We start from the raw sequence: 55,975 nt of genomic DNA, 5'->3' as shown, positions 1-55,975 counted from the left end.
CGGGGCGCGCGCGGTCAAACAATGCCTTCAACAGCTGCACCAGACCCGCACTCACCGCCGCGGCGACCACAGAGAAAGCCGCCGCCCACGGGCGACGCAGCGCCACCAACCACAGCACCATGGCTACCGGCACGATGACCACACCCACGAGATGGCCGCCGATCCAATCGAGGAACAGGGCGGGAACGTCAAACCACGGCGCTCGCTCCTCCAGCAACTCCGTCATGAACCGCTCGTCCACGCCCAGTGGCGACTCGCGCACCGCGATCAAGGAGCCGAGCACCAGCGCCACGGCGATACCGACGCTGGCGCTGATGACCGGCCAGCGGCGACGGATGCGGCGGGCCTTCGCAACGGAACTCATGCGCGCGACGCTAGCGCAGCATCCTCGCCGCGAGAGGAAACGTTCAGCGACTGAGCGGCGGAACCGTCCACGGGCGAACAACCGCCCATAGTCCGGCCGCCGCGAGGGCGCCGCAGACGGCCATCATCGCGCCCATCGGCACCGAGTCGGTGATGCCGAACAGGCCGACGATCGGCGACAGCAACCCCGCCAGCCCGAAGTTCAAGGCGCCGAGCAGGGACGCCGCGGTGCCCGCCTCCTTGCCGTGGTTCGCCAGGGCGAGCACCTGCACGCAGGGGAATCCGAAGCCGCACGCGGTGATGAAGAACCACAGGGGAACGATCGTGCCGTACAACCCGGCCCCCGCCAGGTCGAGCACGACGATCGCGACGGCGCTGATGACGAGGGCGGCCGTCGAGACGCCGAGGATCCACTGCGGGCCGACGTACTTCGCCAGCCGCGAGGCGATCTGCACGCCCGCGACGACGCCGATCGAGTTCACGGCGAACAGCAGGCCGTAGCCCTGCGCATCCAGGCCATAGACGTCCTGGAACAGGAACGACGAGGCCGAGAGGTAGACGAACAAGCCCGAAAAGGTGAACCCGCCCACCAGCGCAACGCCGATGAAGATGCGGTCGCTGAACAGCGAGCGGTAGCGCTGCCCGATCGTCGAGTGCCCGGGGTCGACGCGGCGCGCCGGCGGCAGCGTCTCGACGATGAACAGCCACGAGGCGATCACGATGATGACGCCGTAGATCGCGAGAAAGACGAACAGGCCGCGCCACTCGGTGACGAGCAGCAGCTGCGAGCCGATGATCGGCGCAGCGATCGGGGCGAGGCCGTTGACGAGCGCGAGGCGCGACAGCATGCGCACGAGCGGGTAGCCGCCGAACAGGTCGCGCACGGTCGCCATCGCCACCACGCCCCCCGCGGCGGCGCCCATGCCCTGCAAGACGCGGAACACCATCAGCACGGTGATGTCGGGAGCAAGCACAACGCCGATACTCGCCGCCACGTGCACGGCAGTGGCAACGATCAGCGGCAGGCGCCGACCGACCTTGTCGCTCCACGGGCCCACGAGCAGCTGGCCGAGCGCGAAGCCGATCATGGTGGCCGTGAGCGTCAACTGGATCGTCGCCGTACTGACCCCGAGCTCAGCCTCAATCGCGGGAAACGCCGGGAGGTACAGGTCGACGGTGAACGGTCCGAGCGCGGTGAGCGCGCCCAGCACGATCACGTACACGGCGCGCTGGCGCCCGGTCAGCGAGTCTCCGGGATGCACGACAGTCGTCACGCGGGTGGCCTTTCTGGACGCGTCGGCGCGCGGAGCGTCGACGCGTCAGTGCGAAGTGCGGTGGTGGATCGGGCGCACGGATGCGCGGCTCGCGCGGGCGGGACGGATCGCCGTTCACAACCCCCGGCCTCCGCACTCGAGCGGGGTCAGCCTACGCCTGCCGGGCCCCTCGTGTCGAATCGATTCGAGTCGGCGTGTTCGCTCGACCCGCGCCGCCGCGATCCCACCGTGGGGCCGCCTCGTTCGGCGCTACTTTCCCTTCGCCTTCGCCTTGGCGGCCTTCTTTGCCTCGCGCACTCGGGCGAGCGACTCGGCGTCGACGATGTCGGCGACCGACCGGTACGAACCCTCGACTCCGTAGTCGCCGGCGGCCTCGCGCCAGCCGTCTGCCTGCAGCCCGCACTGCTTGCCGAGCAGCGCGAGGAAGATCTTCGCCTTTTGCTCGCCGAAGCCGGGCAGCGCCCTCAACCGGCGCAGCACGTCGGCCCCGGTGGGGGCTCCGCTGTCGGTGGGCGCCGTCCAGATCGCGGCCGCGTCGCCGCCCCACTCATCACGCACCACCTCGGCGAGCGCCTGCACCCGGCTCGCCATCGAGCCGGGGAACCGGTGCACCGCCGGGGTCTGCCGAAACACCTCGACAAACTCCTCCGGGTCAGCGGCCGCCACCGCCTCGGGCGTGAAGGTGCCCATCCGGTCGGCGATCTTCGCGGGCCCCGCGAACGCGGTTTCCATCGTCACCTGCTGGTCGAGCAGCATGCCAACGAGTAGCGCGAACGGGTCGTCGGTGAGCAGGTGGTCGGCGCGGGCATCCCCCGTGATGTTCAGAGCCATGCGACTATTCTCGCGCCGGTCTCTGCGAACGGGATGCGCGCATCCCCTACGCCGGAATCGCGCGCTCGCGGATCAGCTGCGCGTACCAGCGGGCCGAGTCCTTCGGCGTGCGCTCGAGCGTTTCGTAGTTGACGCGCACGATGCCGAAGCGCTTGGTGTAGCCGTAGGCCCACTCGTAGTTGTCCATGAGGCTCCACACCTGGTAGCCGACGATGTCGGCGCCGCGCCCCATCGCCCGGTGCACGGCGGTGAGGTGCTGACGCAGGTAGTCGATGCGGTCGGTATCGCGCACGCGCCCGTCAGGGTCGGCAACGTCGGGGAACGCCGCCCCGTTTTCGGTGATCATCAGGGGCAGCCCGTACGACGCGTGCAGGTCGACCAGCAGGTCTTCGAAGGCGGCCGGGTCGATGTTCCAGCCCATGTCGGTGTGCGGGCCCGCGGTCGGCAAGAACTCGATCTCCTCCGCGGCCCCCGGCCAGGCGGTGCCGCGCGAGGCCCCGTGGCCATCGGCCGACGAGCGCTCGCCGACGCCGTTCCACAGCCGCACGCGCATGGTCGAGTAGTAGTTGACGCCGAGCACGTCGAGGGGCTGGTGAATCTGCTCGAGGTCGCCGGGCTCGACGAACGACCAGTCAGTGATCGCCGCCGTGTCGGCGAGCAGGTCGGCGGGGTACTCACCGCGCAGCATCGGGCCGGTGAACGCGCGGTTGCCGAGCGCATCGATGCGGCGGATTGCCTCGTCCGACGTGTCGTCGACCCCGCGGGCCACCTGTGGGTTGAGGGTCGCCGAGTACTGCACGTCGGGCTTCGTGACGCTGGCGCGTAGCGCCTGAATTCCGAGCCCGTGGGCGAGGTTCAGGTGATGCACGGCCCGCAGTGTGGCCAGTCGGTTGGTCACGCCCGGGGCGTGCACCCCGGCGCCGTAACCGAGGTACGCGCTGCACCACGGCTCGTTCAGCGTTGTCCACACGGCGACCCGGTCCCCCAGCGCCTCGCCCATGATGTGGGCGTAGTCGCCGAAGCGCAGGGCGGTGTCGCGCGCGGTCCAGCCGCCGCGGTCCTCCAGCGCCTGCGGCAGGTCCCAGTGGTAGAGCGTCGCGATGGGCGTGATGCCGCGCGCGAGCAGCCCGTCGACGAGGCGGCTGTAGAACGCGACGCCGCGGTCGTTCGCGGCACCCTTCCCGTCAGACTGGATGCGCGGCCACGCAATCGAGAACCGGTACGCCTGAAGACCGAGCGACTGCATGAGGTCGAGGTCGTCGTCGAGGCGGTGGTAGTGGTCGCAGGCGACGTCTCCGGTGTGGCCGTGCAGGACGGCGCCGGGCGTGCGGCTGAAGGTGTCCCAGATGGACGCGCCGCGGCCGTCTTCCGTCACGGCCCCTTCGATCTGGTAGCTAGCGGTGGCCGAGCCGAAAAGGAACGTCTCGGGAAACTCGAGGCCGTGCTGGCGGTAGTCGTCGCTCATGCTTCTGAGCCTAGGCGGAGAGAGTGTGGAACCGCTCCCACGCGCGGCATGTCAGACAGGTACGACCGCACCGCGCACACGACGAGGCCCCGCGGAGGTGGTTCCGCGGGGCCTCGTGGCGCGAGTTCCCTCATGGGCCGGATGCGCGCATCCGGGTTCTCGGAATTGTCTACCGGCGGGTGCGCACCCCGGCCCGGTTCTTGTTGTAGACGTCGAAGGCGACCGCCAGGAGGAGCACGAGTCCCTTCACCGCCTGCTGCCACTCGATGCCGATGCCCATGATCGACATGCCGTTGTTCAGCACACCGATGATGAAGCCGCCGATGATGGCACCCGTGACCGTGCCGATGCCGCCTTGCACTGCGGCACCGCCGATAAACGCCGCCGAAATGGCCTCGAGCTCGAAGCCCTCACCGGCCTTCGGGCCCGCGAGGTTCAGGCGGGCGGTGAAGATGAGGCCGGCGAGCGCGGCAAGCACGCCCATGTTGACGAACAGGTAGAAGTCGACCCAGCGGGTCTTGATGCCCGACAGTTCGGCCGCGCGACGGTTGCCACCGATCGCGTAGATGTGCCGGCCGAAGGTCGTGCGGTTGGCGACGACCGTGTAGGTGAGCACGAGCGCGGCGAGCACGACGAGGGTCACCGGGATGCCCTTGAACGAGCTCAGCGCGATCGTCACGGCACCGATACCGACCACGAACAGGGCGAGCTTGCCGACGAACCACGGCATGGGCTCGACCTCTTGGCCGTACTTCAGGCGCCCGGCGCGCGTGCGCAGCTGCTGCACGACGAGGGCGACGATGGCGATGGCTCCGATGGCCAGCGTCACGGGGTCGATGGTTTGCCCGCCGACCTGCACCGGGAAGTTCAGGAAGCCATTACCGAGGTTGCGGTACTCCTGCGGGAACGACCCGATGTTCGAGTTGCCGAGCGTGATGAGCGCGAGCCCGCGGAAGATGAGCATGCCCGCCAGTGTCACGATGAACGCGGGTATGCCGACGTAGGCGATCCAGAACCCCTGCCAGGCGCCGACGATCGCGCCGACGGCGAGCGAGAGGATGATCGCGAGCCACCAGGGCAAACCCCAGGTGACGGCGAAGACTCCGGACACGGCTCCGATGAACGCCGCGACCGATCCGACCGAGAGGTCGATGTGGCCGGCGACGATGACGAGGACCATGCCGATCGCGAGAACGAGGATGTACCCGTTCTGCACGATCAGGTTCGAGATGTTCTGCGGCCGCAGCAGGATGCCGTTGGTCGTGATCGAGAAGAACACGACGACGGCGAGCAGGGCCAGGAAGATGCCGTTCTTGCCGAGGTCGGCCGCGGCGTGCGAGAGCATCGCCGCGAACTTGTTGTGGTGGCCGGTGTCGGCCGGCCCCTCGACGGCGGGGCGCGTGGTCTGGTCGGTCATTATCGCTGCTTCTCCAGGGTCATGAGCTTGAGCAGAGCTTCAGGGGTGGCGTCTTCGGTCGGCAGCTCGCCAGTGATGCGACCTTCAGACAGGGTGTAGATGCGATCGCAGATGCCGAGCAACTCAGGCAGCTCGGAGGAAATGACGATGATCGCCTTCCCCTCGTCCGCGAGACGGTTGATGATCGTGTAGATCTCGTACTTGGCACCGACGTCGATACCGCGGGTGGGCTCGTCGAGGATGAGCACGTCGGGGTCGGACTGAATCCACTTCGACAGCACGACCTTCTGCTGGTTTCCACCGGACAGCAGCCCGGTCTTGTTCAGCACGCTCGGCGTCTTGATGTTCATCGACTTCTTGTACTCGTTCGCGATGCGGTACTCCTCGTTGTCATTCACGAGGCCCATCGAGACGAGCTTGTGCAGCGAGGCGACCGAGATGTTGCGCTTGACGTCCTCAATGAGGTTCAGACCGTAGGTCTTGCGGTCTTCCGTCGCGTACGCCAGACCGTTCTCGATCGCCTCGGCGACCGAGCGCACCTTAATCTCTTTGCCGCGCTTGTAGACGGTGCCCGAGATGCGCGAGCCGTAGGAGCGGCCGAACAGGCTCATCGCGAACTCGGTGCGACCGGCGCCCATGAGTCCCGCGATGCCGACGATCTCACCCGCGTTGACGGTGAGCGACACGTTGTCGACGATGACGCGCTGGTTGTCTTGCGGGTGGTGCGCCGTCCAGTTCTCGACGCGCAACACCTCCTCACCGATGTGCGAGGTGTGGTCGGGGTAGCGGTGCTCGAGGTCGCGGCCGACCATGCCCTTGATGATGCGGTCTTCGCTCACCTCGGTGCGCGTGATCGTCTCGATCGTCTTGCCGTCACGGATGACCGTGACGTTGTCGGCGATCTTGCGAATCTCGTTGAGCTTGTGGCTGATGATGATCGACGTGATGCCCTGCCCCTTGAGGTGCAGGATCAGGTCGAGCAGGTGGTCGGAGTCGGCGTCGTTGAGCGCGGCTGTCGGCTCGTCGAGGATGAGCAGCTTCACTTCCTTCGACAGCGCCTTCGCGATCTCGACGAGCTGCTGCTTGCCGACACCGATGTCCATGACCTTCGTGGTCGGCTTCTCGCTCAAGCCCACGCGGGCGAGCAGCTTGGCGGCCTCGAAGTTGGTCTTGTTCCAGTCGATGAGACCGAGCGGGCCCTTGACCTCGTTGCCGAGGAAGATGTTCTCGGCGATCGACAGGTACTGGCTGAGCGCCAGCTCCTGGTGAATGATGACGATGCCCTTCGACTCGCTGTCGCGAATGTCGGAGAACTCGACCGTCTCGCCTTCGAAGACGATCTCGCCGTCGTAGGTGCCGTGCGGGTACACACCCGAGAGCACCTTCATGAGGGTGGACTTGCCGGCGCCGTTCTCACCGCAGATGGCGTGGACTTCGCCGCGCTTCACCTGCAGGGTCACGTCGGACAGCGCCTTCACACCCGGGAAGGTCTTCGTGATGCCGCGCATCTCGAGGATGTTCTGGGTCACGTCAGTACCCGATCCCTTTCGTACGTCGTTGTTCGGGGGGTGGCCGGTGGTGGGGAGCATAACCCCACCACCGGCCGAAGTGGCGACCGAATCGGTCAGAGGTGTCGACCGCTTACAGGCCGACGTCCTCCGCCGTCCAGTAGCCGGTGTCAATCAGAGCCGACTGCACGTTGTCGGCGATGACCGGCACCGGGCCGAGCAGGAACGACGGCACAACCTTCACGCCGTTGTCGTACGTCTCGGTGTCGTTGATCTGCGGCTCGCCGCCCTCGAGCAGGGCCTGGGCCATGCTCGCAGCAACCTTCGCCAGCTCACGGGTGTCCTTGAAGATGGTGGCGTGCTGCTCACCGGCAAGGATGGCCTTGACCGAGTCGAGCTCAGCGTCCTGACCCGAGATGATCGGGAAGTCGCTGCCCACCGAGTAGCCGGCGTCGGTCAGAGCCGAGATGATGCCGCGGCTCAGGCCGTCGTAGGGCGAGAGCACGGCGTCAACCGTGGTGCCGTCCGAGTAGTGCGCGGTCAGCAGGTTCTCCATGCGGCTCTGGGCGACCTGGCCGTCCCAGCGCAGCGTCGCCGCCTGCTCGATGTTGGTCTGACCCGACTTCACAACGAGCGTTCCGTCGTCGATCAGCGGCTGGAGAACATCCATGGCGCCGTTGAAGAAGAAGAACGCGTTGTTGTCGTCCAGCGAGCCAGCGAACAGCTCGATGTTGAACGGACCCTCGGGCGCGCCGTCGACGGGGTTGCCCTCGAGGTCAGTCAGGCCGAGACCGTGCAGCAGGGTCCAGGCCTGCTGCTGGCCGACGAGGAAGTTGTCGAACGTCGCGTAGTAGTCGACGTTCTCGCTGTCGCGGATCAGACGGTCGTACGCGATGACGGGGATGCCCGCGTCAGCCGCGTCCTGCAGCACCTGCGTGAGCGTGGTGCCGTCGATCGAGGCGATGATCAGGGCCTCAGCGCCCTGGGTGATCATGTTCTCAATCTGGCTGACCTGGGTGGGGATGTCGTCCTCGGCGTACTGCAGGTCGACGCGGTAGCCCGCGGCCTCCAGCTCGGCCTGAACGGCGTTGCCGTCGGCGATCCAGCGCTCCGACGAGCGGGTCGGCATGGCGACGCCGATGAGGCCGCCTTCGCCGTCGCCGCCAGCGTCCGCGGCGCAGGCGCCGAGACCGAGGGTCATCGCGCCAGCGGCCACGATCGAGAGAAGAGTCCTCTTCTTCACTGTGTGTCCTTTCGAGTGGGATTGGGGGTGGTGCAGTCGACCGTGTCTCTCATCGCTGAGAGGCCCGGACGGATCCCGGGGAAACCCGGGAAGTTCATGGACGCGCGGGACGACATGTCTACAGCCCCTGCGCCAGTCGGTAGTACGCGGCGTTCGACCGCAGCTGCTGCTCGAAGGCGGGCAGCGTGGTGTCGTCGTCGATGACGAGCAGCTCGACGCCGCTCATCGCGGCGAAGTCGCGCAGCACGTCGACGCCGATCTGGGTCGACATGACGGTGTGGTGGGCGGCACCGGCGGTCAGCCACGCCGCGGCCGAGGTCGCGAAGTCGGGGGCCGGCTTCCACACCGCGTGGCCGACGGGCAGCTTCGGCATCGGCGCGGGCAGGGCGACGTTTTCGACGACGTTCGCCACCAGACGGAAGCGGTCGCGCATGTCGCTGAGCGCGCACACGACGGCGGGGCCGGCGTCGGCGGTGAAGACCAGGCGCACCGGGTCCTCCTTGCCGCCGATGCCGAGCGGGTGCACCTCAAGGCGCGGCGTCTGGCTCGTGAGCGACGGGCTGACCTCGAGCATGTGGGCACCGAGGATGAGCTCCTCACCGGGGACCAGGTGGTAGGTGTAGTCCTCCATGAGGCTCGCGCCGCCGGGAAGGCCGGCGCCCATAACGGCGGCGGCGCGCACCATGACGGCGGTCTTCCAGTCGCCCTCCGCCCCGAAGCCATAGCCGTCGGCCATGAGTCGCTGCACGGCGAGGCCAGGCAGCTGGCGCAGCGTGCCGAGGTCTTCGAAGCTCGTCGTGAAGGCGCCGAAGTCGCCTGCCTCCAGGAACGAGCGCAGGCCCAGCTCGATCGCGGCGCCGTAGCGCAGCGAGTCGGCGCGGTCGCCGCCGGGCAGAAGGGCAGCGTCGACGTCGTAGAGGTCCGCGTATTCGGCCACCAGAGCATCCACGTCGCTGTCGGCGACGGCGTGCACGGCGTCGGCCAGCTCGGTGACGCCCCACGTGTTGACCTGAACGCCGAAGCGCAGCTCGGCCTCGGTCTTGTCGCCCTCGGTGACGGCGACGAAGCGCATGTTGTCACCGAAGCGCGCGAGCTTCAGGTTCTGGGTGGCGTGGCGGCCGGCCGCGGCGCGGGCCCACACGCCGATGCGCTCGGTGACCGCCGGGTTCGAGACGTGGCCGACGACCGTGGTGCGCGCCACCGACAGGCGCGAGGCGATGTACCCGAACTCGCGATCGCCGTGGGCGGCCTGGTTCAGGTTCATGAAGTCGAAGTCGATGTCGGCCCAGGGCAGCTCGACGTTCGCCTGCGTGTGCAGGTGCAGCAGCGGCTTCGTGAGCTGGTCGAGTCCCGCGATCCACATCTTCGCGGGGCTGAAGGTGTGCATCCAGGTGATGACGCCGATGACGTTCTCGGCGGCGTTCGCCTCGCGCATGACGCGCGCGATACTCGCCGGGTCGACCAGCGTCGGCTTCCAGACCACGCGCACCGGGATGCTCGCCGCCGCCTCGAGGCCCGCCACGACCTCCTTCGACTGCTCGGCAACCTGCCGAAGCGTCTCGTCGCCGTACAGGTTCTGGCTGCCGGTGAGGAACCAGACTTCGTACGTGCTGAGGTCGGGGACGATGCTGCGGGACACGAAACTCCTTGACATGGGTCAGATCACCTCGGCAGCCGTGCGCTCGATGGCGAGGCCCGGCTCGTAGCGCTCGAGGTAAGCGGTGAAGCCCGCGACGTCGTCGGCGAGCGGGGTGGTCAGGTGGGCGTCGGCGCCGGCGAAGACAGCCGCATCGAGGTAGGCACCGAGGTCGGGCGCGCCCGCCTCGCTGGCTGCCGCGCCGTGCCGAGCCGTGAAGGCGGCGAGGACGGCGATGCCCCAGGCGCCACCCTCGGCGGCGCTGGCGGCGACCCCCACGGGGGCGTCGAGCGCGGCGGCCAGGAAGCGCTGTGCCACGCCGGGCGTGCGGAACATGCCTCCGTGGGCATAGAGCGCGTCGATCGCGACGTTTTCGCCGCGGAGGGCGCGCATCCCGATCGCGAGAGTGGCGAAGACGCCGTAGACCTGCGCGCGCATGACGTTCGCGAGCGTCAGGCGGCTATCGGGGGTGCGCACGATGGCGGGGCGACCGGCGTCGAGGTGAGCGACCGGCTCACCCGCCAGGTGGTTGTAGGCGAGCACACCGTCGGCGTCGGCCGCGCCCTCGAGCGCCTCGGCGAAGAGCAGCGCATAGGCGGCGTCGGCGTCGACCGGGGCGCCGGCGAGCTCGGCGAAACGGCGGTACGTTCCCACCCAGGCGTTGAGCTCGCTCGTGCCGTTGTTGCAGTGCACCATCGCGACGGGGTCGCCGGCCGGGGTGGTGACGAGGTCGAGCTCGGCGTGCTGCGAGGCGAGCGGACGGTCAAGCACCACCATCGCGAAGATGCTCGTGCCCACGCTCACGTTGCCCGTGCGCGGGGCGACGGCGTTCGTCGCGACCATGCCGGTGCCGGCGTCGCCCTCGGGCGGAGCCGCCGGAGCGCCCGCGGCGAGGGTGCCCGTCGGGTCGAGCAGGCGAGCGCCCGCCTCGGTCAGGTGACCGGCGGTCTCGCCTGCCACCCGGATGCTCGGCAGCAGCTCGGTCAGGCCGGTCGCCCATCCGCGCCCCGCGACGAGCGCGTCGTAGCGGGCGACCAGCTCCGGGTCGTACTGGGGTCGGCCGGCGGAGTCGCGGGAGACCGGGAACATGCCGGACGCGTCGCCGACTCCAAGGATCCGCTCGCCGGTGAGTCGTTCGTGCACGTAGCCGGCGAGCGTCGTGACGTGCGCCACCTGCGACACGTGCGCCTCAGAGTCGATGAGGGCCTGGTGAAGATGCGCGATCGACCAACGCAGCGGGATGTTCGTGCCGAACAGTTCCGAGAGTTCGGCCGCGGCCGGGCCCGTGTTGGTGTTGCGCCATGTGCGGAAGGGCACGAGCAGGTCTCCGGCGGCGTCGAAGGCCAGGTAGCCGTGCATCATCGCCGACACACCGATCGCCGCGAGCGTGGACGGGGCGGCGCCGTAGCGGGCCTCGGCGTCGGAGGCCAGGGCGGCGTACGCGGCGGCGAGGCCATCGTGCACGGCGTCGAGCGAGTAGCTCCAGAGTCCGTCGACGAGCTGGTTCTCCCACTCGTGGCTGCCGGTGGCGAGCACGTGGGCGGGGCTGTCGGCGTCGACCAGGCACGCCTTGATGCGGGTCGAGCCGAGCTCGATGCCGAGCGCGACGCGGCCGGCGGTAATCCGGTCTGCGCTCATCGGGATGCTCCCGCGGGCTGGCCGTAGACGTTCTGGTAGCGGTCGAACAGGGCGTCGATGGCCTCAGGCGCGATCGGCAGCGGCTCGCCGAGCTGGCGGGCGATGTGAATGGTGCGGGCGACATCTTCGAGCATGACGGCCGCCTTGACCGCGTCACGAGCATCCTTGCCGATCGTGAACGGGCCGTGGTTTTGCATGAGCACCGCGCGCGAGCGGTGACCGGTGAGGGTCTCGACGATGCCGCGGCCGATCGAGTCGTCGCCGATGATCGCGAACGGCCCCACGGGAATCTCGCCGCCAAACTCGTCGGCCATCGCGGTGATCACGCACGGGATCGCCTCACCGCGTGCCGCCCACGCGGTCGCGTAGGTCGAGTGGGTGTGCACGACGCCGCCGACCTCCGGCATGTTGCGGTACACGTAGGCGTGCGCGGCCGTGTCGCTCGAGGGGCTGCGGTCGCTACCGGGGGTGTTCGGCACAACCTCGCCGTCGAGCGTGCAGAGGATCATGTTCGCCGGGTCGAGGTCGTCGTAGTCGACGCCCGAAGGCTTGATGACGAAGAGGTCGGCGCCGGGGACCCGACCTGAGACGTTGCCGCCCGTCCACACCACGAGGCCGTACCGCACGAGCTGTGCGTGCAGGGCAGCGACGTCATCACGCACGCGGGCGATGGCGACCTGCACCTCAGGGCTCAGGGGGGCGGGGCTCATGTGACTCCGTTGTCGGGGTGGCGCGGGGTGGGTAGCGCTGTGACGGCTCGATGTGACCGTTCACATTGCGTGAGTGCACTCTACAGACGAAACGGTCACAACTGTCAAGTGGGACGCCCGTGCGAAACGGTCACAAGTCGATAACAGGGGATGCTCGCGGCGAGCGCGGGCTCGCGAGGGCGCGGCGGGTGCGCGACCCCCGGCGACTACGCGCGCCGCGCCGCGGTCGAGTGCCGCACGATCAGCTCGGGCCGCACGGGCTCGTGGCTGAGGTCGGTGTCGCCGCGCAGTTCCCCGAGCAAGAGCTCGATCGAGCGCCGCCCAATCTCGGCGAAGTTCTGCCGCACGGTGGTGAGGGGCGGGGCGAAGTGCGCGGCCTCCGGAATGTCGTCGAACCCGACAACGGAGATGTCGCCCGGCACGTCGAGCCCCGACTCGCGGCAGGCGTGCATGAAGCCGAGCGCCATCTGGTCGTTGCCGCAGAACACGGCCGTGAAGTCGCGGTAGCGCAGCAGTTCGAGCCCGGCGTAGTAGCCGAAGTGCGCAGTCCAGTCGCCGAGGATCGGCGCCCGCGTGCGCAGGTCGGCGGCGTCAAGCTCGCGCAGGAATCCCTGCATGCGCGCCTCGGCCTCGATCCAGTCTTGCGGCCCCGAGATGTGCATGATCTCCTCGTGCCCCAGCTCGATGAGGTGCCGCGTCGCCATGCGTGCACCCGTCACCTGGTCGACCCAGAGCGAGTGCTGGGTGTTGGTGCCGGTCGCTTCGAGCGTGACGTACGGCACGCTCACCTGCAGGTCGGTGATCGCCTCGAACACGCGCACCTGCGGCGCGATGACAATGAGCGCCTCGACCGACTGCGACATGAGGTAGTCGAGGCCCGACTTGATCGAGGCGTACTCGCTCGAGCTGATGTTCGTGATCGAGAGCCGGTAGCCCGCTTCGCGCGCCGCCGTCTCAATCGCCTGGATGCTCGTGGCCGGCCCGTAATGAACCGTCTGCGAGGCGAGCACCCCGATCGTGCGCGATCGACTCGTGACGAGTGCGCGAGCGGCCTGGTTGGGGCGGTAGCCCAACTCGCTGATCGCCGCGCGCACCTTCTCGAGGGTGGCCGGCCGAATGTTGGGGCTGTCGTTGAGCACCCGGGAGACGGTTTGGTAGGACACCCCGGCGACGCGCGCGACATCGCGGATGTTCGGCGCGCGGGTGCGTTCCGGTTCCGCCGCGGTGGTGTCGGTGGTCATCGTCGTCCGTTCGGGTGCGCGCAATGTGTACGTTCACATTCGCCTTGCGCCATTATGCACCCCGACGCTTTCGTACGGTGTGGCACTCCGAGAACGGGCCCCGCAGGTGCCGGCCAGCAACGCTCAGCAATCGGGCCGCGACGTCGCACGCGCTCCCCGCCTAGAGTCGCGCGAGCGCCTGCTCGACATCGGCGACGAGGTCGGCCGCATCCTCGATCCCGACCGACAGGCGCACGATCGAGGCCGGCACTTCGAGCGCCGTGCCCCGCACGGAGGCGTGCGTCATCTCGCTCGGGTAGTTGACGAGCGACTCGACGCCGCCGAGCGACTCGGCGAGCGTGAACACCTCGAGGCTCTCGCAGAATCGACGGGCGGCCGCCTCTCCCCCGGCGAGGTCGAGCGACACCATGCCCCCGAAGCCGCGCATCTGCCGGGCCGCGAGCTCGTGCCCGGGGTGATCGGCAAGGCCCGGGTAGAGCACCCGAGCGACCCCGGCGTGCCCCACCATCGCCTCAGCGACGGCCTGGGCGTTGTGGCAGTGGCGGTCCATGCGCACGGCGAGCGTCTTGATTCCTCGCGTGGTGAGCCACGCATCCATGGGGCCGGAGACGGCACCGGCCGCGAACTGCTGGAAGCCGACGCGCGAGGCGAGGTCGTCGTCGTTGAGCACGAGCGCCCCGCCGACGACGTCGGAGTGACCGCCGAGGTACTTGGTGGTCGAGTGCACGACCACGTCGGCGCCGAGAGCGAGCGGGGTCTGCAGGTAGGGGGTGGCGAACGTGTTGTCGACCACGACGAGGATGCCCGCCTCGTGCGCGATCTCGGCGAGCGCCATCACGTCGGTGACCTTCATGAGCGGGTTCGACGGGGTCTCGAGCCAGAGCACCTTCGGTGTGAGCTGGCCGATCATGGTGCGCACGCCGTCGAGGTCGCTGAAGTCCATCGTGGTGAGGCCGATGCCCCACTGCCCGAAGACGCGACGCACGAGGCGGTGGGTTCCGCCGTACACGTCGTCTCCCATGAGCACGTGGTCGCCGGGCTCGAGCACCGCCCGCAACAGCGCGTCTTCGGCCGCAAGACCCGAGGCGAAGCTAAAGGCGTGCGCGCCACCCTCGAGTGAGGCGAGCTGCTGCTGCAGGGCATCACGGGTCGGGTTGGTGCCGCGCCCGTACTCGTAGCCGTTGCGCAGGCCCCCGATGCCGTCTTGGGCATACGTCGTCGAGAAGTGCACGGGAGGGATGACCGCGCCCGTCGTCTCGTCGGGGGTTTGCCCCGCGTGAATTGCGCGGGTCGAGAATCCGTGGTGGTCGTTCGTGGAGCCCATGGTCATGTCTTTCGCGGGTCGATCAAACAGAAAACATCGGATGCTCAGCGCGCGTCACGCGCGCCCGCACCGCCCCCTAGGCGAGGGCGTGCAGCAGGTCGGCACGGGTCACGAGCCCGATCGGGTTGCCCCCGTCGAGCACGAGCAGAGTCTCGGGAGGAAGCCCGCCCGCGCCGCGCTCGCCGAAGCGTTCGCGCGCCGAATCGAGGCTCTCGCCCGCTCCGATGACCGGCATCACCGGGCCCATCGCCGCCGTCACGGGGTCACCCGGCGTGACGTCGCCCGATGCGAGCGCGCGCAGCAGCCCGGCGGTCGACACAGAGCCGACGACCTCGCCGAGCACGGGGGGCAGCTCACCGCTGAGAACGGGGAGCGCCGTCCCTCCTCCGCGGGCCTCGAGGGCGGCGACCGCGTCCGCGACGGTGTGCTCGCGCCGAACGTGGGCGAGCTCGCGCACCGGGTCACCGAGCAGATCGCGCACCGTCGGAGAGCCGGCGGACGCCGCGAAGCCGTGCGCGCGCATCCAGCGGTCGTTGAAGATCTTGCCGAGGTAGCCGCGGCCGCCGTCGGGCAGCAGCACGACGACCACGTCGTCGGGGCCGAGTTCGCGGGCGACCTCAAGGGCGCCCACGGCGGCCATGCCGCACGAGCCGCCGACAAGCAGACCCTCCTCGCGAGCGAGGCGCACGGTCATGTCGAACGACTGCTGGTCGCTGACGGCCACGATGCGGTCGGTGACCTCGGGGTCGTAGGCGCCCGGCCAGAAGTCTTCGCCCACGCCCTCGACGAGGTAGGGCCGGCCGGTGCCGCCCGAGTAGACGCTGCCGACGGGGTCGACGCCGACGATCTGCACGCGGCCGCCCTCACGCTCGGCGCTGACCTCGCGCAGGTAGCGCCCGGTTCCGGTGATGGTGCCACCCGTGCCGACGCCCGCAACGAAGTGCGTGATGAGGCCGTCGGTGTCGCGCCAGATCTCGGGACCGGTGGTCTCGTAGTGGCTGAGCGGACCGTTGGGGTTCGCGTACTGGTTCGGCTTAAACGCGCCGGGAATCTCGCGGGCCAGCCGGTCAGAGACCGAGTAGTACGACTCGGGGTCGTCGGGCGCGACGGCGGTCGGCGTGACGACGATCTCGGCGCCGTACGCGGTCAGCACGTTGCGCTTGTCTTCGCCGACCTTGTCGGGCAGCACGAACACGCACTTGTAGCCGCGCTGCTGGGCGACGAGCGCGAGGCCCACACCGGTGTTGCCGCTCGTCGGCTCGACGATCGTGCCGCCGGGCTTCAACAGCCCGTCGCGCTCGGCCGCGTCGATGATGCGGGTCGCGATGCGGTCTTTCGACGACCCTCCGGGGTTCAGATACTCGACCTTCGCGAGCACGGTGGCGCTGATTCCCTCGGTGACCCTGTTGAGGCGGACGAGGGGCGTGTCGCCGATCAGGTCGGTGATCGCGGCGGCGTATTTCATGCACACGAGCCTACCGGCGGCCCGGATGCACGCGGCCCGTCCCAGCGTCTGCCAACGTCTGGTGGGAGAATGGGAGAACGCGTGCGCCCGTGGGCGCGCGCGGAGGCACCACGAGCATCCTGAATCGGGCCACCCCGCCCCTCACCGCACCCGTTGGAGACGTCCGTGACGAACGACGAGAACCTCACCGTCAAGCAGCAGCGCGAGAAGCGCCGTGCCGAGAAGGTGGCCGCCCTGAAGGCGAAGCAGAAGAAGGAAAAGCGCGGGCGGCTCGTCGCCATCGTGCTGTCGGCGACCGCCGTCGTGGCCGTGCTCGGCATCGTCATCACCGTCGTCGTGTCGAACGCCACGCGCCCCGCGCCGCAGGTTCCGCTGACCGCCGCGGAGCGCGCGGCGATCGAGATCGAGGGCGAGGAGCTGTTTCCTGGCCTCGACCCCACGCACACCACCGACCCCGTGCAGTACGACGTGATGCCGCCGGCCGGTGGGCCGCACAACCCGTCGTGGCTGAACTGCGGCATCTACGAAGAAGAGCAGCCCGTCGAGTACGCCGTGCACTCGCTCGAGCACGGCGCGGTGTGGCTCGCCTACGACCCCGAGCAGCTCAGCGACGAACAGCTCACCGAGCTGCGTCGCGTCGCGCCCGACCGCCACGCGATCGTCTCGCCGATCGCGGGTCTCGAGTCGCCCATCATCGCGAGTGCGTGGGGCGCCCGCGTGCAGGTCGACGGCCCCGCCGATGAGCGCATCACGCAGTTCATCGACAAGTACTGGCTGTCGCCGTCGGCTCCTGAGCCGGGCGCGCTGTGCTCGAACGCCCTCGACGGGCCCGGGCGGGTCAGCTAGCCATGGGTGAGGCGGGCGGCACGGTCACCGCGACCACCGGACCACGCGTGCGCCTGCTGTTGGGCGGCGCACTGCTGGTGCTCGTCGCGCTCGTCGCCGGCGTGCTGCTCGGTCGCGTCACGGCCCCGACCGCCGGGGGCCCGGTGCCCTCGAACACGAGCGCCGAGGCGGGCTTCTCGCGCGACATGCAGACCCACCACACGCAGGCCGTCGAGATGTCGCTGCTCGTTCGGGACCGTTCCGACAGCGACGAGATTCGCCTCCTCGCGCTCGACATGGCGACCGCGCAGATGCAGCAGATCGGGCAGATGGCGGCCTGGTTGCAACTGTGGGGCCTGCCCGCCGCAGCCCCCGAGCCAAGCATGACCTGGATGACCCGGCCCGCCCTCGACGGCGGCTCGCACGAGTCGCACGACGGCACGGCGGAACACTCGCACGTGCCCGGCGAGCCGATGCCGGGGCTCGCGACTCCCGAGCAGATGCAGCAGTTGCGCGACGCCGACGGCGTTGAGGCCGAGCGCATCTTCCTCGAGCTGATGATCGCCCACCACCAGGGGGGCGTCGAGATGGCGGCCGCCGTGATCGAGCGCAGCGAGCATCCGGTCGTTCTCGACCTGGCCGGCGGAATGGTGCGCGTGCAGCAGAGCGAACTCGACTACATGACCGAACTGCTCGAGGCCCGCCGCTAGGCAGACGAGACCGCGTCGGTGCGCTGCTGCTCGACGAGCGTCGCGTAGAGCCCCCCGCGCGCCAGCAGTTCGGCGTGGGTTCCGGTCTCGACGATGCGGCCCGCCTCCAGCACGTGAATCACGTCGGCACCCACCACGGTCGATAGACGGTGCGCGATCGCGACGGTGGTTCTGCCTTGCGCCGCCTGATCGAGCGCGCGTTGCACGATGCGTTCCGACGTCGAGTCGAGCGCACTCGTCGCCTCGTCGAGCACCAGCACGGGCGGGTCTTTGAGCAGCACGCGCGCGATCGCGATGCGCTGCTTCTCGCCGCCCGACAGACGGTAGCCGCGCTCACCGACCACCGTGGCGTAGCCGTCGGGGAACGACGCAATCGTGTCGTGGATGTTCGCCGCTCGGCACGCCGCCTCCAGTTCCTCGTCGCTCGCGTCCGGCTTCGCGTAGCGGAGGTTCTCGGCGATGGTCGCGTGAAACAGGTAGGTCTCCTGGCTCACGATGCCGACCTCCGCGATCAGGGATGCACGGCGCAATTCGCGCACGTCGACACCGGCAAACAGCACCCTCCCCTCCGTCGCCTCGTACAGCCGGGGGATCAGGTACGAGATGGTCGTCTTGCCCGCCCCGGACGGCCCGACGAACGCCACGAACTGGCCAGGCTCCACGGTGAATGACACATCGGAGAGCGTGGGAGGCCCGTCACCGCCCTCGGCGTCGGGGTAACGGAAGGTGACGCCATCGAAGCGGATGCTGCCCACCGACTCGCGGGGCGCATCCACCGCATTGTCGTCCTCCGTGATCGAGGGAACGAGGTCGAGGTACTCGAAGATGCGGGCGAACAGGGCCGCCGAGGTTTGCAGGTCAAGGGCGACCCGCATGAGGCCGAGCAGCGGGAAGGTGAGCCGGGCCTGCACCGTCGTGAAGGCGACGAGCGTGCCGGCCGTGACCGCAACGTCGGCCTCGATGAGGAAGGCGGCGGCCAGGTACACGATCGCGGGAATCACGCTGAGGAAGACGTTCACCAGCGCGAAGAACCACTGGCCAGACATCTGCAGCTGCACCTGCAGACGCCGCTGCACGGCGTTCTCTGCGCGGTACCGGTTGACCTCGGCCTCTTGGCGGTCGAAACTCTTTGCCAGCAGGATGCCCGAGACGCTCAGCGCCTCCTGCGTGATCGCGGTCATGTCACTGAGCGACTCCTGCGTCTTGCCGGCGATCCGGGCGCGGACGATGCCGACGCGGCGCTGGGCCGCGACCAGGGCCGGCAGCAGAACGACGGCGACGAGCGTGAGCTGCCAGCTCAGCAGCAGCATCGCGACGAACGCGGCGATGACGGTGACCGTGTTGCCGATGACGCTCGAGACGGTGTTCGACAGCACGCTCGCCACGCCCCCGACGTCGTTCTGCAGACGCGACTGGATGACGCCGGTCTTCGTCCGTGTGAAGAAGGCGAGCTCCATCTGCTGCAGGTGCGCGAACAGCTTCACCCGCAGCTCGGCCATGACGCTGTTGCCGACCGTCGCCGTCAACCAGGTCTGGGCGATGCCGAGACCGGCGCTGAGCATCCAGAGCACCACCATGAGACCGACCAGCTGCGCGAGCAGCGGGATGTTCGGCGCGCCCTCCGGCGGGAACAGGCCCTCGTCGAACGCGCGCTGCGTCAGCAGCGGGGGCAGCACGCTGAGCCCCGCGCTCACGAGCACCAGCGTGATCGTCACGGCGAGGGTGATGCGGTGCGGTCGGAACAGCTCGGCGATGCGCCCCAGCAGGTTCGGGATGCGCGGGGCCGCGGCGTTCTCGGCACGTTGCGCCTCGACGTCGCCGCTGGAGACGCGGAAACCCCGGCGGCCACCACCCATGCTCATGTGCTGAGCCTAGGCGGGGGCGCCGGGGTTTCTGCTTACAGCGCGGTGCGACTTCTCGCCGCGGGCGATCAGCCCTTCGTCGAGCCCGCCAGCAGGCCGCGCACGAAGTAGCGCTGCAGGCTGAAGAACACGATGAGCGGGATGATCAGCGAGATGAACGCCGCCGCGGGCAGTCGCTCCTGGTTGCGGCCGAAGTTACCGACCAGCTCGGCCAGGCGCTGCGTCAGGGGCGCGACGTCGACCGTACCGCCCGAGAACACGAGGGCCACGAGCAGGTCGTTCCAGACCCAGAGGAACTGGAAGATGCCGATCGAGGCGAGCGCCGGCAGCGACAGCGGAATGATGATCCGGAAGAAGATCTGCGTGTGGTTCGCGCCGTCGACGCGAGCCGCCTCGATCACCTCACCGGGGATCTCCGAGATGAAGTTGTGCAGCAGGAAGATGCACAGCGGCAGACCGAAGATCGTGTGCGCGATCCACACCGCGGGGAACGTGCCCGAGATGCCGAGCACCTGCGAGAAGATCTGCAGTAGCGGCACGAGCGCCATCTGCAGCGGAACGATCTGCAGCGCGAACACCAGCACGAACATCGCGCCGGCGCCCTTGAACTTGATCCACGCGAACGCGTACGCCGCCATCGTCGCGATCGCGATCGGGAAGATCGCGGCCGGGATCGCGATGACGAGCGAGTTCACGAAGTACTGCCCGAGGTTCGCGCTGGATGCACCGGATGCGAACAGCACGTCGGCGTAGTTGTCGAACGTAAACGACGGGTTGACGAACCAGGTCCACCAGCCAGTCGTGCGGATCTCGGTCGGCGTGCGAATCGACGAGACCAACAGGCCGAACGTCGGGATCGTCCAGATCACCGCGATGATGATGGCCGCCGCCGTCGCCCAGGGCGACGTCAGCTTTTCCTTCGACTTGCGGAACTTGCGAGCGACCGCGCCTTCGGCGGTGTACTCGTTGCGCTGACCGAGCGGGCGGTCGAGCTTCGCCTCAGCCTTCTCCACTGCCTCGGTCATCGGATCTCCTTCTGCTTACGCATGACACGCACGTTGTAGATGACGATCGGGAGCACCATCACGAACAGGATCAGCGCGAGCGCCGAGCCCTGCCCGATCTCACCGCGGTTGAACGCCTGCGTGTACATCTCGTTGGCGACGACCGAGGTGCCGAACTGGCCGCCGGTCATCGCCCGAACGATGTCGAACACCTTCAGGGTGGCGATCGAGATCGTGGTGATGACGACGACGAGAGTTCCGCGAATACCGGGGAGCGTCACGTTGCGGAACTGCTGCCACGCGTTCGCCCCGTCGAGACGGGCGGCCTCGATGATCTCGACCGGAACGCCCTTGATCGCGGCCGAGAGAAGCACCATCGCGAAACCGGTCTGGATCCAGACCATGACGATGATGAGGAAGAACGTGTTCCACGGCGAGTTCTGCAGGAACTGCTGGGGCTCGCCGCCGAACCAGACGATGATCTGGTTCAGGATTCCGATCTGCTCACCAAAGCCGAGCTCGCGGTACTCGTACACGAAGCGCCAGATGATGCCCGCGCCGACGAACGAGATCGCCATCGGCATGAACACGAGCGACTTCAGCACCTTCTCGCCGTGCGACTTGTCGATGAAGACGGCATAGGCGAGGCCGAAGATGGTGGAGAGGGTCGGCACGAGGGCGACCCAGATGAGGGTGTTGACGAGCACCGTGATGATCTCGGGCTGCGTGAACATCCACTCGTAGTTCCGCAGCCCCACCCACTCGCGTCCGGAGCGGTTGGTGAACGAGAGGTAGATCGTGCGAATCGCGGGGTAGATCAAACCGATCGCGAGCAGGATCATCGCCGGGGAGACGAAGGCGAGAAGCTGCCAGAAGTCTCGACCCTTCTTCGGGGCCCGATCGGCGAGGAAGAGGACGATTCCGACGACCGCGGCGAAGGCCACAAGGCCCACGACCATGACGCCGAATTTCTCGAATAAGTCAGCCCAGAAAGCAGTCATGCCGGGTAAACCTCCATTGGTTTGAGGCCACGCTACCTGACGACTCGGCCCACCGAGAAGGGATTCCCGGTGGGCCGAGTTCAGATGGTGATCAGCGGGTCAGATCAGCGCGGGAAGGTCCCGTCGATGAAGGTGACGAGCTGGTCGGTGGTGAGCTCTCCGAGCACCCAGTCCGTCATGCCGGTCCAGAACGAGCTGGTGCCGACAGCGGCGGGCATGAGGTCGGAGGCGTCGAAGCGGAACACCGTGTTGGGGTCCTGCAGGATCTCGATCGACTGCACCGCCAGCGGCGAGCTGGCGAGCTGCGGGTCGAGGCCCTGGTTCGCCGAGATCACGCCACCGAGGGCGATGCGGTTGTTCGCCCAGGTGTCGCTCGACAGGTAGGCCTGCACGGCGGCCGTGGCGTCGTCGCTGTTGAAGGCGGCCACGAACTCGCCACCACCGGTGACAGCGAAGCCGTCCTCGGCGTTGATCGGCGGGGTCAGGAAGGCCCAGACGTCACCGTCGGGAGCAACCGTCACGCCCTCGCCCCACTGAGCCTCGTAGAACGACGCCTGGCGGTGCAGCGAGCAGTTTCCGTCGAGGATCTGGAGACCAGCGTCCTGGAAGGTCGTCGAGACAATCGAGCTCACGCCACCGAAGCCACCGTTGACGAACTCGGGGTTGAGCATGATGTCACCGACGAGGTTGATCGAGTCAACGATCTCGGGGTCGGCGAACAGGGTGTCACCGGCGACCCACGCGTCGTAGGTCTCGGGGCCGGCGAGACGCAGCACGGCGTCCTCGACCCAGTCGGTGCCGACCCAGCCGGTCGCGTCACCCGAGCCGAAGCCGACACACCAGGGGCGGTAGGCGCCCTCGTTGCGCTCGGTCATCTGCTCGGTCAGAGCGACCATCTCGTCCCACGTGGTGGGAACTTCGTAGCCGTTCTCCTCGAAGTCGGCCGGCGAGTACCAGACGTAGCCCTTAACGCTCGCCATGAGCGGAGCCGCGTAGAAGGTGCCGTCGACGGTGCCGTAGCCCTTCCACGACTCGCTCCAGAACTCGTCAACGTTCGCCTCAACGGCCTCGGGGGCCGGCACGACGTAGCCGTCTTCGATCAGGCGCTGCAGGAGGCCCGGCTGCGGGATGATCATCAGGTCAGGGGCGTCTCCAGCGGCCGCACGCACGTTGATCTGCGTCTCGGCTTCCTGCGTGCCGACGTAGTTGATCGTGATGCCGGTGCACTCTTCAAAGTCAGACCAGCTGGTGACGAGGTTGTCGGCCTCGACGTCGATGATGGTCGCGTAGATCTCGACCGTCTGGCCCGAGAACTCGCCGTACTGCTCGTACTCGGCGCAGTTCGCGTCGCCGCCGTTACCGCCGTTGCCGCCGGGGGCCGGGGTCTCGGACTCGGCGGCACAGCCGGCAAGAACCAGGCTGACGGCGCCGATCGCCGCTGCCGGCCCAAGAAGCCGGCGTCGGAGAGTGGAACTCATGTGTTTCCTCCTCATTGAGGGTCGGACGGCGGCGTCGGATGCGCCGCGCGTGGGTTGGTGCAGGTGTCGGGCTCAGCCCCCACCACGCCGTTTCACGTCGTTGTCGGGAACCGGTTCCAGGTGGAACGTTACGTCAGCGTTCGCGGCGGCGCAACCGCTGTTTCGCGCGCCGTTATCGATCCGTTGTGGAACGCTCATCGCGCTCGCAGGCGGATGCACGGGGTGCGCACCCCGACACGCGCCGGAATTTCTGGCACCGGTTCCAGACCGCCCAGATTTTGGCTACACTCCGGATGCATACGTGACGCGGCGAGGCGAGCCGCGCGCAACCGGCGTCCAATGGAGGACCGACGAGGCATGAGCATCCTGGCCGACGTGGCCCGTATTGCGGGCGTCTCAAAGTCGACGGCGTCGCGGGCGCTCAGCGGTCGCGGATACGTGTCGACGGAGACCCGGCGCCGCGTCGAGACCGCCGCCGCCGAACTCGGCTACGTCGTGTCGTCGACCGCCGCGAGCCTCGTGACTGGGCGCACCCGCAACGTCGGCGTCGTCATCCCGTACATCAACCGCTGGTACTTCGCCGAGGTGCTCGAAGGCATCGAGAAGGCGCTGATCCGATCCGGCTACGACCTGACGCTCTACCGGCTGAGCATGGACACCGAGCTGCGGCGCCGGGTGTTCGACTACTTCCTCGTGCGCAAGCGTGTCGACGCGGTGATCGCCGTCACCATCGCCCTGAGCCCGCACGAGGTTCAGATGTTGCAGGCGCTGGGCAAGCCGCTCGCGGGCATCGGCGGGCGCATCGCCGGAATCCCGTCGCTGTCGATCGACGATGTCGAGACCGCGCGGCTGGCGACCGAGCACCTCATCAGCCTCGGCCACCGGCGCATCATGCACGTCGGCGGCGACCAGAGCGAGCAGATGGATTTCCGAGTGCACAGCAGCCGGTACGACGGCTTCACCCGGGCGGTCAACGACGCCGGGCTCGTACTCGACGACGACTTCCGCGAGGCGGAATTCTCGGTGCCGGGCGGCTACCAGGTGGGGCTGTCGCTGCTCGGCGACCCGCGGACCCGGCCGACGGCGATTTTCGCCGGCTGCGACGAGATCGCGATCGGCATCATGATCGCGGCCCGTCAGCTCGGCATCTCGATCCCGCAGGAGCTGTCCATCATCGGCATCGACGATCACCCCATGGCCGAGATGTTCGGACTCACGACACTCGCCCAACGACCCGGCTCGCAGGGTGACCGTGCCGTCGAGTTCCTGATCCAGCAGATCGAGAATCTCGACGCGCCCGCGCCCGACGAACACGTCGTGCTGCCCACGCGCTTGATCGTGCGCCAGTCGACGGCGGCCCGCCGCGACCCCTAGCGCGACCGTTTCCCCAAGAAGCCGCCGCGCGCATCCCGCCGCTCACGGCACGACGCCCCGCGCCGACCGAAGTCGATGCGGGGCGTCGTGGCGAATCCCCCGATGCGGGGGAGGCGACTACTTGAGCGTGACGGTGGCGCCAGCCTCTTCGAGCTGAGCCTTGGCCTTCTCGGCGGTCTCCTTGTTGGCGCCCTCGAGGACGGTGCTGGGCGCACCGTCGACAACGGCCTTGGCCTCGCCGAGGCCGAGGCTCGTGAGCGCGCGGACCTCCTTGATGACCTGGATCTTCTTGTCGCCAGCGGCCTCGAGAACGACGTCGAACGAGTCCTTCTCCTCGACCTCGGCGTCGCCACCAGCGGCGCCACCAGCGGCCGGAGCAGCGGCAACGGCGACGGGGGCAGCAGCGGTGACCTCGAAGACCTCTTCGAACTTCTTCACGAACTCGCTGAGCTCGATGAGCGACAGCTCCTTGAACGCCTCGATGAGCTCGTCAGTGGTGAGCTTGGCCATGATTTCTCCTTGTGTACGGGGTGTGTGTGGATCGTGGGTCGATCGGCGTTACGCGCCGGCCGATTCCTGCTTCTGCCGCAGGGCGTCGACCGCACGAGCGGCCTGCGCGAGCGGCGCGTTGAACATGTATGCGGCACCGAACAGCGAGGCCTTGGCGGCACCGGCGAACTTCGCCAGCAGCACCTCCCGGGTCTCGAGCTCGGCCAGCTTGGTGACCTCGGCGGCGGTGAGCGGGTTACCGTCGAAGTAACCGCCCTTCACCACCAGGGCCGGGTTGGCCTTGGCGAAGTCGCGCAGAGCCTTGGCGACCGTCACGGGGTCCCCGTGGACGAACGCGATCGCGGTCGGTCCGGCGAGCATGTCATCGAGCGAGTCGATTCCAGCCTCGTTGGCCGCGATCTTGGTCAGCGTGTTCTTCACCACGGCGTAGGACGCGTTCTCACGGAGGGTGCTGCGCAGCGTCTTCAGCTGCGCCACCGTGAGGCCGCGGTACTCGGTGAGCAGTACGGCGGACGAGCTGGAGATGATCTCCTTCAGCTCGGCGACCGTTGCTTCCTTGTTCGCCATGGTGCTCCTTGTGTCGTGGGTGTGTGCCCGACAACCGCACCGCAGAAATGGCGAAGGCTCCGGCGCAAGCGCTCGGAGCCTTAGTGGTCACACGCACGCGAACGTGAGTGTGGAAGGTTTCGAATCACCTGCGCGGGCCGTCACACGCGCTCCGGGGAGCGTCTGCGAGCTTTCAATCGCTGTGTCCGCACGCGGACACGCCGATGACCAGCGGTCTTGGGCTCGATCAGCCTACGGGATGCACCCCCCGGCGACCAAATTCTCGTCACCACCCCCTATTGAGGATTTGCGATACATGCAATATGTTTCTGCTGTTGTCGTCGTTCATCCCCCGTAAAGGAGAATTCATGGCCTCGCAGGTCACCCTGATCCCCGGCGATGGTGTCGGACCCGAATGCGTCGCCGCGGCACGTCGAATCATCGACGCCAGCGGCGCCCCCATCGAGTGGGACGAGCAGGAAGCGGGAGAAACCGTCTTCCGGCGCGGCATCGCCAGCGGCGTGCCCCAGGAGACGATCGACTCGATCACCCGCACCCGCACCGTCCTGAAGGGCCCGCTGGGCACGCCCGTGGGCTTCGGCGAGAAGTCGGCGAACGTGACCCTGCGCAAGCTGTTCGAGACCTACGCCAACATTCGCCCCGTGCGCGAGTTGCCCGGGGTGACGACCCGGTACTCCGGCTCGGGCATCGATCTCGTCGTCGTGCGCGAGAACGTTGAAGACCTGTACGCGGGCATCGAACACATGCAGACGCCGGGCGTCGCCCAGTGTCTGAAGCTGATCTCGCGCAAAGGCTCCGAGAAGATCGTGCGTACGGCGTTCGAGTACGCGCGCAGCGAGGGTCGCCACTCGGTCGCCTGCGCGACCAAGTCGAACATCATGAAGCTCACCGAGGGTGAGCTCAAGCGCACCTTCGAGCGCATCGCCCCCGAGTATCCCGACATCGAGGCGCGTCACATCATCATCGACAACGCCGCTCACCAGCTGGTGAAGCGTCCCGAGCAGTTCGATGTCATCGTCACGACCAACATGAACGGCGACATCCTGAGCGACCTCACCTCCGCCCTCGTCGGCGGGCTCGGCTTCGCGCCGTCGGCCAACCTTGGCTCCGGCGTCGCGATCTTTGAGGCCGTGCACGGATCGGCGCCGAAGTACGCCGGTCAGAACGTGATCAACCCGACCGCGGTGATTCTGTCCTCCGTCATGATGCTGAAGCACCTGGGGCACGTGGACGAGGCCGAGACCATCGAGAACGCCCTGTTCGCAACGGTCGGCGCCGGCACTCTGACCGGCGACGTCGTCGGCTACGACTCGGGGGTCTCGACGACCGACTTCGCCTCGGCGATCATCGACAACTTCGGCCGATCGGCCGAGGGCTACCCCGTTCGCCGTGGTCGGCCGCTCGCGCTGCCGAGCCCGGTCGAGAACCCCGTCACGGTCACCCCGACGTCGCGCCGCGTCGTGGGCGTCGACGTCTTCATCGAGTCGGGCATGCTCCCCCACGAGCTCGGCCCCGAGCTGGAGGCCGCCACGAGCGACGCTGCCGTGTACCTGAAGATGATCTCCAACCGCGGCACCAAGGTGTACCCCGACGGCAACACCAACATCGACATGGTCGATCACTACCGCTGCCGGTTCATGCAGCGCGGTGACGGCGACCTCGATCGAGCGGCCATTCGCGACCTGCTCGCGCGGGTCGAATCACGCGTCACGTGGATGCACGTCGAACTGCTTCAAGAATTCGACGGCGAGCCGTCGTTCACAAAGGCGCAGGGCGAAGACTGAGCTGACTCGACGTCACGCGTGCCCGCTGGGGGCTACACATAGTCGCGCCAGGAATGTTGCGGCGCGTAGCCGAGCACGTCGCGGGCACGCGTGATGTCGAGCAACGTCTCGCGGCCGACGATGTCGCGTGAGCGCGGCACGGTCGGGAATTCGGCGTCGAGGAGTTCGACCGACGGGCGCTCCATCACGGTGTCGGCCGCCGCGATGATGAAGGTGTCATAGCCAGGGGCCGCGTTCTCCAGCGCGCGCAGCACGGCTTGCCCGCCATCTCGGCGGTCGATGTAGCCGAACAGGTTCCAGCGTCTGACGCTCGTGTCGTGCTGCCATGACGGGAACTCGGCGTAATCCTCTTCCGCCATGACGTTGCTGAAGCGCAGGCCGGTGATGCGCAGCGCAGGGTCCCACCGCACGAGCTTGCGGGCGAGTTCCTCCTCGAGGTGCTTGCCGACCGCGTACATGAACTCCGGGCGCGTCGGCGCGGCCTCATCGAGCGGCACGTACGGCGGGTCGATCGCCATCGGGATGCCCAGCAGGGTCTCGCTGGAGGCGTGAACGATGCGCGAGATGCCGGCGCGGCGCGCGGCCTGAAACACGTTGATCGTCATCGTGAGGTTCTGCGTGATGAGCGCGGTGTCGGGCACGATGCCGGGGGCCGGCACGGCAGCGAGGTGCACAACGGCGTCGACGCCGGAGTGACGCTCCTCGACACCCGCGATCGCGTCGGCAACCTGGCCGTAGTCGGTGAGGTCGATCTGCACGCTGTCGGGGCCGCGATCGCCGCGCGCGTCGAACTCGATGACGCGGTGGCCGGCCTCGCGGAGCGCCGCGACAACGCCGACTCCGAGCTTGCCGCGAGAACCGGTGACGATGATCTGCATGCGCTCGAGCCTAGGCGTCCGGCGCGAGAGGCAGCCGTACGCGGAACACGGTCTGGCCCGGCTCCGAGACGGCATCGACGACGCCGTCGTGAGCGCGCACGATAGCCGCCGTAATGGCGAGGCCCAGCCCCGTGGATCCCGTGGCACGAGAGCGCGAGGTATCGGCGCGCGCGAAGCGTTCGAACAGCACCGGCTGCACCTCGTCGGGAATACCAGGGCCCGTGTCGGTGACGGTGACGATCGCCCGGCCTTCGAGCGTGCCGAGTGCGGCCGTCACCTCTGTTCCCGGCGGAGTGTGGACGCGGGCATTGGCGAGCAAGTTCGCGACAGCCTGGTGCAGGCGCGGTTGGTCACCGAGCACCGTCACCGGCTCCTCGGGCACGCGCACGATCCAGGCGTGATCGGGCGAGGTGGCGCGCGCATCCGCGACGGCGTCGACGAGCAGCCGGCCCAGGTCGACGCGATCGCGCGCCAGCTGCCGCCCCTCGTCGAGCCGGGCAAGCAGCAGCAGGTCGTCGACGAGCCCCGACATGCGCACCGACTCGCTTTCGATGCGGCTGAGCGCGTGCCGGACGTCATCGGGCAGCTCGTGCCCGCCGCGTCGCGTCAATTCGCTGTAGCCGCGAATGGCCGCCAGCGGCGTGCGCAACTCGTGGCTCGCATCCGCGACGAACCGACGCACCTTCTGTTCGCTCGCCTCGCGGGCGTCCAGCGAGCGCTGAACGTGCACGAGCATCCGGGCGAACGCGCCGCCCAGTTGACCGACCTCTGTTTCGGGATCGGTATCGATCTGGGCGATGCGGTCGCGTAGATCGACGGCACCCCGGTCGAGGGGCTGGCGCGAGATCTGCGTCGCCGTCTCGCGGATTCGCGTGAGAGGCCCGAGCCCGAGGCGCACCACCTCGCGACCCAGCACCGCGGCAACGGTGAGGGTTCCGACCAGGATGATCGTGATCACGGCCCCGAGACGGCTGGTCGTCACGACCACCTCGCGCGTCGAGAGGCCCACGAGCAGGGTCGACCCGCTCGGCAGCTCGGTCGCCAACACGCGGAACTCGCCGCTGATGCCCGGAAAGCGCACCGTGCGGGGGCGGTCGAGCGTCGTGTCGGCGAGAACCCGCAGCTGCAGCGGCGACAGCTCTTGCACGCGCGCGGCCTCGTCGAGGTAGGCGGCGCTGACGCGCCCGCCCGGCGAGACGAACGCGATGAGGCTGCCGACCGGCAACCCGGGCGTAAAGCCGAGCCGGGGGTCGGCTGGGCGGGTGCCGACGACGAACTGCACGCGGCTGGAGACTTCGCGCAATTCGTCATCCAGCTGGGCGACGAGGGCCGAGCGCACCGCGACGGTGCTGATGAGGCCGATGCCGAGGGTGGCGAGCGCCAGCAGCGCGAGGATCCCCGCAATGAGGCGGCGCTGCAGCGACCACCGGCCCAGCATTACGAGACCGGCTTGATCAGGTAGCCGACCCCGCGCACCGTGTGGATCATGGGCGGGCCGAGGGTGTCGATCTTTTTGCGCAAGTACGAGATGTAGATCTCGACGATGCTCGATCGGCCGCCGAAGTCGTAGCTCCACACCCGATCGAGAATCTGCGGCTTCGACAGCACGCGACGGGGGTTGCGCATGAGGTAGCGCAGCAGCTCGAATTCGGTCGCGGTGAGTTCGATCTCGGTGTCACCGCGGCGCACCTCGTAGCTCTCCTCGTTCAAGACGAGGTCGCCCACGCGAATCTCGGGGTCGGCCTTCTCGCTGACGACGCTCGCGCTCCGCCGGATGAGGCCGCGCAACCGCGCCACCAACTCCTCCAGGCTGAACGGCTTCGTCACGTAGTCGTCGCCGCCCGCCGTGAGGCCGGCGACCCGATCGTCGACCGCGTCTTTCGCGGTGAGGAACAGCACCGGCACGTCGCGTCCATCGGTGCGCATCCGCTTCATGACCTCGAGCCCGTCGATGTCGGGCAGCATGATGTCGAGCACGACGATGTCGGGGGCGAAGGTGCGCCCCTCGGCGACCGCGTCCTCCCCCGTCAAGGCGGTGCGAACATCCCAGCCTTCGTAGCGCAGCGCCATCGACACCAGATCGGCCAGCGACGGTTCGTCGTCGACGACGAGGGCGCGCACGGGGGACCCGTCGGGACGGGTCAGCCGCGGGGTGTCTGGCAGGGTGTCGGTGTCGGTCATGACTTCCATTCTGCGAAGCCCGCTATGCGCGGTCTGTGCCCATTCTATGAACGAGCTAAACGCATCCTTTATGGGGTGCTCGCGGGCCGCGGCACCGGACCGCGCCGCCGCGTCGCTCCCCGTTCACCGCCGGGCCGCGCGACCGTGACACGCGCGAAACACGCACGCGCCACAATGGGACGGCAATGACGCGGCGACCAGAAACGGCAGGGACGCGAATGACCACGATGCGCGCGGTGGCGATGACCGAGATCGGCGGGCCGGAGGTGCTGCAGTCGATTGACGCGCCGATGCCGGTGCGGGCGAACGCCGAAGTGCTCGTCAAGGTGCTGGCGGCGGGCGTCAACCCCATCGACGCGAAAACGCGGTCGGGCCGCGGGGTTTCGGGCGCAATTCGCGCGTATCCGGCGATCCTCGGCTACGACCTGTGCGGCGAGATCGTCGAGTCGCCCTACCAGGCGCACCCGCTGCAACCGGGGCGGCGCGTGTACGGAATGACGATGGTGCCGCGCCTCGACGGCACGTACGCCGAGTACGCCGTCGTACCCGAGGCGTTTCTCACCCCGGCGCCGACGACCCTGAGCCCGGTCGAAGCGGCGGCCGTTCCGCTCGCGGCTCTCACCGCGTGGGGCATGGTCGTCGACGTGGCGCGCGCCCACGATGGGCAACGGATGCTCATCCACGCGGGCGCCGGAGGCGTCGGTCACTTCGCGGTGCAGCTCGCCGCCTACTTTGGCGCGCGCGTCACCGCCACCGCGTCGCAGCGCAACGTCGGCTGGTTGCACGAGCTGGGCGCCTCGCGGGTCATCGACTACAGCGCTGAGCGGTTCGATGAGGCGGTCGACGAGGTCGACGTCGTGATCGACCTCATCGGCAACGTGCACGACAACACCGGGTCACGGTCACTCTCGGTGCTGCGCCCTGGCGGGTTGCTGGTCAACGCGCCGACGGGCAGCTGGCCCACCATGGACGAGGAAGCCGCCGCGGCGGGCGTGCGCGCCACCGGGTATCGGGTCGCACCGTCCGGGTCGACGCTCGCCGTGATCGCCCGGTTGATCGATTCCGGCGACTTGCGCGTGCACGTCGACCGCACGTTCCCCCTCGCCGAGGCCGCCGAGGCCCACCGGCTGCTCGAGGGCGGTCACGTGCGCGGCAAGCTCGTGCTCACCGTCGCCGAGTAGTCGGGCCGATCACCGGGACGCGCGCCTCGCATCCCGCAGGCAGACAACGACGAAGGCCCCGCCATAGCGGGGCCTTCGCGAGTCGACGAGCGCGGTTGCCCGCGCCGCCACCTACAGAACGTTGACGTCGAGCGGGATGCCCGGGCCGAAGGTGGTCGACACGGACCCCTTCTGGATGTACCGGCCCTTCGAGCTCGACGGCTTCAGTCGAACGACCTCGTCGAGCGCAGCCTGGATGTTCTCGGCCAGCTGCTCGGCGGTGAAGCCGGTCTTGCCCACGACGAAGTGCACGTTGGCGTGCTTGTCGACGCGGAACTCGATCTTTCCGCCCTTGATGTCGGTGACAGCCTTCGCGACGTCGGGCGTCACGGTGCCGGTCTTCGGGTTCGGCATGAGGCCGCGGGGGCCGAGCACCTTACCGAGGCGTCCGACCTGGCCCATGAGCTCGGGGGTCGAGACGGCCGAGTCGAAAGCGGTGTAGCCGCCGGCGACCTTCTCGATGAGCTCGGCGCCGCCGACCTCATCGGCACCGGCCGCGAGTGCCGCCTCGGCCGCGGGGCCGGTGGCGAACACGATGACGCGGGCGGTCTTGCCCGTGCCGTGCGGCAGGTTGACGGTGCCGCGCACCATCTGGTCGGCCTTGCGGGGGTCGACGCCGAGCTTCAGCGCGACCTCGACGGTCGAATCCATCTTCTTCGAGCCGGTCTCGCGGGCCACCGCGACGGCCTCGGCCGGGGTGTAGTACTTGCCGGGCTCAATCTTCTCGGCCGCGGCCCGGTAAGCCTTGGACTTCTGTGCCATGTTGATCTCCTGTACGTGAGGAACGCGGTTGACGAGCCTGGCTGGCTCTCCCGCTGAGTGAAGGTGTGAGGGTCGTCGACTACTCGACGGTGATGCCCATGCTGCGGGCGGTGCCGGCGATGATCTTCTCGGCGGCGTCGAGGTCGTTCGCGTTGAGATCGGCCTGCTTCTGCTCGGCGATCGCGCGGACCTGGTCGCGGGTGATCTTCGCCACCTTCACGGTGTGGGGGGTCGACGAGCCCTTGTTGACGCCCGCCGCCTTCTTGATGAGCTCTGCGGCCGGCGGGGTCTTGAGGATGAACGTGAACGAACGGTCCTCGTAGACGGTGATCTCGACCGGAATGACGTTGCCGCGCTGCGACTCGGTCGCCGCGTTGTACGCCTTGCAGAACTCCATGATGTTGACGCCGTGCTGACCCAGCGCCGGACCAATCGGCGGGGCGGGGTTGGCGGCGCCGGCCTGGATCTGCAGCTTGATGAGACCCGCGACCTTCTTCTTCGGTGCCATGTTTCTTTCCTTACTGTCGTGCCGCATCCCCCGAACGAATCGATGGATGCTGCGCTCCCGCATACGCGCCCGTTGCGCGCCGCGGTGGTTTCGGTGTCGCTAGAGCTTGGTGACCTGGTCGAACGACAGCTCGACCGGGGTTTCGCGCTCGAAGAGCGAGACGAGCACGGTGAGCTTTCCGCTCTCGGGCTTGATCTCGTTGATCGTTCCGGGGAGCCCGGCGAACGAGCCCTCCTTGATCGTGATGGTCTCGCCGATCTCGAAGTCGACCTCGGCGGGGATCACGCGGGCGGCCTGACCGCCGGTCTTCTGCGCTCCGGGCTTGGCGGGAGCCTCGGCGACCTGGACGGTCGACTTCAGCATGTTGAAGGCCTCGTCGAAGCGCAGCGGCGTCGGGTTGTGGGCGTTCCCCACGAAGCCGGTGACGCCCGGCGTGTGGCGAACGACCGACCAGCTGTCTTCGTTGAGGTCCATGCGCACGAGCACGTAGCTGGGGATGCGCACGCGGTTGACGAGCTTGCGCTGGCCGTTCTTGATCTCGACCACGTCCTCCATGGGGACCTGCACCTCGTAGATGCTCTCCTCCATGTTCATCGAGATGCGGCGCGACTCGATGTTCGACTTCACGCGCTTTTCAAACCCGGCGTACGAGTGCACGACGTACCACTTGCCCGGCTTCATGCGCAGCTCAAGCTTGAAGTCTTCGTACGGGTCGACCTCGGCCTCGGCGTCCGCCTCGCCGGACTCGTCGTGCGTCGCCTCGTAGGCGGCGTCGGCCTCGTGCGCGGAATCGATGTCGAGGGCGTCGTCAACGACCGCGTCGGCCTCGGGGTCGGCAGCGTTCTCGAGAGCGTCGAGCAGCCCGTCGAGGTCGGGCTCGGCCGACTCGTCGACGATGTGCATCGCGTTGTGCTCGGCCGGGTCGGCCGAGTGGATCTGCGAGTCGAGGACGTTGCCCTCCTGGGCCTCGTCTTCCTCGCTCGACTGCTCGGCTGCGGTCGCGAGGTCGATGTCGCGCGGCAGTTTCTCGCTCACTGGTTCTCTTTCCGTTTGCGGGTGGGAGGTGCTGGGGCGGTGCTAGACCGCGCCACCGAACACAAAGCCCACGAGGGTACCGAAGACAATGTCGAGGCCCGAGACGATCGCCATCATGATGATGACGAACACCAGCACCACGAGCGTGTAGGTGATCAGCTCACGGCGGGTGGGGGTAACGACCTTGCTCAGTTCATTGAAGACCTGGCGGATGAACAACGCCAGACGGCCAAAGGGACCGCGCTTTTCGGCGCGCTCCTTTTTGGCATTGGCGACGATGTCCTCATTGGGTTCGTCGACGACGTTCCTGGCCACGTGTTAGTTCACCCTTCCTCGGTGTGCACAGAGTTCGTGCTTTGCAGGGCGGACAGGACTCGAACCTGCAACCTGCGGTTTTGGAGACCGCTGCGCTACCAATTGCGCCACCGCCCTATGCGGGGGTTGAACCCGAACGTGGTCTGCCGTTGACCCGACCGGGATACCGGTCGACGGCACGACAAAGCTTGGCAGAGTTCAACTACCGTGCCCCAGTGTAGGCGACCGATCGGGGCGCGTCCAACCGACCGCTCACTAGACTTCCGTCATGGCTGAGACACACACCCGCATCGCCCGTCGTATCGCCGCCATCAGCGAATCGGCCACTCTCAAGGTCGACGCCAAGGCCAAGGCTCTGAAGGCCGCGGGGCGCCCCGTGATCAGCTACGCAGCCGGAGAGCCCGACTTCGCCACGCCCGAGCACATCGTCGAGGCCGCCGCCGCCGCGACGCACGACGTCAAGAACCACCGCTACACGCCGGCCGCGGGCCTCCCCGAACTGCGCGAGGCGATCGCCGAGAAGACGCTGCGCGACTCCGGCCTCGAGGTCAGCCCCGGCCAGGTCATCGTCACGAACGGCGGCAAGCAGGCCGTCTACCAGGCCTTCCAGACCATCGTCGACGACGGCGACGAGGTGCTGCTGCCCGCCCCGTACTGGACCACCTACCCCGAGGTCGTGCGCCTGGCCGGCGGCGTTCCCGTTGAGGTGTTCGCCGGGGCCGACCAGAACTATCTCGTCACGGTCGAGCAGCTCGAAGCGGCGCGTACCCCGCGCACGAAGGTGCTGCTGTTCGTCAGCCCCTCGAACCCCACCGGCTCGGTCTACAGCCCCGAGCAGACGCGCGCCATCGGCGAGTGGGCACTCGAACACGGCATCTGGGTCATCACCGACGAGATCTACCAGGCGCTGACCTACGACGGCGAGAGGGCGGTGTCGATCGTCGAGGCCGTTCCCGCGCTTGCCGACACTTGCATCCTCGTCAACGGGGTCGCGAAGACGTACGCGATGACCGGATGGCGGGTGGGCTGGATGGTCGGCCCGCAGGACGCGATCGCGGCCGCCGCGAACCTGCAATCGCACCTGTCGTCGAACGTCGCGAACGTCTCGCAGCGCGCGGCCATCGCGGCCCTGACCGGCCCGCAGGATGCGGTCGCGACCATGCGCGAGGCGTTCGACCGGCGGCGGAAGCTCGCCGTCGCCGAACTGAACCGCATCCCGGGCATGGTCACGCCCACGCCGACCGGCGCGTTCTATGTCTACCCCGACGTGACGGGGCTGCTGAACCGCGAGTGGGAGGGCGTCACGCCGACGACCTCGCTCGAGCTCGCCGACCTGATTCTCGACACGGCCGAGGTCGCGGCGGTTCCCGGCGAGGCGTTTGGCCCGAGCGGCTACCTGCGCTTCAGCTACGCGCTCGGCGACGACGACCTGCTCGAGGGCATCCAGCGCCTGCAGCGCCTGTTCGGCACGGCGTAACCGGGCGGGCGTTGCACCCGGGGCCAGCCGCCGGCCGCCCCGCGAGCGTCCCCCGCGCCGCACCCTGCCCCGCGAGCGCCCGCCGCACCGCCGGCCGCCCCGCGAGCGTCCCCCGCGCCGCACCCTGCCAGCAGAGTGCCCACTCATGCCTCGCACCGTTTGCGACGTTTCTCACGGCACGAACCGTGCGAGGTGTCGCAAACGGTCCGACGCGGCGCCGCCAACCGCGCGGCGGCGCTCGCCCACCGGGCGGTGTGCGGCACCTTCGACCGGCGGATGCTGGCGGACCGACCCGAGGACCGGGATGCTGGTCACATGACCACTCCCGAGAACGTCGTCGAGGTGCGCGAGCTGCGGAAAACCTACGGCCACGTCGCGGCCGTCGACGGCGTGAGCTTCGACATTCACCGCGGCGAGACCTTCGCGTTGCTCGGCCCGAACGGCGCAGGCAAGTCGACCACGATCGAGATCCTCGAGGGCTATCGCGAGCGCACCTCCGGCGAGGTGCGGGTGCTCGGCACCGATCCGTGGCGGGCGAGCCTCGACTGGAAGGCGCGGCTCGGCATCGTGCTGCAGTCGAGCGGCGAGACGGGCGCCGTGACGGTGCGCGAACAACTCACCCACTTCGCCGCCCTGTACCCACACCCGCGCGACGTCGACGAGGTGATCGCGGCGGTCGGGCTCGAGCAGAAGGCGGACTCGCTCATTCGCAAGCTGTCGGGCGGCCAGCGCCGCCGCGTCGACGTCGCGGTCGGCATCATCGGCCGCCCCGAACTGCTGTTCTTGGACGAACCGACCACCGGCTTCGACCCCGAGGCGCGCCGCACCTTCTGGCAGCTCGTGCGCACCCTGCAGGCAGAGGGCACGACCATCGTGCTGACCACCCACTACCTCGACGAGGCGGCGCAGCTCGGCGACCGGGCCGGCGTGATCGCCGGCGGGACGATGGTGGACATCGCTCCGATCGATTCCCTCGGCGGGGCGGATGCGCGCATCCCGATCGTGCGGTGGGTCGAGGGCGGCCAGGCGCGCGAGGAGCGCACGGCGACGCCGGGCGCGTTTGTCGCGGCACTCATCGCCCGGCTGGGGCCGGAGCCGGAGAACCTCGAAGTGATTCGCCCGAGTCTGGAGGACGTCTACCTCGACCTCGTCGGCCACGAGCACGCCGCCGACCTCGGCCAGGAGGTGACGTCGTGACCCGCGCGCTGCGGCTCGGCGCCCTGCGCGTCGGCTACGAGGTGCGGGCGTACTTCCGCCAGGGCGACACCGTGTTCTTCACGTTCCTGTTCCCCGTCGTGCTGCTGACGATCTTCTCGGTCTCGTTCAGCGAGGCGAACTTCGGCCAGACCGCCGACGGCGACGAGATCACGGCCGCGTGGTTCTTCCTGCCGGCGATGCTCGCCGCGGGAGTGCTGCTGAGCGGCCTGCAGAACCTCGCGATCGACATCGCGGTCGAGAAGTCGAACGGCACGCTGAAGCGGCTCGCGGGCTCGCCGTTGCCGGTCATGAGCTACTTCATCGGCAAGATCGGGCAGGCGCTCGCCACGGGCATCCTGCAGGCGCTCGTGCTGCTCACGCTCGCGTTCACCGTCTTCCGGGTGCCGCCGCCGGAGGATCCGGCGCTGTGGGGCCAGTTTGCCTGGATCTTCCTGCTCGGCGTGACCACCTCGGCGATCCTCGGTATCGCGCTGTCGAGCGTGCCGCGCAGCGGCGCCTCGGCGACGGCGGTCGTGATCCCGATCGTGCTCGTGCTGCAGTTCATCTCGGGCATCTTCCTGCGCTTCAGCGACCTGCCCGAGTGGCTGCAGCAGGTGGCCGGCTTCTTCCCCGTCAAGTGGATGGCGCAGGGCATGCGCAGCGTCTTCCTGCCCGACGAATTGGTCGTGCTCGAACAGAACGAGACGTGGGACCTCCCCGGCATCGCGATCGCGCTCGGCATCTGGTTCGTCGTCGGCCTCGTGCTGACGGTGTTCACCTTCCGCTGGGTGCGGAAGAACCAGTAGCCGTTACAGCTCGACGCCGACGAACACCGGCTCGGGGTGCAGCATGACGCCGAACTCGCTGAGCACGCGGGTCTGGATGTAGCGCGCCAGCTCGGCGATCTCGGCGGCCGTCGCCCCGCCCGTGTTCGTCAGCGCCAGGGTGTGCTTCTTCGACACCGCCGCGCGCGAGGCGCCGAGCCGGAAGCCGCGCGTGATGCCCGCGTGCTCGATCAGCCAGGCGGCGCTGAGCTTCACGGCCGCGTCGACCGGCTCCGGCGGCGGCACGGGTTCGTGGCCGAGCGGCACCGCCATCGCGGGTGGCTCGGGCGCCGTCGACCAGCGCGGCGCGTCCGCGGGCAGGGTGCGCGCGAAGGAGGCGCTCACAATCGGGTTGGTGAAGAACGAGCCGGCGCTCACCGAATCGGGATCGTTCTCGTCGAGCACCATGCCCTTGGATGCACGCAAGCGCAGCACAGCGGACCGCACGCCCGCAACGGGGGCACGCTCGCCGATGTCGACGCCGAGTGCGTCGGCGAGCTGGGCGTACGCGACCGGCCGGCTGCGAGCATCCTCGTTGCGCTCCAGGGCGAGGTCGACCGAGAGGACGATCCAGGGGCGACCGGCCTTGATGACGCTCGCGCGGTAGCCGAGCTCGAGCTCGGGGGCGGGGGCGCTGCGGCGCTCGCCCGTCACGAGGTCGAGGATCTCGACGGCGACGAGGCTTTCGGACAGCTCCTGCCCGTAGGCGCCGATGTTCTGAATGGGGGCGGCGCCGGTTGAGCCGGGGATGCCGCTCAAGGCCTCGAGCCCCGCGAAGCCCTCGGCGACCGTGTGCGCGACGAGCTCGTCCCACGGCTCACCCGCCGCGACCCGCAGCCGCACCGGGCGGCGGGAGTTTTCGGCATCGGGCAGGCGCTCGATGCCGCGCGTGGCCACCCGAATGACCGTGCCGTCGATGCCCGCGTCGCCGACGAGCACGTTCGAGCCGCCGCCCAGCACGAGCCACTCGTCGTCGTGCGCCTGCGCGTCGAGTACCGCGTCGACCAGCTCATCGACCGTCGTCGCCTCCGCCAGGCGCGCGGCGGGCCCGCCGACGCGCAGCGTCGTCAGCTCGGCGAGCGCCGTCGCGGCGTCGGCTGCGCCCTCGGCGTGGGAGCTCACAGCGAGCGGATGCGCGCCTGCGCCTTGCCGAGTACCGTCTGCCCGCCGTACGAGACGGTCAGGTCAATGCGGGCCTCGTCGTCGTCGAGGGCACCGACCGTCGCCACGAGCTGCACGTCGGCTCCCTCGGCCGGGTCGACGACGACGGGGCGCGTGAAGCGCACCTGGTAGTCGGAAACCCAGCCCCGGGCATCCAGCCAGTCGGTGACGGCGCCGATCGCGACGCCCATCGTCAGCATGCCGTGGGCGAGGACGCCCGGCAGCCCGACCTGGGCGGCCACGTCGTCGCGGTAATGGATCGGGTTGAAGTCGCCGCTCGCGCCGGCGTAGCGCACGAGCGAGTCGCGAGTGAGGGTGAGGGTGTGGTCGGCGACGACCTGGCCGACCTCGATGCCCAGCGTTTCGGCGATGCTCATGCGTCGGCCCCCCGCACCACGAGGGTCGACACGCTCGTGACGACGTGCGCGCCGTCGGCGTCGACCATGTCGGTTTCGCTCGTCACCATCGCGTTGCCGCCGAGCGACTTGACGCCCGTCACGCGCAGCGTCGCCGTGAGCTCATCGCCGGCGACGATCGGCCGCGTGTAGGTGAAACGCTGGTCGCCGTGCACGACGCGGCTGAAGTCGATGCCGGCGTCGGGTTCGGCGAGCAGCTGCTGCAGGGTCGCCTCGGCCACCACGATCGGGAAGGTCGGCGGTGCCACGACGTCGGCGAAGCCCGCGGAGCGCGCGGCCTCCACGTCGTGGTGCACGGCGGCGGATGCGCGGGTCGCGCGGGCAAACTCACGCACCTTTTCGCGCCCCACGAGATACGGGGCGACGGGCGGAAAGGTGCGCTCGGTCAGATCTGGATTCACGGGCACCCGGCCAGTCTAGGACGGGCCGCGCCGACCGTTCAGAAGAGCGTGGCGCCCAGCAGGCGGTCAAGCATCGCCCGACCGAGCCGCTTGTCGGCCGCGTTGCGCGTTCGCGTGCCGCGCACGAGCAGCTCAAGCCCGCGCGTCGCCGCGACGGCGTTCAGTACGGCCTGGTCGCGATCGGTGGGGGTGCGCCCGTAGCCGTGGAGGAACGCGGCGCGCAGCCAGGGGGCGTCGCGCCAGGGACCATACTCGAGCCACAGCAGGTCGACGATGCGCGGTTCGTGCTCTGCCTCCGAGAAGTCGATCAGGCGCACGTGGCCCCCGGGGTCGATGATCCAATGCTCGGGGCGCAGCGCCCGGTGCGCGGGCACGTGGTCAAACACGCCGAGGTCGAGGGCGGTGGCGACGTGCTGGCGGGCCAGGTGGCGTTCGTCGGCGAGGCGCCACGCCCGCTCGTCAGCCGGATCGTCGCCGACCCCGAAGACGCGCTCGGCCTCGAGGCTCCACCGCTCGAATTCGGCCGCGATCAGCCGACCGAAGCGGTCGTGGCGGCGTGGCGGCTCAGCGTCGTGGAGTTTCCGCACGAGCTCGCCCAGCCGGTAGTGAATATCGGGGTCGGTCTCATGCGGTGTGCCCGCGGCCGGTTCGCCGAGCAGGCGCGACAGCACGAGCAGCCGAAGGCCGTCATCGAGGGTCACGATGCGCGGAGCATCCCCGCCAAGAGCCACCGCGTACTGCTGCAGCGACTCGCTTTCACGACGATAGGGGCCCTCGTCACGGTGCCACTTCACCACCGCCTGGTCACCACCACGCGTCACCACGTGCAGCACCCGTGAGGTCTTGTGCCGGCCCCAGTGTTCGACCACGACATCGACCGGCCCGAGGGTGCGGTGCACGCGGTCAAGCACTTCGGCGTCACTGGCGATGCGCGCAGCGGGGCGCGTCTCGGGCGCGTCAGCGCCGGCGAGTGTGCTCATCGCGATGCTCCCCTTCCGGCCAGAGGGTGCGGGTGTGTCGCCATTGGACCACGAAACCCCGGTCTTCCTGCGGTGGAAGCCGGGGTTTCGGGGGACGTCTCAGCGATGCAGCGCCGAGACGGAAATCTCTAGTGAGCTACTGGCAGCTCTCGCACTGCAGCAGGTCCATCGGGTCGACGGGCACTGCGTAGCCACCGACGGTGTCGTTTTCGTTGTCCATGTCGGGCCTCCTGTGTGTCGTGGAATCCCGCCGTCCGGCGGTGGAGCTCCACTATATACACGGAATGACACTCGTGTCATTCCCCTAGATGTAGTGGTTCGGCGTGTCGCGCCATTTTTTTCTAGGACACCTGTGAGGGGCCCCTCAATAGACTGCGTGTGTGGCGGATGATCGGGATGGGACGGGCGCGAAAGACGCCACTCCCGAGCCCGAAACCGACACGCGCACCCGCGCTGAGAAGCGCCGCGACGAACTCATCGAGGAGGGCATCCTCGTCTCGATGGCGGCTCTGCGCATGAAGGTCAAGAACCGCACGATCGTGTGGATGCTGCGCGACGGGAATCCCTGGGACGACGCCGTCGTGCGCACCATGGTGCGCGAAGAGTTGGCGGGTCTCGCAGACGAGCTCGAACGCGAGGCCGACCGCCTGGCGGCGCTACGGCCGAAGGCTGCTCGCCGCATCGGCCGCTCGCAGCACCAGTACGACTACGGCCAGGAAGACGTGTACCTCCTGCGGCAGCGCGAGAACACGAACCGCGCGGTCGCGCAGAAGCTCATCGAGCTCGGCGATGACGACGCGGCCGTTGACGCGGTGGGCGCCGGGGTCAAGCACGACAACCTGATGGAGATTGTGTCGGCGTCTCCCCTGCCGTTCGAGCCGCGGTCGGATGAGTCGCTCGATCCCGAGCAGCAGCGTCGCGCGATCCGGGCGATCGAGGACGAGCTGCAGGCGATGCTCGCGAAGGCCGAGGGCCGGCCGCTGGTCGTTGGCGCGAGCGGCACCAGAAGCGCGTCGGCAACGCCGGGTCGCCCGTGGTGGAAGCGTCTGCGCCAGACCCGCTGAGCTGGCGAACCGGGGCCAACCGTCTCGAAAACTGGTAGCGAGGGCGGGACTCGAACCCCGCGGACGCGAACCAGCGTCTGCGGCGCAAGCCAGACGGAACCGTCTCGAGTACTGGTAGCGAGGGCGGGACTCGAACCCGCGACACCACGATTATGAGCCGTGTGCTCTAACCACCTGAGCTACCCCGCCGGGTGAAACCGAGGCTATACCCCCGCTTCAGAGCCCCGAGTCAGGATTGAACTGACGACCCCTTCCTTACCATGGAAGTGCTCTACCACTGAGCTATCGGGGCGCGGCCGAACGGTTACCCGATTTCGGCACCAGAGAAGATTAGCACCTGTCGCGGGGCCTGTCAGACCGGGCGGGCGCTCATGCGTCGGAGCGCGAGACGACGCTCCACTGGGGGCTGTCGGCCGCCGCGGGCACCCCGTGTCCAGGGAACGCGGGCGCGTCAACGCCGGGCAACGCCCAGGCGGTGAACGACATCCCCGTCGACCGGATGCGCGCGGCGGGCCCGGTCTGGACGGCGCCGTCCGTGGCGTCCGCTCCCCGTGCATCCACCGCCAGTTCGGCGCCGCCGATCAGCCGCACGGCCTGTCCGGCGTCGATGCCGTCGAGCACGATGTCGGCGTCGCCGCGCGCAGCGAGCACGAGCACCGACTCGTCGGCGAGCTCGCGCACGAAGACGAGGGCGTCGTCGCCGATGTGCAGCCAGCGCAGTGACCCGGTCGCGAGCGCGGGGTGCTCGCGCCGCAGCCGCAGGTGATCGGCGTACAGGTCGATGGTGGGAGCGAAATCGTCGACGCGATCCCACGGGATCGGCGTGCGGGAGTGTTCGCCGTTCTCGCCCGTGAAGCCGAACTCGTCGCCGGCGAACACGACTGGAATGCCGGGCAATGCCAGCGACAGTCCGAGCGCGACCGGCACGGCGCCCGGCCGGGCCCGGGTCGCGAAGCGTGAGGTGTCGTGCGTGTCGAGGGCGTTCATCGAGTTCAGCCGCGCCCGCCAGGGCATTGCGGCGGTGAAGCGCGTGTTGGCGTCGGCGACCTGACGCCCGGTGTATTGCGGCATCACGGGGTAGGGCAGTCCGAAGAACCAGCTGATGGGCCCCGGCTCGCTGAGCCAGGCCCACACCGGTCGGGTGAAGCTGGCGTAGGTCATCGCCCCGTGCCAGCCGTCTCCCTGCATGTCGCTCTGCGCGTCGTTGGTGCTCTCGGCGAGCAGCAGGGTGTCGGGGTTGACCGCACGCATCGTCGCCTGGGTGAGCTGGCGCACCTCGGCGTTGAGGTCGTGGTCGTCGAGGCGGCCGGTCATGTTGGCGACGTCGATGCGCCAGCCGTCGAGGCCGTACGGCTGCTGCAACCAGCGGCCGACGACGGAGTCGGGCCCGTCGATGAAGCGGCGGCGCAGCTCGTCGCTCGCCCAGTTGAGCTTCGGCAGGCTTTCGACGCCGAGCCACGAGACATACCCGCCGTCGTCGTCGAGGTAGTAGAACGCGCGCTCGGGCGCCTCCGCGCTCGCCCGGGCCGCCACGAACCACTCGTGGGCGTCGCCCGAGTGGTTGAGGGTCAGGTCACCCATCACCTTGATTCCGCGCGCGTGCGCCGCCTCAACGAGCCGCACAAGCGCCTCGTCACCGCCGAGCAGCGGGTCGACGTGGTCGAAGCTGTGCGCGTCGTAGCGGTGGTTTGACCGCCCAGGGAACACCGGGGTCAGATACAGCACGGTCGCACCGAGGCGCTCGAGGTGGTCGAGGTGTTGCGCGATGCCGTCGAGGTCGCCGCCGTAGAACTGACGCGGGGTCGACGGCCCCTGGTAGATGGGTTCGTCGTGCCAGTCGGCGGGCTCAGCCCAGTCGGGCAGCTCACGGTCGTCGGCGGCGGATGATCGGGCGAACCGATCGGGGAACACCTGGTACATGACCGCCTCGGCCCCCCACGCCGGCGGTGCCGCGAACGTGACGAGTCGGAAGTCATCGTCATCGCGCGTCTCAATGTCGCTGAGTCCGAGTTGCGAGAGGAAGTGCGTCTCGCCGCTGGCCCGCGTGATGATGAAGCGATACCCGTGGATCGGGTTTTCGATCAGCAGCTCGGCTTCCCACCAGGTCGCCTCGTCGTCGTGGTGCACGATGACGGCGGGGGTGAAGCGTGGCTCGTGATTGGGGTTCGAGCGGGTCTTCACCGCCGCAACCGCGCCGTACCGGTGCGGCACGCGTAGCCGCACGCGCACCGCGTCGCCGAGCGCGGGTTCCTGGGTCGAGACGTAGAGGGGCGACCCGTCGTGGTGCGGACGGGCATCGATGGGGGGCAGCACGGCGGCCTGCAGTCCTTTACTTGACGCTGCCGGCGGTGAGCCCGCCGATGATGTACTTCTGAAGGTAGAGGAACAGTGCCATCACGGGGATCGCCGCGAGCACCGCTCCCGCCGAGAAGATCGTCCAGTTCGTGGAGGTCTCCTGGCTGATGAATTGATACAGCCCCACGGCGAGGGTCTGCGTCTGCGGGCTGGTCAGCACGACCGACGCGATGACGAACTCACTCGTGGTCGCAATGAAGGACAGCAGGCCGACGACGGCGAGGATCGGCGCGACGAGGCGCAGGATGATCGTGAAGAAGATGCGCGAGTGGCTCGCCCCATCGATCTTGGCGGCTTCGTCGATCGACACCGGGACGGTGTTGAAGAACCCGTACATGAGGTACGTGTTCACGCCGAGTGCGCCGCCGAGGTAGACAAGGATCAGGCCCGCCTGCGTTCCGATGCCGATCTGCGGGAAGATGTCGCCGATTCCCGACAGCAGCAGGAAGATCGCGACGACGCCGAGCAGTTGCGGGAACATCTGCACGAGCAGCAGGGTTAGCAAGCCGACGCGTCGACCGGTGAAGCGCATCCGGGAAAAGGCGTATGCCGCGAGCGCGCCGAGGAACACGGTGCCCGCCGCGGTCGTGAGTCCGATCACCATCGTGTTGAGGAACCACGCGGCGTACGGCTGCTGCGGCAGCTGGAAGAGCTCGATGTAGTTGCCGAAGTCGATCGTGCGGAACAGCACGTTCGATCCCACGAGGGTGCCCGTGGGGTTGAGCGAGGCCGAGAGCACGTAGAGAAGAGGGAAGGCGGCGAAGACGAGCATCACGATGCCGATGAGGTGTCGCCAGCCGGTGTCGCGGAACCAGTAGAGGAAGCCGCGCTTGCGCCGCTCCGGGATGCTCGTGCGCGGCCGCTCGGTGGAGGTCGCGGTCGGCACGGTGGTCGCCGCACCGGCGACGGCGGGGTTGAGCCGCGCGCCGATTTCTTGGCCGTCGGACGGGTTGAAGGGATTCGTCATGTCAGTTCAACTCCTCGAGGGCCTTGGTCTGGCGGAAGCTGATGATCGAAACGGTCGCGACGATGATGAAGATGAGAATCGCGAACGCGCTTGCCAGTCCGTAGTCCCGACCGGTGCCAGCACCGAACGCCACCTTGTACACGAGCGTGATGAGGATGTCGGTGGCACCGGCATCGACGCCCGCGGTCACGTCGCGCGGACCGCCTCCCGTGAGCATGTAAATGATGTTGAAGTTGTTGAAGTTGAACGCGAAGCTCGAGATGAGCAGGGGCGCGACCGAGACGAGCAGCAGCGGGAACTTGATGAGGCGGAACACGGCCCAGGGTTGGGCACCGTCGACGGTGGCCGCCTCGGTCAACTCTTCCGGGATCGACTGCAACGCGCCCGTGCAGATCAGGAACATGTAGGGGAAGCCGAGCCACAGGTTCACCGTCAGCACGCTGATCTTCGCGAGCCACGGATCGGTGAGCCAGGGGATGGAGGCGCCACCGAACAGCACTTGGTTGATGTACCCGAAGTCTTGGTTGAACAACCCGAGCCAAACGAGTCCCGACAGGAAGCCGGGGAAGGCGTAGGGAAGGATCATGATGAGCCGGTACGCCTTCTTGCCCTTCATGCCCGGCTTGTTGAAGACGATCGCGAGGAACAGGCCGAGCGCGAAGGTTGTCGCGACCGAGAGGATCGCGAAGGCGAAGGTCCAGATCGTGACGCTGATCAGCGGCCCACGAATGTTGTCACTGGTGAACGCCTTGACGAAGTTGTCAAACCCGACGTTGATCGTCCAGCCGGGGATGAGCTCGCGACCGTCATCGTTCACGAACGCGCCGTTGCCACCGTCGCGGTAGATGACCCCGGCCGCATCGGTGAACGTGTCGGTCGCCTCGTCATATTCGAGGTTCGAGAGATAGAGGTACGCGTTCGAGCCGTCGGGGGTGCGCAGTGCTCCGTCAGCCGGGTCGTCGCTGAAGGGCACCGAGAGGCTGGTGATGGCGCGCTGGTTGGCGAGCAAGTCGGCGAACGCCAGCGAGGTGTAGCCCTCGACGGCGACCGCCTTGCCGGTCGCATCGAGCTCGGCGCCCGCAGCCGGGGCGAGCGGATCGTCGGGGGTTCCCAGCAGCACCTCGCCGTCGGGGCTCGTGACGAGGAAGGCGTAGTCGCCGTTCTGTTCGAGAACCTGCAGGCGGAAGGTCGGCGAGTCGGGCACCCGACTGAGCGAGGTCAGCTGAATGTTGGCGATCGCGTCGTCTTTGGTGCCGTTACGACCGTCACCGTAATTGGTGAATGCGATGTATCCCGAATAGACGACGACGAAGATCTGAAAAACGGCGAGGAACAGCAGGCCGGGTGCGAGGTACTTGGCCGGCAGGCCGCCCGGTCGCAGGTAGATCCAGTTGATGACGAGCGTCACCGCGAGGGTGATGCCGAAGATGAGCCATGACTCCTGCATGAACAGCACGAACATGGCGAAGACGGCAAGCGAGTCGACCAGGCCGAGCAACACGATCTTGAACGCCCAGCCGCGCAGGCTGTTGCTCGAGTTCGTTGCCATGATGCGGCTGGGGATGCCGCCTCCGCGTGTCTTCGGCGGGGGCGCGACGACCGGCTGGTCCGTCCCGGGAGTGGTGTTGCTCATCGTTCCTCGTCTCACTGCACAGGAGGGTGTGGTGCGGTGCCGAAACTTCTCGGCGGGGTCACGGTGCAGCGAGGCCCTCCGCGATGCGGATGCTCGCGAAGGGCCTCGCTTGTCACCTGCGGTCTGCGGGCTTAGCCGTCGACCTTCTCCTGGATGCTCGCGACCATCGCGCGCCACAGCTCGACCGGGTCACCCTGGCCGTTGATGATGGCGACCTGGGTCGAGCCCCAGTCGCTCCACACGACGTCCATGGCGGGGACGTTCGGCATCGGGACACCGGTGGCGCCAACCGCACCGAAGGCGGCGACGTCGGCGTCATCCTGGGCGGCCTCGAAGGCGCTCAGCAGGGCCGGGGCACGGCCACCGACCTCGTAGAGGGCGGTCTGAACCTCTTCGCTACCGATGTAGTTCACGAGGAACTCGGTGGCAGCGATGGTGTTTTCGCTGCGCGACGAGACGAAGAAGCCCTGCACACCGACGAACGGCGAGGCGGTCTCGCCACCGGCCGACGGGATGGCGTCGATCGAGTAGTTGATGCCCGCTTCCTTCACGGCCGGGAGGTTCCAGGGGCCGGTGAGGAAGAACGGCGACTTGCCGGCGACGAACTCCTCGCGGGCGATGTCACCCGAGATGTTCGTGTTGAGGATGCCGTCGGCACCCCACTCAGCGAGCGCCTGCGCGAACTGCTCGCCACCCTCGTTGCCGAGAGCGAGCGTCGTCGGGTCGTACGTGCCGTCGGCCGTGATCTCGAACACCGGGGCACCGAAGGAGGCCTGGAACGGGTAGAGGTGGTACGGGTCAGCGGCGTTCGGGTCGAGACCGACGAGGAAGCGGTACTCAGCACCCGACGCCTCGCCGGCGGCGATCATCTCGTCGAAGGTGGCGGGCGCCTCGGCGGCGAGGTCGACGTTGCGGATGAGCGCAATGTTCTCGACCGAGTAGGGCAGACCGTAGGTCACGCCCTCGTAGCTCATGGCCGTGATCGCGACGTCCTGGAAGTCGTCGGCGGCGTCACCGAGCTCGAGCGGCGCAACAACGCCGTTCTGCACGAGCTTGCCCAGCCAGTCGTGCGCGCCGACGATGATGTCGGGGCCGTTACCGGTGGGGGCCTGGGTGATGAAGTCGTCGCGGATCGCGCCGAAGTCTTTCGTCACGAGCTCAACCGCGACTCCGCGGTCGGCCTCGAACTGGGCGGCGATGTCCTGGAGGACACCGGCGCGGTCGGCGTCGACCCACACGGTCAGCGTGCTCGACGCTGCGGGGGGCTCGGGGGTGGTCGTCGGGTCGGCGGGCTCGGCCTCGCCGGCGCAGGCGCCGAGGAGCAGTGCGGCGGAGGCCGCCATCGCTCCTGTGGTCAACAGGCTGCGGGTCACCTTCATCGGTGGGTACCTTTCGTGTGCGGACGGCCTCGTCGCCGGCGCGCTGCCGGTGCTGTCTGCGGGAGCAGACCGTCACCGTCGCCAAGAGGCCTTTCTCTTGATGTGCTCGCGAACTGCAAGCGCTTACAGTTATAGCGCCTCTCGCGCTTCCCCACAACTAGGGATTTTTGCGCCAGCGAGACCGAAACTTGGCTGAAAGAACTCTGAAAGCCTGGAAACGCTTCCATCACGTGGAACCGTTTCCACATCGAGGGTTTTCGCGTATCGTGGCCGCATGCCCAACGAAACTTTGAGCCCTATTGGCGCGCCCGAGCGCGTGTCGCACGCCCGCGCATCCCAGCCGGGCAAAGAGTGGTGGCGCACCGCTGTCATCTACCAGATCTATCCGCGCTCGTTCGCCGACGCGAACGGTGACGGCATCGGCGACCTCGCCGGCATCACCGCACGCCTCGACTCGCTCGCCGCCCTCGGCGTCGACGCCGTGTGGCTCTCGCCGTTCTTCCGCTCGCCGCAGAACGACGCCGGCTACGACGTCAGCGACTACTGCGACGTCGACCCGCTGTTCGGCACGCTGGACGACTTCGATCGGATGCGCGAACGCGCCCACGAGCTCGGCCTTCGCGTCATCGTCGACCTCGTTCCGAACCACTGCTCGAGCGAGCACGTGTGGTTCCAGGAGGCGCTGGCCGCTGGACCCGGATCGGCCGAACGCGACCGCTTCATGTTCCGCGAGGGCCGCGGAGAGAACGGCGAGCTTCCCCCGAACAACTGGCAGTCGATCTTCGGTGGCCCCGCCTGGACGCGAGTCACCGAGGCCGATGGCACGCCCGGCCAGTGGTACCTACACCTGTTCGACTCGACGCAGCCCGACTTCAACTGGAAGAACGAGTGGGTCTGGGAGCGCTTCCGCGAGATCCTTCGCTTCTGGCTCGATCGCGGGGCCGATGGCTTCCGGGTCGACGTTGCACACGGGCTCATGAAGGCCGACGGCCTCCCCGACGTGCCCGAGCCCGAAGAGGGCGAGAGCTTGGCCGAGGCGATGATGAAGCCCGACGAGGTGCCGTACTGGGCCCAGCCCGAGGTGCACGAGGTGTACCGCGACTGGCACCGAGTGCTCGCCGAGTACGACGGCGACCGCGTGCTCTGCGCCGAAGCGTGGGTCGAGCCGCTCAGCCGTGCCGCTCTGTGGGTGCGCGACGACGAGATGCACCAGGCCTTCAACTTCAGCTACCTCTCGACGCCCTGGAACGCACCGAAGCTGCGTACCGTGATCGACGAGTCGATCGCCGCCTTCGGCGACGTTGGGGCACCGAGCACCTGGGTGCTCTCGAACCACGACGTGGTGCGCCACGCCAGCCGCTTGGGCCTCACCGTGCATGCCGCCGCCCCCGCCAGCGGCATCGGACCGGCCTCGGAGGACAAGCCGGACGAGGTGCTCGGCCTGCGCCGCGCCCGCGCCGCGACTGCCCTCATGCTGAGCCTTCCGGGCAGCGCCTACCTGTACCAGGGCGAAGAGCTGGGCCTCCCCGAGGTCATCGAGCTGGACGACCACGTGCGCGAAGACCCGACCTTCCACCGCACCAACGGTGAAGTGTACGGACGCGACGGCTGCCGTGTGCCGCTGCCGTGGGAGGCCGACGCCCCGGCCTTCGGCTTCAACGCGACCGGCGCGAGCTGGCTGCCGCAGCCCGCCGAGTGGAGCGCCATCGCGCGCGACGCTCAGGAGGGCGACCCCGCCTCGACGCTCGAGCTGTACCGCCGCGCACTCGCGTTGCGCGCCGAGCTGCGCCTCGGCGAGGGCTCCGTCGCGTGGATCGATCTCGGCGACGACGTCGTGGCGTTCCGCACGGGTGAGGTGGTCGTCATCACCAACCTCGGCGACGGCGCCGTCGAACTGCCCGCCGGTGAGGTTCTGCTCGCCAGTGGACCGCTGGATGGTCGCGCTGTGCCGACCGACACCACCGTCTGGCTGCGGCCGACCAGCTGATCCGACGCGGCGACGCGATCACCGACGCGAGCCCCGGAAGCGCATCACGCGCATCCGGGGCTCGTTCGTTGTGCCGTTGCTGTGGCGGTCGCTAGGACGCGTTGGTCACGAGCCAGGCGTACGGATCAACCGGCACGCCGTCAAGATGAAGCTCGAAGTGTAGGTGCGGCGCGGTGGAGATACCGCTGGACCCGACGAGGCCGACGAAGTCGCCCGCCTCGATCGTGTCGCCGACGCGCAGCGGCGAGGAGTCCCAAATCATGTGTGCGTAGACACTCGTCACGCGCTGACCGTTGATGACGTGGTCGATGTGCACGTGGTTGCCGAAGCCACCGCCTTGCTGCGAGAGCGTGACGGTTCCGCCGGCGATCGCCTGGATCGGCGTGCCGTAGCCAGGAACGAAGTCGAGACCCTGGTGGTAGCTCGAGCAGCCCCAGCAGGGAGCGGCGCGGCTGCCGAAGCCCGAGCTGATCGGGGCAGCAAACGGGAAGGGCCACCGCACGGCACCAGCGCCGGTCGTCGCGTAGGCGAAGGTGCGGTTGCCGTAGCGCAGGCGCATCATCTCGGCGTACGAGGTGACGCTCCAGTCATCGCGGCTGGCGACCGGCAGGGCGCTCGCGTCGTCGCTCGTCGCGGCCAGCACCTGCGCTTCGGGCGCGTCGCTCGCGGAGCGGCTCGCTCCGCTCTCGATGACGGCTCCGGCGTCGAGGGCGCTGGCGACCGTGCCGAGCGAGGCGGTTGCGGCCGGAGCGTTCGGGTCACCGAGAACACTGGAGGGCACCGAGGTGCCGACGATGAGCGCGGCGGCGGCGGCCATGACGATTGGCGGGAAGACCTTGCGCGCGACGCGCTTGCGCAGCGGGACCGTCGGGGTAACCGCCGTCGTTGCGGGCGTCGTTGCGACCGGACCTGCCGGCGGACGCGGCACGACTCCCCGCCGCGATCGACGCGCTGCGGCCTGAGCGGCCTCCGCCTCCCGAAGAGCACGCCGCGACAGCGGCGCCTCAGCCGCGCGCGCCTCCCGGCGCGTCATCGGCTGCGCTGACCCGCCCGCCGGAGCGGTCGCGCGGTCGCCTGATGAGGCGGTCAGCCGCGTGAAGTCTTCGGTCATAGGGGTGGCGGGGCGTTTCTCTGCGTCGTTCGGGTCGTTGTCGATCGGGTCTGGATGCTCGTCGACGGCGCGGAGAACCGCATCCGTTTATCACGAACTGGTAAAGGCTAACCGCTTGTTCGACAAAGCAAAAGTCCACGAACGGGATTCATAGGTTGTCTACGAAGCGACGTGGGGGTCCGGACAGTAAACATCACGCGCCCGTGTCATCGAGCAGATCCTCCACAGCCGCGAGCAGCTCGGGGTGCACGGCGATCAGGAAATCTCGGCTCGGCGCGGCTCCGGCCCGGCCCACGACGACGCCACCCGCTTCGGTCACGACGAGGCCGCCCGCTGCGTGATCCCAGGGGTTGAGGGTGCGCTCGAAGTACGCGTCGACCCGCCCCGCGGCAAGGTTGCACAGGTCGAGCGAGGCCGTTCCCAGGCGACGTATGTCGCGCACCCGCGGCAGCATGCGAGCGACCGCGGCACCCTGACGACCGCGCAGCTCGGCATCGTACGCGAAGCCCGTCGCCACGAGCGCCTGGTCGAGGGCGGGCGGCGTCGGCAGGCGAAGAGGCCGGTCGCCGAGAAAGGCCCCTCCCCCGCGCACCGCCGTGAAGGTCTCACCCGTGGCGGGATTCAGCACCACACCGACCCGCTCAACCCAGTTCGCCGGGTCGGCGGGGCCCTCAACGACGGCGATGCTCACGGCGTAGTGCGGAATGCCGTACAGAAAGTTGACCGTGCCGTCGATGGGGTCGACAACCCACGTGAGGCCGCTGGTGCCGTCATCGCCCCCGCTTTCTTCCCCGAAGAAGGCGTCGTCGGGCCGAGCCTCGGCGATGCGGCGGCGAATGAGCTCCTCAGCGTCGCGATCGACCTGCGTGACGACGTCGGTCACGGAAGACTTGCGGTCGGCCACGGTGACCGTTCCCTCGCGGGCCGCGGCGATCATCCGCCCCGCCTCAGAGGCGATGTCGAGCGCGAGCGCGAGTAGATCGGAGTCGGACGGGCGGGCGGAGGCGAGCGACGTCATGGCTCCAGTCTTTCAGGGCTCCCGTCGCACCGCCCGAGACGACGAACGGCCCCGCGCTCGATCATCTCGAGCGCGGGGCCGTCATGGTGGCGAGTGAGGGATTCGAACCCCCGAAGGCTACGCCGGCTGATTTACAGTCAGATCCCTTTGGCCGCTTGGGTAACTCGCCGTGTGCGCGCCCGACCACTGTATTCAGTGACCGGGTGCGCGCATCGAGTTTATACGGTTGCGAGGCGATGCGACGACCAGCAGGGTGCAAGCGCTTGCAATGTCGGGATTGCGCGCTAGTCTGGGCCAGGACCCTCACAGAGAGCGCAGCCATGACCGGTATCGACGACGTCGCCAAGCTCGCTGGCGTGTCCACCGCCACCGTTTCCCGCGCTCTCAGCGGGCGGGGCCACGTGGCCCCCCGAACGCGCGAGAAAGTCGCCGCCGCCGCCAGTCAACTGGGCTACGTGGTCAATGCTGACGCCTCGAGCCTCGCAACCGGGCGAACGCGCAACGTCGGGGTCGTCGTGCCGTTTCTCAACCGGTGGTTCTACACGTCGGTGATCGAGGGCGCCCAGCGCCGGCTCATGCAATACGGCTACGACCTGACGCTGTACAACCTCTCGGGCCACGACGATGAACGCGCCAGCGTGTTCGAGCACTTCCTGCTGCGCAAGCGCGTTGACGCGGTTCTCGCGGTCAGCCTCGAGCTGACCGAGCAGGAGGTCGAGTCGCTGCACGCGCTGGGGCGACCGCTCGTGGGCGTCGGTGGGCCCATTCCCGGGGTCCCCACGTTCAGCATCGACGATGTCGCCGTGACGAAGCTCGCGACCGAGCACCTCCTGTCGCTGGGGCACCGCGTCATTGGCCACATCGGCGGAGACGTCGAACGCGAACTGTCGTTCCATCTGCCGACGAATCGTCGTCACGGCTACGAGCTGGCGCTGCGTGAAGCGGGTATCGAGCCCGACCCTGCCCTGTACTTCCCCGCCGTGTTCACGATGGAGAGTGGCTATCAGGCGGCCAAGCAGTTGCTGGGTGGTCCGCGCATCCGACCGACCGCTCTCGTGGCCGCGAGCGACGAAATGGCCATCGGAGCAATGCTGGCAGCGCGCGACATGGGCCTCAGCGTGCCCGGCGACCTCTCGGTCATCGGCATCGACAACCACGAGCTTGCTCCGTTCTTCGGGCTGTCCACGGTCGACCAGCACCCGGGGCTGCAGGGTGAGCGGGCCGTCGAACTGCTGATGGAGGCGTTGCAGCAGTCGAGCGGGGACGGTGTGCCGGCGGTCGACCAGCCGCTGCCGTTTGACCTCATCGTGCGTGACTCCACCGCCCGGGTGCCCCTCCAGCCCGCGGCGATAGGATCGGCCCATGGCTGATTCTTCCTTCGACATCGTCAGCAAGGTCGACAAGATGGAGGCCGACAACGCCCTCCACCAGGCGCAGAAAGAGATCGCCCAGCGCTACGACTTCAAAGGGGTGGGCGCGTCGGTCGACTGGAGCGGCGAGAAGCTGCTGCTGAAGGCGAGCACGGAAGAGCGCGTCACCGCCGTGCTCGACGTTCTGCAGTCGAAGCTGATCAAGCGCGGAATCTCGCTGAAGAGCCTCGACGTTGGCGAACCGTACGCGAGCGGCAAGGAGTACCGCATCGAGGCGAGCCTGAAGAACGGCATCTCGAGCGAGAACGCGAAGAAGATCTCGAAGATCATCCGCGACGAGGGCCCGAAGAGCGTGAAGGCGCAGATCCAGGGCGACGAGCTGCGCGTGCAGTCGAAGAGCCGCGACGACCTGCAGGCGACGATCGCGATGTTGAAGAACGCCGACCTCGACGTCGACCTCCAATTCGTCAACTTCCGCTGAGCCCCCGGCTGCGTACGCGGCCGCGTCGCTAGACTCCGGCCATGAGTGACGCTGTCGACAACATGTCGACGATCGCGCTCGTGATCACGGTGATCTTGATCGCCGTCGACCTCACGATCCGCATCGTGTCGCTGTTCATCGTGCCCCGCAACAGGCGACCGCAGACCGCGATGGCGTGGCTGCTGGCCATTTTCTTCTTGCCGTACATCGGCTTCATCCTGTTCCTGCTGTTCGGGTCGCGACGCCTGCCGAAGTCGCGGCGAGAAAAGCAGCGCGAGATCAACGAGTACATCCTCGACACGACCGAGGGCATGGATCGGGTCTCGCGCGACAACCCGTGGCCGCCGTGGCTTGAGCCGATCGTTGAGTTGAATCGATCACTCGGCGCGATGCCGCTCGTCGGCGACAATTCGGCCGAGATCATCACCGACTACACGGCGTCGTTCGAGGCGATGACGGCAGCGGTCGAGGCGTCGACGAAGACCGTGCACGTCGAGTTCTACATCGTGTCGTTCGATGAGGAGACGGCTCCGTTCTTCGCCGCCGTCGAGGCGGCAGTGGCGCGAGGCGTCACCGTGCGCATCCTGTTCGACCACATCGCGACGGTGCGCGTTCCCGGCTATCGGCGCACGCTGGCGCGCCTGCGCGAGACCGGTGCAGAGTTTCACGCGATGCTGCCGGTGCGGCCGTGGCGGGGCCAGTGGCAGCGCCCGGATCTGCGCAATCACCGCAAGTTCTTGATCGTGGATGGTCGGGTCGCCTTCACGGGGTCACAAAACCTCATCGAGCGTGGCTACAAGAGAAAGAAGCACTGGGCGGGAACCCTCGAGTGGCGCGAGCTGATGGTGCGGTTTGAGGGCCCGATCGTGACGGGGATCGACGCGCTGTTCGCGACCGACTGGTACTCCGAGACGAACGAGTTGCTGCTGCGCGAGACGGCGTCGATTCCGGAGGTGCTGCCCGACGACGACATCGACGCCCAGGTGGTGCCGAGCGGCCCGGCCTTTGAGGGCGAGAACAACCTGCGCCTGTTCAACTCGCTGGTCTACGCCGCGCAGCATCAGATTCAGATCTGCTCGCCATACTTCGTTCCCGACGAGTCGATGTTGTACGCCATCACGACGGCGGCGCAGAGCGGGCTCGACGTGCAGCTGTTCGTCTCGGAGATCGGCGATCAGCCCCTGGTGTTTCACGCCCAGCGCTCGTACTACGAGGCGCTGCTGAAGGCCGGGGTGCGCATCTGGTTGTATCGCGCCCCCACGGTTTTGCACGCCAAGCACGTGACGATCGACGACCAGGTCGCGGTGATCGGGTCGAGCAACATGGACATGCGGTCGTTCAGCCTGAACCTCGAGGTGTCGGTGATGGTGCGCGGGCCGCAGATCATTGCCGACCTGAGGCGGGTCGAGCAGTTCTACCGCGAGAACTCGCACGAGTTGACGCTCGACGAGTGGCAGAAGCGTCCGCGCCACATGGCAGCGTTCGACACGCTGGCGCGGGTCACGGCGACCGTGCAGTAGGCAGGGAGGCTCGAATGGCGCAGAAGACGCTTCCGACGGATGTGCCGGTCGACGACTTCTTGGCGGGTCTGGATGCTCGGCGCGCCTCCGAGGGCGGCGAACTGGTGGCGCTGTTCCGCGACGTGACGGGCGAGGAGCCGGTGATGTGGGGCCCGAGCATCATCGGCTTTGGCGAGTACGAGTACACCTATGCGAGTGGTCACTCGGGTGTGTGGCCGAAAGCGGGTTTCTCACCCCGCAAGGCGGAGTTGTCGCTGTATGGCTTGCAGACCGCCGAGGGTGCGGGTGAGCTGCTCGACCGCTTAGGGCCGCACCGGCGCGGTGTGGACTGTGTGTACGTGCGCCGGCTCGATGCGATTGATCGGGATGTGCTGCGTGAGCTCGTCGCCCTCTCGTGGGAGTACTACAGCCGTAGCTAGTGCGGGGCGGGCTCGGCTCGGCTCGGCTCGGCTCGGCTCGGCTCGGCTCGGCTCGGCTCGGCTCGGCTCGGCTCGGCTCGGCTCGG

50 protein-coding genes and 4 tRNA genes (1 of these 54 running past the window's edge) are annotated in these 55,975 nt (G+C 68.3%); 14 read left to right on the top strand and 40 right to left on the bottom strand.

What is annotated here, in order from left to right; translation table 11 throughout:
- The 13 genes from ACK4SC_RS04525 to ACK4SC_RS04465 form a co-directional block, all read right to left on the bottom strand.
- Positions 1-364 carry the 5' portion of a phosphatase PAP2 family protein gene (locus ACK4SC_RS04525; protein WP_409615237.1) on the bottom strand. It extends 302 nt beyond the left edge of the window, so only the first 364 of its 666 coding nucleotides appear in the window; it begins with the start codon at positions 362-364; the stop codon falls past the left edge of the window.
- 43 nt (positions 365-407) lie between these two features.
- Positions 408-1,637 (bottom strand): multidrug effflux MFS transporter, encoded by a 1,230-nt coding sequence (locus ACK4SC_RS04520; RefSeq protein WP_409615235.1) that lies wholly within the window; start codon positions 1,635-1,637, stop codon positions 408-410.
- Between the two features lie 249 nt (positions 1,638-1,886).
- Positions 1,887-2,468, bottom strand: coding sequence for an HhH-GPD-type base excision DNA repair protein (locus ACK4SC_RS04515; RefSeq protein ID WP_409615232.1), 582 nt, complete (start codon positions 2,466-2,468; stop codon positions 1,887-1,889).
- A gap of 46 nt (positions 2,469-2,514) precedes the next feature.
- Positions 2,515-3,933, bottom strand: coding sequence for a GH1 family beta-glucosidase (locus ACK4SC_RS04510; protein WP_409615230.1), 1,419 nt, complete (start codon positions 3,931-3,933; stop codon positions 2,515-2,517).
- Between the two features lie 169 nt (positions 3,934-4,102).
- Complete coding sequence (gene mmsB, locus ACK4SC_RS04505) at positions 4,103-5,278, bottom strand: multiple monosaccharide ABC transporter permease (RefSeq protein WP_409615377.1); 1,176 nt, start codon at positions 5,276-5,278, stop codon at positions 4,103-4,105.
- Between the two features lie 71 nt (positions 5,279-5,349).
- Positions 5,350-6,879: a multiple monosaccharide ABC transporter ATP-binding protein gene (gene mmsA, locus ACK4SC_RS04500; protein ID WP_409615227.1), complete on the bottom strand. Its 1,530-nt coding sequence runs from the start codon at positions 6,877-6,879 to the stop codon at positions 5,350-5,352.
- 112 nt (positions 6,880-6,991) lie between these two features.
- Positions 6,992-8,059, bottom strand: a complete 1,068-nt coding sequence (chvE, locus tag ACK4SC_RS04495; protein WP_409615375.1) for a multiple monosaccharide ABC transporter substrate-binding protein — start codon at positions 8,057-8,059, stop codon at positions 6,992-6,994.
- Positions 8,060-8,219: 160 nt separating this feature from the next.
- Complete coding sequence (gene araA, locus ACK4SC_RS04490) at positions 8,220-9,755, bottom strand: L-arabinose isomerase (protein ID WP_409615224.1); 1,536 nt, start codon at positions 9,753-9,755, stop codon at positions 8,220-8,222.
- 3 nt (positions 9,756-9,758) lie between these two features.
- Complete coding sequence (locus ACK4SC_RS04485; RefSeq protein WP_409615221.1) at positions 9,759-11,375, bottom strand: FGGY-family carbohydrate kinase; 1,617 nt, start codon at positions 11,373-11,375, stop codon at positions 9,759-9,761.
- Positions 11,372-12,085, bottom strand: coding sequence for an L-ribulose-5-phosphate 4-epimerase (locus ACK4SC_RS04480; protein ID WP_409615218.1), 714 nt, complete (start codon positions 12,083-12,085; stop codon positions 11,372-11,374). Before ACK4SC_RS04480 ends, ACK4SC_RS04485 begins: the two co-directional genes overlap by 4 nt.
- Positions 12,086-12,291: 206 nt before the next feature.
- Positions 12,292-13,326, bottom strand: a complete 1,035-nt coding sequence (locus ACK4SC_RS04475; protein WP_409615215.1) for a LacI family DNA-binding transcriptional regulator — start codon at positions 13,324-13,326, stop codon at positions 12,292-12,294.
- 160 nt (positions 13,327-13,486) lie between these two features.
- Entirely contained in the window at positions 13,487-14,650 is a 1,164-nt protein-coding gene (locus ACK4SC_RS04470) for a cystathionine gamma-synthase (RefSeq protein WP_409615212.1), read from the bottom strand.
- 76 nt (positions 14,651-14,726) lie between these two features.
- Positions 14,727-16,115: a cystathionine beta-synthase gene (locus ACK4SC_RS04465; protein ID WP_409615210.1), complete on the bottom strand. Its 1,389-nt coding sequence runs from the start codon at positions 16,113-16,115 to the stop codon at positions 14,727-14,729.
- Between the two features lie 165 nt (positions 16,116-16,280).
- On the opposite strand from ACK4SC_RS04465, the gene ACK4SC_RS04460 reads away from it, so the two are divergent.
- Positions 16,281-16,961 carry a DUF3105 domain-containing protein gene (locus ACK4SC_RS04460; RefSeq protein WP_409615207.1) on the top strand — a complete coding sequence of 227 codons (681 nt, stop codon included), beginning with the start codon at positions 16,281-16,283 and terminating at the stop codon, positions 16,959-16,961.
- Positions 16,962-16,963: 2 nt separating this feature from the next.
- Entirely contained in the window at positions 16,964-17,650 is a 687-nt protein-coding gene (locus tag ACK4SC_RS04455; protein ID WP_409615204.1) for a DUF305 domain-containing protein, read from the top strand.
- Here the strand turns inward: ACK4SC_RS04455 and ACK4SC_RS04450 are convergent.
- The 4 genes from ACK4SC_RS04450 to ACK4SC_RS04435 form a co-directional block, all read right to left on the bottom strand.
- Positions 17,647-19,512 (bottom strand): ABC transporter ATP-binding protein, encoded by a 1,866-nt coding sequence (locus ACK4SC_RS04450; RefSeq protein ID WP_409615201.1) that lies wholly within the window; start codon positions 19,510-19,512, stop codon positions 17,647-17,649. The two genes, ACK4SC_RS04455 and ACK4SC_RS04450, sit on opposite strands and share 4 nt — an antisense overlap.
- Positions 19,513-19,580: 68 nt before the next feature.
- Positions 19,581-20,537 (bottom strand): carbohydrate ABC transporter permease, encoded by a 957-nt coding sequence (locus ACK4SC_RS04445; RefSeq protein ID WP_409615198.1) that lies wholly within the window; start codon positions 20,535-20,537, stop codon positions 19,581-19,583.
- Entirely contained in the window at positions 20,534-21,517 is a 984-nt protein-coding gene (locus tag ACK4SC_RS04440; RefSeq protein ID WP_409615196.1) for a carbohydrate ABC transporter permease, read from the bottom strand. Before ACK4SC_RS04440 ends, ACK4SC_RS04445 begins: the two co-directional genes overlap by 4 nt.
- Positions 21,518-21,621: 104 nt before the next feature.
- Positions 21,622-22,995: an ABC transporter substrate-binding protein gene (locus tag ACK4SC_RS04435; RefSeq protein WP_409615193.1), complete on the bottom strand. Its 1,374-nt coding sequence runs from the start codon at positions 22,993-22,995 to the stop codon at positions 21,622-21,624.
- Between the two features lie 357 nt (positions 22,996-23,352).
- Between ACK4SC_RS04435 and ACK4SC_RS04430 the strand changes: the two genes are divergently transcribed.
- A complete protein-coding gene (locus tag ACK4SC_RS04430) occupies positions 23,353-24,369 on the top strand; it encodes a LacI family DNA-binding transcriptional regulator (RefSeq protein ID WP_409615189.1) in 1,017 nt (338 codons plus the stop codon).
- Positions 24,370-24,486: 117 nt separating this feature from the next.
- Here the strand turns inward: ACK4SC_RS04430 and rplL are convergent, their stop codons facing one another.
- Positions 24,487-24,879: a 50S ribosomal protein L7/L12 gene (gene rplL / locus ACK4SC_RS04425; RefSeq protein WP_409615186.1), complete on the bottom strand. Its 393-nt coding sequence runs from the start codon at positions 24,877-24,879 to the stop codon at positions 24,487-24,489.
- A 48-nt stretch (positions 24,880-24,927) separates the two neighbouring features.
- Entirely contained in the window at positions 24,928-25,446 is a 519-nt protein-coding gene (rplJ, locus tag ACK4SC_RS04420) for a 50S ribosomal protein L10 (protein ID WP_409615183.1), read from the bottom strand.
- A gap of 347 nt (positions 25,447-25,793) precedes the next feature.
- On the opposite strand from rplJ, the gene ACK4SC_RS04415 reads away from it, so the two are divergent.
- Entirely contained in the window at positions 25,794-27,230 is a 1,437-nt protein-coding gene (locus ACK4SC_RS04415) for an NADP-dependent isocitrate dehydrogenase (protein WP_198674366.1), read from the top strand.
- 32 nt (positions 27,231-27,262) lie between these two features.
- Here ACK4SC_RS04415 and ACK4SC_RS04410 read toward each other — a convergent pair whose 3' ends face one another.
- Genes ACK4SC_RS04410 through ACK4SC_RS04400 form a run of 3 tightly spaced genes read right to left on the bottom strand, consistent with a single transcriptional unit; the run spans position 27,263 to position 30,289 of the window.
- Entirely contained in the window at positions 27,263-28,108 is an 846-nt protein-coding gene (locus ACK4SC_RS04410) for an NAD-dependent epimerase/dehydratase family protein (protein ID WP_409615180.1), read from the bottom strand.
- A 10-nt stretch (positions 28,109-28,118) separates the two neighbouring features.
- A complete protein-coding gene (locus tag ACK4SC_RS04405; RefSeq protein WP_409615177.1) occupies positions 28,119-29,546 on the bottom strand; it encodes a sensor histidine kinase in 1,428 nt (475 codons plus the stop codon).
- Entirely contained in the window at positions 29,546-30,289 is a 744-nt protein-coding gene (locus ACK4SC_RS04400; RefSeq protein WP_409615174.1) for a response regulator transcription factor, read from the bottom strand. The genes ACK4SC_RS04405 and ACK4SC_RS04400 overlap by 1 nt, the downstream gene beginning before the upstream one ends.
- Positions 30,290-30,507: 218 nt before the next feature.
- Between ACK4SC_RS04400 and ACK4SC_RS04395 the strand changes: the two genes are divergently transcribed.
- On the top strand, positions 30,508-31,470 hold the full coding sequence (locus tag ACK4SC_RS04395; protein WP_409615171.1) for an NADP-dependent oxidoreductase: 963 nt from the start codon (positions 30,508-30,510) through the stop codon (positions 31,468-31,470).
- Positions 31,471-31,581: 111 nt separating this feature from the next.
- On the opposite strand, the gene rplA is transcribed toward ACK4SC_RS04395, so the two are convergent.
- The 5 genes from rplA to ACK4SC_RS04370 form a co-directional block, all read right to left on the bottom strand.
- Complete coding sequence (rplA, locus tag ACK4SC_RS04390; RefSeq protein ID WP_409615169.1) at positions 31,582-32,271, bottom strand: 50S ribosomal protein L1; 690 nt, start codon at positions 32,269-32,271, stop codon at positions 31,582-31,584.
- 79 nt (positions 32,272-32,350) lie between these two features.
- Entirely contained in the window at positions 32,351-32,779 is a 429-nt protein-coding gene (rplK, locus tag ACK4SC_RS04385; protein WP_409615166.1) for a 50S ribosomal protein L11, read from the bottom strand.
- A 99-nt stretch (positions 32,780-32,878) separates the two neighbouring features.
- A complete protein-coding gene (gene nusG, locus ACK4SC_RS04380) occupies positions 32,879-33,814 on the bottom strand; it encodes a transcription termination/antitermination protein NusG (protein WP_409615163.1) in 936 nt (311 codons plus the stop codon).
- A 42-nt stretch (positions 33,815-33,856) separates the two neighbouring features.
- Positions 33,857-34,129 carry a preprotein translocase subunit SecE gene (gene secE, locus ACK4SC_RS04375; RefSeq protein ID WP_409615160.1) on the bottom strand — a complete coding sequence of 91 codons (273 nt, stop codon included), beginning with the start codon at positions 34,127-34,129 and terminating at the stop codon, positions 33,857-33,859.
- 44 nt (positions 34,130-34,173) lie between these two features.
- Positions 34,174-34,246 (bottom strand) — tRNA-Trp (locus tag ACK4SC_RS04370).
- A 151-nt stretch (positions 34,247-34,397) separates the two neighbouring features.
- Between ACK4SC_RS04370 and ACK4SC_RS04365 the strand changes: the two genes are divergently transcribed.
- The 3 genes from ACK4SC_RS04365 to ACK4SC_RS04355 all read left to right on the top strand — a co-directional run bounded on the left by ACK4SC_RS04365 (position 34,398) and on the right by ACK4SC_RS04355 (position 37,609).
- Positions 34,398-35,606 (top strand): pyridoxal phosphate-dependent aminotransferase, encoded by a 1,209-nt coding sequence (locus tag ACK4SC_RS04365; RefSeq protein WP_409615157.1) that lies wholly within the window; start codon positions 34,398-34,400, stop codon positions 35,604-35,606.
- A 315-nt stretch (positions 35,607-35,921) separates the two neighbouring features.
- Complete coding sequence (locus ACK4SC_RS04360; protein ID WP_409615154.1) at positions 35,922-36,803, top strand: ABC transporter ATP-binding protein; 882 nt, start codon at positions 35,922-35,924, stop codon at positions 36,801-36,803.
- Positions 36,800-37,609, top strand: coding sequence for an ABC transporter permease (locus ACK4SC_RS04355; protein ID WP_409615152.1), 810 nt, complete (start codon positions 36,800-36,802; stop codon positions 37,607-37,609). Before ACK4SC_RS04360 ends, ACK4SC_RS04355 begins: the two co-directional genes overlap by 4 nt.
- A gap of 3 nt (positions 37,610-37,612) precedes the next feature.
- On the opposite strand, the gene ACK4SC_RS04350 is transcribed toward ACK4SC_RS04355, so the two are convergent.
- Genes ACK4SC_RS04350 through ACK4SC_RS04335 form a run of 4 tightly spaced genes read right to left on the bottom strand, consistent with a single transcriptional unit; the run spans position 37,613 to position 40,585 of the window.
- Positions 37,613-38,749, bottom strand: a complete 1,137-nt coding sequence (locus tag ACK4SC_RS04350; RefSeq protein ID WP_409615149.1) for a UDP-N-acetylmuramate dehydrogenase — start codon at positions 38,747-38,749, stop codon at positions 37,613-37,615.
- Complete coding sequence (locus tag ACK4SC_RS04345) at positions 38,746-39,165, bottom strand: MaoC/PaaZ C-terminal domain-containing protein (RefSeq protein WP_409615146.1); 420 nt, start codon at positions 39,163-39,165, stop codon at positions 38,746-38,748. The genes ACK4SC_RS04350 and ACK4SC_RS04345 overlap by 4 nt, the downstream gene beginning before the upstream one ends.
- Positions 39,162-39,611 (bottom strand): MaoC family dehydratase N-terminal domain-containing protein, encoded by a 450-nt coding sequence (locus tag ACK4SC_RS04340; protein WP_409615144.1) that lies wholly within the window; start codon positions 39,609-39,611, stop codon positions 39,162-39,164. The genes ACK4SC_RS04345 and ACK4SC_RS04340 overlap by 4 nt, the downstream gene beginning before the upstream one ends.
- Positions 39,612-39,643: 32 nt before the next feature.
- Positions 39,644-40,585 carry a hypothetical protein gene (locus ACK4SC_RS04335; protein WP_409615141.1) on the bottom strand — a complete coding sequence of 314 codons (942 nt, stop codon included), beginning with the start codon at positions 40,583-40,585 and terminating at the stop codon, positions 39,644-39,646.
- A 380-nt stretch (positions 40,586-40,965) separates the two neighbouring features.
- On the opposite strand from ACK4SC_RS04335, the gene ACK4SC_RS04330 reads away from it, so the two are divergent.
- On the top strand, positions 40,966-41,649 hold the full coding sequence (locus ACK4SC_RS04330; protein WP_409615138.1) for a hypothetical protein: 684 nt from the start codon (positions 40,966-40,968) through the stop codon (positions 41,647-41,649).
- 112 nt (positions 41,650-41,761) lie between these two features.
- Here the strand turns inward: ACK4SC_RS04330 and ACK4SC_RS04325 are convergent.
- From ACK4SC_RS04325 to ACK4SC_RS04300, 6 genes are all read right to left on the bottom strand, one after another.
- Positions 41,762-41,838, bottom strand: a tRNA-Met gene (locus tag ACK4SC_RS04325).
- Between the two features lie 31 nt (positions 41,839-41,869).
- Positions 41,870-41,941, bottom strand: a tRNA-Thr gene (locus tag ACK4SC_RS04320).
- Between the two features lie 77 nt (positions 41,942-42,018).
- Positions 42,019-43,962, bottom strand: a complete 1,944-nt coding sequence (locus ACK4SC_RS04315) for a glycoside hydrolase family 13 protein (protein WP_409615136.1) — start codon at positions 43,960-43,962, stop codon at positions 42,019-42,021.
- A gap of 16 nt (positions 43,963-43,978) precedes the next feature.
- Positions 43,979-44,971, bottom strand: coding sequence for a sugar ABC transporter permease (locus ACK4SC_RS04310; protein WP_409615133.1), 993 nt, complete (start codon positions 44,969-44,971; stop codon positions 43,979-43,981).
- A 1-nt stretch (position 44,972) separates the two neighbouring features.
- Positions 44,973-46,604 (bottom strand): ABC transporter permease subunit, encoded by a 1,632-nt coding sequence (locus ACK4SC_RS04305; protein WP_409615130.1) that lies wholly within the window; start codon positions 46,602-46,604, stop codon positions 44,973-44,975.
- A 131-nt stretch (positions 46,605-46,735) separates the two neighbouring features.
- Positions 46,736-47,983, bottom strand: coding sequence for an extracellular solute-binding protein (locus ACK4SC_RS04300; protein ID WP_409615127.1), 1,248 nt, complete (start codon positions 47,981-47,983; stop codon positions 46,736-46,738).
- A gap of 274 nt (positions 47,984-48,257) precedes the next feature.
- On the opposite strand from ACK4SC_RS04300, the gene ACK4SC_RS04295 reads away from it, so the two are divergent.
- Complete coding sequence (locus ACK4SC_RS04295) at positions 48,258-49,970, top strand: glycoside hydrolase family 13 protein (RefSeq protein WP_409615126.1); 1,713 nt, start codon at positions 48,258-48,260, stop codon at positions 49,968-49,970.
- Positions 49,971-50,061: 91 nt separating this feature from the next.
- Here the strand turns inward: ACK4SC_RS04295 and ACK4SC_RS04290 are convergent, their stop codons facing one another.
- From ACK4SC_RS04290 to ACK4SC_RS04280, 3 genes are all read right to left on the bottom strand, one after another.
- A complete protein-coding gene (locus ACK4SC_RS04290; protein WP_409615124.1) occupies positions 50,062-51,081 on the bottom strand; it encodes a M23 family metallopeptidase in 1,020 nt (339 codons plus the stop codon).
- Positions 51,082-51,274: 193 nt separating this feature from the next.
- Positions 51,275-52,099, bottom strand: coding sequence for an inositol monophosphatase family protein (locus ACK4SC_RS04285; RefSeq protein ID WP_409615121.1), 825 nt, complete (start codon positions 52,097-52,099; stop codon positions 51,275-51,277).
- 84 nt (positions 52,100-52,183) lie between these two features.
- A tRNA-Tyr gene (locus tag ACK4SC_RS04280) sits at positions 52,184-52,268 on the bottom strand.
- 151 nt (positions 52,269-52,419) lie between these two features.
- Here ACK4SC_RS04280 and ACK4SC_RS04275 point away from each other — a divergent pair.
- The 4 genes from ACK4SC_RS04275 to ACK4SC_RS04260 are packed head-to-tail and all read left to right on the top strand — an operon-like array spanning position 52,420 to position 55,889.
- Positions 52,420-53,469, top strand: a complete 1,050-nt coding sequence (locus ACK4SC_RS04275) for a LacI family DNA-binding transcriptional regulator (RefSeq protein ID WP_409615119.1) — start codon at positions 52,420-52,422, stop codon at positions 53,467-53,469.
- Entirely contained in the window at positions 53,462-53,950 is a 489-nt protein-coding gene (locus tag ACK4SC_RS04270; RefSeq protein WP_409615116.1) for a YajQ family cyclic di-GMP-binding protein, read from the top strand. Before ACK4SC_RS04275 ends, ACK4SC_RS04270 begins: the two co-directional genes overlap by 8 nt.
- Before the next feature lie 41 nt (positions 53,951-53,991).
- Complete coding sequence (gene cls, locus ACK4SC_RS04265; RefSeq protein ID WP_409615114.1) at positions 53,992-55,470, top strand: cardiolipin synthase; 1,479 nt, start codon at positions 53,992-53,994, stop codon at positions 55,468-55,470.
- A 14-nt stretch (positions 55,471-55,484) separates the two neighbouring features.
- Positions 55,485-55,889, top strand: coding sequence for a DUF1801 domain-containing protein (locus tag ACK4SC_RS04260; protein WP_409615112.1), 405 nt, complete (start codon positions 55,485-55,487; stop codon positions 55,887-55,889).
- Positions 55,890-55,975 lie beyond the last annotated feature (86 nt).

The sequence above is a fragment of the Microcella sp. genome (assembly GCF_046293215.1).
In the GTDB taxonomy this organism is placed as follows: Bacteria; Actinomycetota; Actinomycetes; order Actinomycetales; family Microbacteriaceae; genus Microcella.
Note: the sequence above shows the minus strand (reverse complement) of the source record. Positions and strands in the feature narration are given on the sequence as shown.

Coding starts and splice junctions, on each gene's coding strand:
- araA (WP_409615224.1), bottom strand. CDS start 9,755: ATGTCAAGGAGTTTCGTGTCCCGCAGCATCGTCCCCGACCTCAGCACG.
- ACK4SC_RS04335 (WP_409615141.1), bottom strand. CDS start 40,585: ATGAGCACACTCGCCGGCGCTGACGCGCCCGAGACGCGCCCCGCTGCG.
- ACK4SC_RS04470 (WP_409615212.1), bottom strand. CDS start 14,650: ATGGGCTCCACGAACGACCACCACGGATTCTCGACCCGCGCAATTCAC.
- rplK (WP_409615166.1), bottom strand. CDS start 32,779: ATGGCACCGAAGAAGAAGGTCGCGGGTCTCATCAAGCTGCAGATCCAG.
- rplJ (WP_409615183.1), bottom strand. CDS start 25,446: ATGGCGAACAAGGAAGCAACGGTCGCCGAGCTGAAGGAGATCATCTCC.
- ACK4SC_RS04430 (WP_409615189.1), top strand. CDS start 23,353: ATGAGCATCCTGGCCGACGTGGCCCGTATTGCGGGCGTCTCAAAGTCG.
- ACK4SC_RS04440 (WP_409615196.1), bottom strand. CDS start 21,517: ATGACTGCTTTCTGGGCTGACTTATTCGAGAAATTCGGCGTCATGGTC.
- ACK4SC_RS04360 (WP_409615154.1), top strand. CDS start 35,922: ATGACCACTCCCGAGAACGTCGTCGAGGTGCGCGAGCTGCGGAAAACC.
- cls (WP_409615114.1), top strand. CDS start 53,992: ATGAGTGACGCTGTCGACAACATGTCGACGATCGCGCTCGTGATCACG.
- ACK4SC_RS04405 (WP_409615177.1), bottom strand. CDS start 29,546: ATGCTGGGCCGGTGGTCGCTGCAGCGCCGCCTCATTGCGGGGATCCTC.
- ACK4SC_RS04455 (WP_409615204.1), top strand. CDS start 16,964: ATGGGTGAGGCGGGCGGCACGGTCACCGCGACCACCGGACCACGCGTG.
- rplL (WP_409615186.1), bottom strand. CDS start 24,879: ATGGCCAAGCTCACCACTGACGAGCTCATCGAGGCGTTCAAGGAGCTG.
- ACK4SC_RS04275 (WP_409615119.1), top strand. CDS start 52,420: ATGACCGGTATCGACGACGTCGCCAAGCTCGCTGGCGTGTCCACCGCC.
- rplA (WP_409615169.1), bottom strand. CDS start 32,271: ATGGCACAGAAGTCCAAGGCTTACCGGGCCGCGGCCGAGAAGATTGAG.
- ACK4SC_RS04395 (WP_409615171.1), top strand. CDS start 30,508: ATGACCACGATGCGCGCGGTGGCGATGACCGAGATCGGCGGGCCGGAG.
- ACK4SC_RS04435 (WP_409615193.1), bottom strand. CDS start 22,995: ATGAGTTCCACTCTCCGACGCCGGCTTCTTGGGCCGGCAGCGGCGATC.
- ACK4SC_RS04465 (WP_409615210.1), bottom strand. CDS start 16,115: ATGAAATACGCCGCCGCGATCACCGACCTGATCGGCGACACGCCCCTC.
- mmsB (WP_409615377.1), bottom strand. CDS start 5,278: ATGCTCTCGCACGCCGCGGCCGACCTCGGCAAGAACGGCATCTTCCTG.
- ACK4SC_RS04310 (WP_409615133.1), bottom strand. CDS start 44,971: ATGACGAATCCCTTCAACCCGTCCGACGGCCAAGAAATCGGCGCGCGG.
- ACK4SC_RS04475 (WP_409615215.1), bottom strand. CDS start 13,326: ATGACCACCGACACCACCGCGGCGGAACCGGAACGCACCCGCGCGCCG.
- ACK4SC_RS04415 (WP_198674366.1), top strand. CDS start 25,794: ATGGCCTCGCAGGTCACCCTGATCCCCGGCGATGGTGTCGGACCCGAA.
- ACK4SC_RS04365 (WP_409615157.1), top strand. CDS start 34,398: ATGGCTGAGACACACACCCGCATCGCCCGTCGTATCGCCGCCATCAGC.
- ACK4SC_RS04270 (WP_409615116.1), top strand. CDS start 53,462: ATGGCTGATTCTTCCTTCGACATCGTCAGCAAGGTCGACAAGATGGAG.
- ACK4SC_RS04450 (WP_409615201.1), bottom strand. CDS start 19,512: ATGAGCATGGGTGGTGGCCGCCGGGGTTTCCGCGTCTCCAGCGGCGAC.
- ACK4SC_RS04345 (WP_409615146.1), bottom strand. CDS start 39,165: ATGAGCATCGCCGAAACGCTGGGCATCGAGGTCGGCCAGGTCGTCGCC.
- ACK4SC_RS04445 (WP_409615198.1), bottom strand. CDS start 20,537: ATGACCGAGGCAGTGGAGAAGGCTGAGGCGAAGCTCGACCGCCCGCTC.
- ACK4SC_RS04485 (WP_409615221.1), bottom strand. CDS start 11,375: ATGAGCGCAGACCGGATTACCGCCGGCCGCGTCGCGCTCGGCATCGAG.
- chvE (WP_409615375.1), bottom strand. CDS start 8,059: ATGACCCTCGGTCTCGGCGCCTGCGCCGCGGACGCTGGCGGCGACGGC.
- ACK4SC_RS04400 (WP_409615174.1), bottom strand. CDS start 30,289: ATGACCGACACCGACACCCTGCCAGACACCCCGCGGCTGACCCGTCCC.
- ACK4SC_RS04410 (WP_409615180.1), bottom strand. CDS start 28,108: ATGCAGATCATCGTCACCGGTTCTCGCGGCAAGCTCGGAGTCGGCGTT.
- ACK4SC_RS04295 (WP_409615126.1), top strand. CDS start 48,258: ATGCCCAACGAAACTTTGAGCCCTATTGGCGCGCCCGAGCGCGTGTCG.
- ACK4SC_RS04515 (WP_409615232.1), bottom strand. CDS start 2,468: ATGGCTCTGAACATCACGGGGGATGCCCGCGCCGACCACCTGCTCACC.
- ACK4SC_RS04260 (WP_409615112.1), top strand. CDS start 55,485: ATGGCGCAGAAGACGCTTCCGACGGATGTGCCGGTCGACGACTTCTTG.
- ACK4SC_RS04480 (WP_409615218.1), bottom strand. CDS start 12,085: ATGAGCCCCGCCCCCCTGAGCCCTGAGGTGCAGGTCGCCATCGCCCGC.
- ACK4SC_RS04305 (WP_409615130.1), bottom strand. CDS start 46,604: ATGAGCAACACCACTCCCGGGACGGACCAGCCGGTCGTCGCGCCCCCG.
- ACK4SC_RS04290 (WP_409615124.1), bottom strand. CDS start 51,081: ATGACCGAAGACTTCACGCGGCTGACCGCCTCATCAGGCGACCGCGCG.
- ACK4SC_RS04300 (WP_409615127.1), bottom strand. CDS start 47,983: ATGAAGGTGACCCGCAGCCTGTTGACCACAGGAGCGATGGCGGCCTCC.
- ACK4SC_RS04285 (WP_409615121.1), bottom strand. CDS start 52,099: ATGACGTCGCTCGCCTCCGCCCGCCCGTCCGACTCCGATCTACTCGCG.
- ACK4SC_RS04510 (WP_409615230.1), bottom strand. CDS start 3,933: ATGAGCGACGACTACCGCCAGCACGGCCTCGAGTTTCCCGAGACGTTC.